Origin of the sequence: Ferruginibacter sp. (assembly GCF_014377975.1) — a bacterium.
Classification (GTDB): domain Bacteria; phylum Bacteroidota; class Bacteroidia; order Chitinophagales; family Chitinophagaceae; genus Ferruginibacter.
The window spans coordinates 1-57,671 of record NZ_JACMOO010000362.1 but is presented as its reverse complement, the minus strand read 5'-3'; the positions used below and the strand labels follow the sequence as shown (position 1 = coordinate 57,671).

General features: G+C 37.9%; 53 protein-coding genes and 1 pseudogene. 30 read left to right on the top strand and 24 right to left on the bottom strand.

Annotated features, from left to right (window positions below; translation table 11 throughout):
• The first annotated feature begins 1 nt into the window (after window position 1).
• Both prfA and H7254_RS17965 read left to right on the top strand, forming a co-directional pair.
• The gene (gene prfA, locus H7254_RS17970; protein WP_301934281.1) at window positions 2-1,066 is read left to right on the top strand and encodes a peptide chain release factor 1; all 1,065 of its coding nucleotides are present in this window, start codon (window positions 2-4) and stop codon (window positions 1,064-1,066) included.
• An 83-nt stretch (window positions 1,067-1,149) separates the two neighbouring features.
• Window positions 1,150-1,572, top strand: a complete 423-nt coding sequence (locus tag H7254_RS17965) for a hypothetical protein (protein WP_301934280.1) — start codon at window positions 1,150-1,152, stop codon at window positions 1,570-1,572.
• Window positions 1,573-2,119: 547 nt separating this feature from the next.
• Here H7254_RS17965 and H7254_RS17960 read toward each other — a convergent pair.
• Both H7254_RS17960 and H7254_RS17955 read right to left on the bottom strand, forming a co-directional pair.
• The gene (locus H7254_RS17960) at window positions 2,120-2,806 is read right to left on the bottom strand and encodes a response regulator transcription factor (protein ID WP_301934279.1); all 687 of its coding nucleotides are present in this window, start codon (window positions 2,804-2,806) and stop codon (window positions 2,120-2,122) included.
• A 5-nt stretch (window positions 2,807-2,811) separates the two neighbouring features.
• Complete coding sequence (locus tag H7254_RS17955) at window positions 2,812-4,083, bottom strand: cell wall metabolism sensor histidine kinase WalK (RefSeq protein WP_301934278.1); 1,272 nt, start codon at window positions 4,081-4,083, stop codon at window positions 2,812-2,814.
• A gap of 393 nt (window positions 4,084-4,476) precedes the next feature.
• Here H7254_RS17955 and H7254_RS17950 point away from each other — a divergent pair, with 393 nt between their 5' ends.
• The 5 genes from H7254_RS17950 (at window position 4,477) to H7254_RS17930 (ending at window position 11,948) form a co-directional block, all read left to right on the top strand.
• Window positions 4,477-8,001 carry a glycosyltransferase gene (locus H7254_RS17950; RefSeq protein ID WP_301934277.1) on the top strand — a complete coding sequence of 1,175 codons (3,525 nt, stop codon included), beginning with the start codon at window positions 4,477-4,479 and terminating at the stop codon, window positions 7,999-8,001.
• Window positions 8,002-8,165: 164 nt separating this feature from the next.
• Entirely contained in the window at window positions 8,166-9,050 is an 885-nt protein-coding gene (gene tatC / locus H7254_RS17945; RefSeq protein ID WP_301934276.1) for a twin-arginine translocase subunit TatC, read from the top strand.
• Window positions 9,051-9,168: 118 nt separating this feature from the next.
• Window positions 9,169-9,618 (top strand): ribose 5-phosphate isomerase B, encoded by a 450-nt coding sequence (gene rpiB / locus H7254_RS17940; protein ID WP_301924278.1) that lies wholly within the window; start codon window positions 9,169-9,171, stop codon window positions 9,616-9,618.
• A gap of 296 nt (window positions 9,619-9,914) precedes the next feature.
• Window positions 9,915-11,495 carry a M28 family peptidase gene (locus tag H7254_RS17935; RefSeq protein ID WP_301934275.1) on the top strand — a complete coding sequence of 527 codons (1,581 nt, stop codon included), beginning with the start codon at window positions 9,915-9,917 and terminating at the stop codon, window positions 11,493-11,495.
• A 180-nt stretch (window positions 11,496-11,675) separates the two neighbouring features.
• A complete protein-coding gene (locus tag H7254_RS17930; RefSeq protein WP_301934274.1) occupies window positions 11,676-11,948 on the top strand; it encodes a hypothetical protein in 273 nt (90 codons plus the stop codon).
• A gap of 255 nt (window positions 11,949-12,203) precedes the next feature.
• Here the strand turns inward: H7254_RS17930 and H7254_RS17925 are convergent, their stop codons facing one another.
• Window positions 12,204-13,178 carry a deoxyhypusine synthase family protein gene (locus H7254_RS17925; RefSeq protein WP_301934273.1) on the bottom strand — a complete coding sequence of 325 codons (975 nt, stop codon included), beginning with the start codon at window positions 13,176-13,178 and terminating at the stop codon, window positions 12,204-12,206.
• A gap of 919 nt (window positions 13,179-14,097) precedes the next feature.
• Here H7254_RS17925 and H7254_RS17920 point away from each other — a divergent pair.
• The 7 genes from H7254_RS17920 to H7254_RS17890 all read left to right on the top strand — a co-directional run bounded on the left by H7254_RS17920 (window position 14,098) and on the right by H7254_RS17890 (window position 19,916).
• On the top strand, window positions 14,098-14,694 hold the full coding sequence (locus tag H7254_RS17920; RefSeq protein WP_301934272.1) for an ACP phosphodiesterase: 597 nt from the start codon (window positions 14,098-14,100) through the stop codon (window positions 14,692-14,694).
• 37 nt (window positions 14,695-14,731) lie between these two features.
• Complete coding sequence (locus tag H7254_RS17915; RefSeq protein ID WP_301934271.1) at window positions 14,732-15,295, top strand: DUF2911 domain-containing protein; 564 nt, start codon at window positions 14,732-14,734, stop codon at window positions 15,293-15,295.
• Between the two features lie 65 nt (window positions 15,296-15,360).
• Window positions 15,361-17,241 carry an asparagine synthase (glutamine-hydrolyzing) gene (gene asnB, locus H7254_RS17910; RefSeq protein WP_301934270.1) on the top strand — a complete coding sequence of 627 codons (1,881 nt, stop codon included), beginning with the start codon at window positions 15,361-15,363 and terminating at the stop codon, window positions 17,239-17,241.
• A gap of 151 nt (window positions 17,242-17,392) precedes the next feature.
• Window positions 17,393-18,532: a cystathionine gamma-synthase gene (locus tag H7254_RS17905; RefSeq protein WP_301934269.1), complete on the top strand. Its 1,140-nt coding sequence runs from the start codon at window positions 17,393-17,395 to the stop codon at window positions 18,530-18,532.
• A gap of 4 nt (window positions 18,533-18,536) precedes the next feature.
• A complete protein-coding gene (locus H7254_RS17900; protein WP_301934268.1) occupies window positions 18,537-18,788 on the top strand; it encodes a hypothetical protein in 252 nt (83 codons plus the stop codon).
• A complete protein-coding gene (locus H7254_RS17895; protein ID WP_301934267.1) occupies window positions 18,788-19,567 on the top strand; it encodes a TIGR02757 family protein in 780 nt (259 codons plus the stop codon). The genes H7254_RS17900 and H7254_RS17895 overlap by 1 nt, the downstream gene beginning before the upstream one ends.
• A 31-nt stretch (window positions 19,568-19,598) precedes the next feature.
• On the top strand, window positions 19,599-19,916 hold the full coding sequence (locus H7254_RS17890) for a hypothetical protein (RefSeq protein ID WP_301924327.1): 318 nt from the start codon (window positions 19,599-19,601) through the stop codon (window positions 19,914-19,916).
• Window positions 19,917-19,964: 48 nt separating this feature from the next.
• Here the strand turns inward: H7254_RS17890 and H7254_RS17885 are convergent, their stop codons facing one another.
• Window positions 19,965-20,639 carry a sterol desaturase family protein gene (locus H7254_RS17885; protein ID WP_301934266.1) on the bottom strand — a complete coding sequence of 225 codons (675 nt, stop codon included), beginning with the start codon at window positions 20,637-20,639 and terminating at the stop codon, window positions 19,965-19,967.
• 106 nt (window positions 20,640-20,745) lie between these two features.
• Between H7254_RS17885 and H7254_RS17880 the strand changes: the two genes are divergently transcribed.
• From H7254_RS17880 to H7254_RS17865, 4 genes and pseudogenes are all read left to right on the top strand, one after another.
• On the top strand, window positions 20,746-21,750 hold the full coding sequence (locus H7254_RS17880; RefSeq protein ID WP_301934265.1) for a fumarylacetoacetate hydrolase family protein: 1,005 nt from the start codon (window positions 20,746-20,748) through the stop codon (window positions 21,748-21,750).
• Window positions 21,750-22,634, top strand: a complete 885-nt coding sequence (locus H7254_RS17875; protein WP_301934264.1) for a flavin reductase family protein — start codon at window positions 21,750-21,752, stop codon at window positions 22,632-22,634. Before H7254_RS17880 ends, H7254_RS17875 begins: the two co-directional genes overlap by 1 nt.
• A 144-nt stretch (window positions 22,635-22,778) precedes the next feature.
• Window positions 22,779-23,198, top strand: a pseudogene (locus H7254_RS17870) (Uma2 family endonuclease); the annotation flags it as partial.
• A gap of 75 nt (window positions 23,199-23,273) precedes the next feature.
• On the top strand, window positions 23,274-24,314 hold the full coding sequence (locus tag H7254_RS17865; RefSeq protein ID WP_301934263.1) for a patatin-like phospholipase family protein: 1,041 nt from the start codon (window positions 23,274-23,276) through the stop codon (window positions 24,312-24,314).
• Window positions 24,315-24,588: 274 nt separating this feature from the next.
• Here H7254_RS17865 and H7254_RS17860 read toward each other — a convergent pair whose 3' ends face one another.
• A complete protein-coding gene (locus H7254_RS17860) occupies window positions 24,589-25,296 on the bottom strand; it encodes a DUF4197 domain-containing protein (protein ID WP_301934262.1) in 708 nt (235 codons plus the stop codon).
• Window positions 25,297-25,447: 151 nt separating this feature from the next.
• Here H7254_RS17860 and lysS point away from each other — a divergent pair, with 151 nt between their 5' ends.
• Window positions 25,448-26,971 carry a lysine--tRNA ligase gene (gene lysS, locus H7254_RS17855; protein WP_301934261.1) on the top strand — a complete coding sequence of 508 codons (1,524 nt, stop codon included), beginning with the start codon at window positions 25,448-25,450 and terminating at the stop codon, window positions 26,969-26,971.
• A gap of 180 nt (window positions 26,972-27,151) precedes the next feature.
• Window positions 27,152-29,302 (top strand): DPP IV N-terminal domain-containing protein, encoded by a 2,151-nt coding sequence (locus H7254_RS17850; protein WP_301934260.1) that lies wholly within the window; start codon window positions 27,152-27,154, stop codon window positions 29,300-29,302.
• A 45-nt stretch (window positions 29,303-29,347) separates the two neighbouring features.
• Here H7254_RS17850 and H7254_RS17845 read toward each other — a convergent pair whose 3' ends face one another.
• From H7254_RS17845 to H7254_RS17835, 3 genes are all read right to left on the bottom strand, one after another.
• Complete coding sequence (locus tag H7254_RS17845; RefSeq protein WP_301934259.1) at window positions 29,348-31,846, bottom strand: DUF5916 domain-containing protein; 2,499 nt, start codon at window positions 31,844-31,846, stop codon at window positions 29,348-29,350.
• 206 nt (window positions 31,847-32,052) lie between these two features.
• Window positions 32,053-32,643, bottom strand: coding sequence for a Uma2 family endonuclease (locus H7254_RS17840; RefSeq protein WP_301934258.1), 591 nt, complete (start codon window positions 32,641-32,643; stop codon window positions 32,053-32,055).
• A 365-nt stretch (window positions 32,644-33,008) separates the two neighbouring features.
• Entirely contained in the window at window positions 33,009-33,899 is an 891-nt protein-coding gene (locus H7254_RS17835) for a hypothetical protein (protein ID WP_301922080.1), read from the bottom strand.
• Between the two features lie 404 nt (window positions 33,900-34,303).
• Between H7254_RS17835 and H7254_RS17830 the strand changes: the two genes are divergently transcribed.
• Complete coding sequence (locus H7254_RS17830) at window positions 34,304-34,666, top strand: hypothetical protein (RefSeq protein ID WP_301934257.1); 363 nt, start codon at window positions 34,304-34,306, stop codon at window positions 34,664-34,666.
• A 346-nt stretch (window positions 34,667-35,012) separates the two neighbouring features.
• Here the strand turns inward: H7254_RS17830 and H7254_RS17825 are convergent, their stop codons facing one another.
• Window positions 35,013-35,831 carry an NAD(P)-dependent oxidoreductase gene (locus H7254_RS17825; RefSeq protein WP_301934256.1) on the bottom strand — a complete coding sequence of 273 codons (819 nt, stop codon included), beginning with the start codon at window positions 35,829-35,831 and terminating at the stop codon, window positions 35,013-35,015.
• 169 nt (window positions 35,832-36,000) lie between these two features.
• Between H7254_RS17825 and H7254_RS17820 the strand changes: the two genes are divergently transcribed.
• From H7254_RS17820 to H7254_RS17805, 4 genes are all read left to right on the top strand, one after another.
• The gene (locus tag H7254_RS17820; RefSeq protein WP_301934255.1) at window positions 36,001-36,630 is read left to right on the top strand and encodes a TetR/AcrR family transcriptional regulator; all 630 of its coding nucleotides are present in this window, start codon (window positions 36,001-36,003) and stop codon (window positions 36,628-36,630) included.
• On the top strand, window positions 36,620-37,942 hold the full coding sequence (locus H7254_RS17815) for a TolC family protein (protein ID WP_301934254.1): 1,323 nt from the start codon (window positions 36,620-36,622) through the stop codon (window positions 37,940-37,942). Before H7254_RS17820 ends, H7254_RS17815 begins: the two co-directional genes overlap by 11 nt.
• Window positions 37,943-37,972: 30 nt before the next feature.
• A complete protein-coding gene (locus tag H7254_RS17810; RefSeq protein ID WP_301934253.1) occupies window positions 37,973-39,073 on the top strand; it encodes an HlyD family secretion protein in 1,101 nt (366 codons plus the stop codon).
• Window positions 39,074-39,158: 85 nt separating this feature from the next.
• Window positions 39,159-40,739 (top strand): DHA2 family efflux MFS transporter permease subunit, encoded by a 1,581-nt coding sequence (locus tag H7254_RS17805; RefSeq protein WP_301934252.1) that lies wholly within the window; start codon window positions 39,159-39,161, stop codon window positions 40,737-40,739.
• A 110-nt stretch (window positions 40,740-40,849) separates the two neighbouring features.
• Here the strand turns inward: H7254_RS17805 and H7254_RS17800 are convergent, their stop codons facing one another.
• The 6 genes from H7254_RS17800 to H7254_RS17775 all read right to left on the bottom strand — a co-directional run bounded on the left by H7254_RS17800 (window position 40,850) and on the right by H7254_RS17775 (window position 45,173).
• Window positions 40,850-41,266 (bottom strand): OsmC family protein, encoded by a 417-nt coding sequence (locus tag H7254_RS17800; protein ID WP_301922073.1) that lies wholly within the window; start codon window positions 41,264-41,266, stop codon window positions 40,850-40,852.
• Between the two features lie 12 nt (window positions 41,267-41,278).
• Window positions 41,279-41,626, bottom strand: coding sequence for a Spx/MgsR family RNA polymerase-binding regulatory protein (locus H7254_RS17795; RefSeq protein ID WP_301922072.1), 348 nt, complete (start codon window positions 41,624-41,626; stop codon window positions 41,279-41,281).
• A gap of 153 nt (window positions 41,627-41,779) precedes the next feature.
• Entirely contained in the window at window positions 41,780-42,352 is a 573-nt protein-coding gene (gene lptC, locus H7254_RS17790) for an LPS export ABC transporter periplasmic protein LptC (protein ID WP_301934251.1), read from the bottom strand.
• A 13-nt stretch (window positions 42,353-42,365) separates the two neighbouring features.
• Complete coding sequence (locus tag H7254_RS17785; RefSeq protein ID WP_301934250.1) at window positions 42,366-43,718, bottom strand: hypothetical protein; 1,353 nt, start codon at window positions 43,716-43,718, stop codon at window positions 42,366-42,368.
• Window positions 43,718-44,449: a type III pantothenate kinase gene (locus tag H7254_RS17780; RefSeq protein ID WP_301934249.1), complete on the bottom strand. Its 732-nt coding sequence runs from the start codon at window positions 44,447-44,449 to the stop codon at window positions 43,718-43,720. The genes H7254_RS17785 and H7254_RS17780 overlap by 1 nt, the downstream gene beginning before the upstream one ends.
• Before the next feature lie 88 nt (window positions 44,450-44,537).
• Window positions 44,538-45,173 (bottom strand): LON peptidase substrate-binding domain-containing protein, encoded by a 636-nt coding sequence (locus H7254_RS17775; protein WP_301934248.1) that lies wholly within the window; start codon window positions 45,171-45,173, stop codon window positions 44,538-44,540.
• 167 nt (window positions 45,174-45,340) lie between these two features.
• On the opposite strand from H7254_RS17775, the gene meaB reads away from it, so the two are divergent.
• Complete coding sequence (gene meaB, locus H7254_RS17770; protein ID WP_301934247.1) at window positions 45,341-46,231, top strand: methylmalonyl Co-A mutase-associated GTPase MeaB; 891 nt, start codon at window positions 45,341-45,343, stop codon at window positions 46,229-46,231.
• A 116-nt stretch (window positions 46,232-46,347) separates the two neighbouring features.
• On the opposite strand, the gene H7254_RS17765 is transcribed toward meaB, so the two are convergent.
• Together H7254_RS17765 and H7254_RS17760 are read right to left on the bottom strand one after the other, a co-directional pair.
• Entirely contained in the window at window positions 46,348-46,590 is a 243-nt protein-coding gene (locus tag H7254_RS17765; protein WP_301934246.1) for a hypothetical protein, read from the bottom strand.
• A gap of 96 nt (window positions 46,591-46,686) precedes the next feature.
• On the bottom strand, window positions 46,687-47,133 hold the full coding sequence (locus H7254_RS17760; protein WP_301934245.1) for a hypothetical protein: 447 nt from the start codon (window positions 47,131-47,133) through the stop codon (window positions 46,687-46,689).
• Between the two features lie 217 nt (window positions 47,134-47,350).
• Here H7254_RS17760 and trmB point away from each other — a divergent pair, with 217 nt between their 5' ends.
• The 4 genes from trmB (at window position 47,351) to H7254_RS17740 (ending at window position 49,478) form a co-directional block, all read left to right on the top strand.
• Window positions 47,351-48,049, top strand: a complete 699-nt coding sequence (gene trmB, locus H7254_RS17755) for a tRNA (guanosine(46)-N7)-methyltransferase TrmB (protein WP_301934244.1) — start codon at window positions 47,351-47,353, stop codon at window positions 48,047-48,049.
• A 6-nt stretch (window positions 48,050-48,055) separates the two neighbouring features.
• Entirely contained in the window at window positions 48,056-48,253 is a 198-nt protein-coding gene (locus tag H7254_RS17750) for a DUF5522 domain-containing protein (protein ID WP_301922063.1), read from the top strand.
• A 24-nt stretch (window positions 48,254-48,277) separates the two neighbouring features.
• The gene (locus H7254_RS17745) at window positions 48,278-48,670 is read left to right on the top strand and encodes an MGMT family protein (protein ID WP_301934243.1); all 393 of its coding nucleotides are present in this window, start codon (window positions 48,278-48,280) and stop codon (window positions 48,668-48,670) included.
• Window positions 48,671-48,737: 67 nt separating this feature from the next.
• Entirely contained in the window at window positions 48,738-49,478 is a 741-nt protein-coding gene (locus tag H7254_RS17740; RefSeq protein WP_301934242.1) for a hypothetical protein, read from the top strand.
• Here H7254_RS17740 and H7254_RS17735 read toward each other — a convergent pair.
• The 7 genes from H7254_RS17735 to H7254_RS17705 all read right to left on the bottom strand — a co-directional run.
• Window positions 49,475-50,800 carry a DUF5690 family protein gene (locus H7254_RS17735; protein WP_301934241.1) on the bottom strand — a complete coding sequence of 442 codons (1,326 nt, stop codon included), beginning with the start codon at window positions 50,798-50,800 and terminating at the stop codon, window positions 49,475-49,477. The two genes, H7254_RS17740 and H7254_RS17735, sit on opposite strands and share 4 nt — an antisense overlap.
• A gap of 160 nt (window positions 50,801-50,960) precedes the next feature.
• Window positions 50,961-52,196 carry an FAD-binding oxidoreductase gene (locus H7254_RS17730; protein ID WP_301934240.1) on the bottom strand — a complete coding sequence of 412 codons (1,236 nt, stop codon included), beginning with the start codon at window positions 52,194-52,196 and terminating at the stop codon, window positions 50,961-50,963.
• 33 nt (window positions 52,197-52,229) lie between these two features.
• Window positions 52,230-53,315: a 2-aminoethylphosphonate--pyruvate transaminase gene (locus H7254_RS17725; protein WP_301934239.1), complete on the bottom strand. Its 1,086-nt coding sequence runs from the start codon at window positions 53,313-53,315 to the stop codon at window positions 52,230-52,232.
• 74 nt (window positions 53,316-53,389) lie between these two features.
• Entirely contained in the window at window positions 53,390-54,859 is a 1,470-nt protein-coding gene (phnY, locus tag H7254_RS17720; protein ID WP_301934238.1) for a phosphonoacetaldehyde dehydrogenase, read from the bottom strand.
• A 12-nt stretch (window positions 54,860-54,871) separates the two neighbouring features.
• Window positions 54,872-56,110: a phosphonoacetate hydrolase gene (phnA, locus tag H7254_RS17715; RefSeq protein ID WP_301922056.1), complete on the bottom strand. Its 1,239-nt coding sequence runs from the start codon at window positions 56,108-56,110 to the stop codon at window positions 54,872-54,874.
• A gap of 63 nt (window positions 56,111-56,173) precedes the next feature.
• A complete protein-coding gene (locus H7254_RS17710; protein ID WP_301934237.1) occupies window positions 56,174-56,743 on the bottom strand; it encodes an HD domain-containing protein in 570 nt (189 codons plus the stop codon).
• 4 nt (window positions 56,744-56,747) lie between these two features.
• Window positions 56,748-57,671, bottom strand: a 924-nt coding sequence (locus H7254_RS17705; RefSeq protein ID WP_301934236.1) for an alkaline phosphatase family protein, incomplete at its 5' end; no start/stop codon positions are given.

Sequence of the window (57,671 nt, the reverse complement as noted above, 5' to 3'; positions counted from 1 at the left end):
TATGTTAGATAAATTAGATGCTATTAAGGGACGATTTGACAATTTGGGTATTGCATTAACCAACCCCGAAATTGTAAGCGACAATAAAAAATTTACTGCTATCAGCAAGGAATACCGCAGTTTGGAAAAAATTGTAACTGCCAGGAATGAGTACATAAAAGTATTAGACGACATTGATTTTAATAAAGAAGTACTGAATGGCGATGACGCAGAAATGAGGGACCTGGCCAAGCAGGAAATTCCGGCGCTGGAAGCAAGTAAAGAAGCCTGGGAAAAAGCATTGCGTAATATGCTAATACCAAAAGATCCTTATGATGAAAAAAATGCAATATTGGAAATAAGAGCCGGAACAGGAGGAGACGAAGCTTCCCTGTTTGCAGGTAACCTGTTACGGATGTATTTAAAGTATTGTGAGAAAAAGGGCTGGAAAACAGCGCTGCTGAGCGAAAGTGAAGGCACCGCCGGCGGTTTTAAAGAAGTACAGGTTGAAGTGGTGGGTGATGATGTGTATGGCACTTTAAAATTTGAAAGTGGTGTTCACCGGGTTCAACGGGTGCCCGATACGGAAGCCAGTGGACGGGTACATACAAGTGCTGCAACGGTGGCGGTAATGCCCGAGGCAGAAGAAGTGGATTTTGAATTAAAAGAAAGTGATGTTAAGATGGAAACAGCCCGCAGTGGCGGTGCTGGCGGGCAAAATGTAAATAAGGTAGAAACGAAGGTTTTTTTAACACATAAGCCTACCGGACTGGTAGTAATGTGCCAGACAGAACGCAGTCAGTTGGGCAATAAAGAGAAGGCTATGGATATGATGCGTACTAAATTATATGATGAAGAAGTACGCAAAGCTGAAGAAGCAATTTCGCATAAAAGAAAAAGTTTAGTAAGTACTGGTGACCGCAGTGCTAAAATAAGAACGTATAATTATCCCCAGGGCAGGGTTACAGATCATCGCATTGGAGTTACTGTTTACAACCTGGATAATGTGCTAAACGGAGATATCCAAGAATTTATTGACGCCCTGCAATTTGCTGAAAATGCAGAGAAACTGGCTACCGAAAGTTAAGTAATTGGTCAGTTCACAAAATATTTAAATACTTCTTTGCATGTATTGGTGAATTTATCTACTTTGAGCATAAAATATAAAGTATGCTTGAGAATCTTTTTAACTTAATTAAAGAAAATAGTACAGATTCAGTAATTAATAATCCTGTCATTTCAAACGAAGAAAATGATGCCGTAGTCGCAGATGCCACCCACTCAGTAGCAGATGGGTTACAGGGAGTTTTGGCAGGCGGAGGACTTCAAAGTGTTTTATCACTTTTTAATAACAATAATAATTCCGAGGGGAACGGATTGCTCAGTAATCCCATAGTGAGTAATATTATCAGCAGTTTCACTAATAAATTAACCGACAATCACGGTATAGCTTCCGATCAGGCAGCTGGGATTGCAAGTAGCCTTATTCCATCAGTGTTGAGCAGCCTGGTCAACAGAACCAACGACGCCAATAATTCAAATTTTAATATTGATAGTATCATCAGTTCATTAACCGGAGGTGGCAATTCATAAACTAATGCCGGAGGTTTTGATATTGGCAGCCCGATTAGCAAATTTGCCGGCGGTGACCTGAATGTCAACCACGACGGGCATGTAGGCCTTGATGACATTATTAGTAAAGTTTCCGGAGGTGCTCAACAACAACAGACGCAAAGTAATGCCGGCGGAGGGTTAATGGATATAATCAACGGCTTTATGAAAAAGTCAGTTTAAAAAATTGTTAAAGCATCCGCTAACGTGTTTAAATTAGATGCAGCTTTAAATTATTTACTACCTTTACAATGTAGAAGAACAGTTTTAATACTGGTTTTACAAAAGTTCTTAAGAATGATTTTAAAGGCAGAAATGATTAGCTTACATTGGGTTAACATTAACAAAGTCTGGATTTTATGGCATTCATTTTGCAACTTTATTAGTAGATTAATTAAAATAAAAATAAACTTTTTCTCATAAGCAGTTAGTTTTGGTAAACGGCCCCGATTTCTATCGGGGCTTCTCTTTTCAGTTACTTTTTCTACAAAATCCTACGATAAATTTTCACTACAATCTTTTAACTGATTCAGGCATTTAATCTAAATCCAATACCATGAATGGTTTCTAAAACAATACTGGGGTCTTCTTTAAAATGTTTCCGAAGCTTTGTTATAAAAACATCCATACTGCGCCCTAAAAAATAATCGTCTTTTCCCCACACATTTATCAGTACTTCTTCTCTTTTTAAAACCTTATTGGTATGCTGGCAAAAGAAATTTAAAAGGTCGGCTTCGCGTTGGGTTACAGAAATTACTTTTTCTCCATCGTATATTTTTAAATCTGCAAAAGAAAACCGCATTCTCCCAATGGTATATTCATGCGCCTTTTCAAAGTGCATTTTTTTAGTTCTTCTTAAAAAAACATCCATCCGCATCAGCAGTTCCTGCATACTAAAAGGCTTGGTAATATAATCATCCCCACCAGATCTAAATCCATCCAGTTTATCTTGCTCCATCGAACGGGCAGTAATAAATAAAACAGGCACCACATCACTTTTTTGACGGATTTTTTTTGCCACAGTAAAACCATCCTTTACAGGCATCATTACATCCAGCAGACAAATATCAAAATGATTTTTTTGAAATTGCTGCCATGCTGCTTCTCCATCGCTACACCAGCAAACTTCATAACCCGCTTCTTCCAGGTTGTCTTTTATAACGAAAGCCAGTGAAGTATCATCTTCTGCTAACAAAACTTTTACTTTATCGGCCATGGTAGTTATTTTTCAGGTAACAGTATTTTAAATTCGGTACCAACGCCCGGTACACTTTTTAAGACAATCTTTCCGTCATGAGCGTCAATAATTTGTTTCACAAAATTTAGTCCAAGCCCAAATCCATTTACCTGGTGAATATTGCCCGTGGGTACCCGGTAAAATTTTTTAAATAGATATTTAAAATTCTTTTCTTCAATTCCTATGCCTTTGTCTTTTATTGAAACTGCATAAAAATTATTGGTTTCCTGCTGTATATCTATTGCTATGTAGGGTGTTCCTGTACTATATTTTAAGGCATTTTCAATTACATTAATTATTACCAGTTGTAAATGTACCCTATCCGCCTGTACTAATGGGTCATTTTCATCCGGGGTAAAATATACAGCAGCGTTTTTATCTTTTATAAGGGGTTCTAACTGGTAGATAGCATGTGCAATAATTTCGTTTAATCTGCAAGCTTCTTTATGTACAATAATATTTTTATTATCCCCGGATGCAGTTTTTAAAAGTCGTTCTACCTGATTTTGCAGGTGTTCGGTTTGTTCTTTAATTACAGTCCCATATTTTAATAGCCTGCCTGGTTGTGATGTAATAGCGGGTTGTATCAGCACATCGCTGGCAATTTTCATAACAGCCAGCGGGGTTTTAAATTCATGCGTAAAATTATTAACAAAGTCTTTCTGCAATTCGTTTAAAAACTTTTGTTTGTATAGATAAATAAGACTTACAGAAAGACCAATCAATACCAGCAACAGCACAATTGCAGTAATAATCCAGAACAGCATTTCATGAATAATATATTTGCTGCGATGTGGAAAATGCAGCAATAAATAGTCATATTTTTTTTTAACCGCTACCAGATTTACTACACCATTTTGGGGATAACGGGATGCAGCAGTAGATAAATAAAACTCGTAAATAAAAGCATTTTTTTTATTACTGTATACTCCTACATTACAATCCGTCCAAACATCAAAATCTTCAAATTCGTTGCTCAGATGATAGTACAAAGAATCCTTATTGGGTACAGAATCTAACTTTACAAGATAGGTATTGGGATCGATTGCTTCTACAATTTGTTTTACCTGAAAGGCAGGGTTATCAGCAATCTTTACATCTTCAAATAAACCCCGGATACTTTTAATTACACCCGTACTAAATTGCTGTTCCTGCAAAGTATACACTCTTTTAAGCCAATATAACTGAGATACGATTATTAATGTAATAATAATGGTAATGCTCAGCATAATCCATCTTAAAGTAGTTGACTTCATTGTTACAAAGTTCATCTTTACTGATAATATATAGTGTGGCTACTGGTTAATTGCATGTTAAACGGCGGACAAGTTTTTTTTAATTTCTCAAAAGCCTGCTATTGTTTACAAATAGATAAGTTGAAATTAAAAATATTTTAGTCGGTTAACTACTTTTATCAAAAAATACACTAAATAAAATCGTGTAGAAACTGTATAAAAATAGAATTTTTCTTTGTCATCTTAAAGTTGTTACGGATACCAACCCCGGCTAACAGCCATGCCCGATGCCCAACAACAGCCACTTTTTAGTAAAGTTATAAGATAGACGTACAATCGCTATTAGATGGCTTCTTAACACTTTAAAAGACTACTTATTTTTATAAACCCATATAAACAATTTACTTTTACACTATGAGTGATAGTTCGCAAATATTTCAAACCAGTAGTGCTGCCCGCTGGCGCAGTTTCCAGTGGTCTTTCAGAATTTTGTTAATGATTGTTTTATTCTTTTTTGTAGTGTTGGTGGTGGCTTTAATCAGGGGCGTCAATCCTTCGCCGGTTAATATTGAGAACCTGTCAAAATTTTATGAAAATAAATTAGATCCTTCTAACCCTTTAACTATTGCCAACAGTCAAAATAAAAAATTCAAAGGCTTTAAAGATTTTTTAATAAAAAGAATAAAAGACGATTCGATTAAAGCCATCCGGCAATCGCAAAACAAAATTGTAAACAAAATACCTTTTATACGGGCTGCCTTTTATACCCCCTGGACGGCCAATACTTCTTTACCCGACCTGGATAAATACGGCGATAAACTAAATACCATTTTCCCTGAATGGTTTTTTATTGACACCGCTGATAACTTTCGCTTACAAACCAGGATAGACACAGCAGGCCTTAATGTAATGCGGGCAAAAGGTTTGCGGATCATGCCGATTCTCAATAATTTTAATTCAACTTTACAAGACGCATCCGGTCAATTAAAACCCGATTTTGATGGCAGATTACTGCATGGTATTTTAAATAACCCTGTTAAGCAGCAAAAATTCATTCAGCAGGTGCTGGATACATTAAACCATTATCACCTGCAGGGTATTAATATAGATTTTGAAGAGCTGACAGAGCCTACAAACGAGCCCCTTACGCGTTTTCAACAAAAATTATACGCTGCTTTACATGCGCAAAATATGATTGTTACAATGGACGTTGCTGTAAAAAACGATGCCTATGACTACAAAAAATTATCCAACTGTAACGACTTTATTATATTGATGGCCTACGATCAGTACAGCACAGTTGAGTCTGGTCCGGGCCCTGTAAGCGGGCAGAAATGGATTGAGGAAGCGCTGGACTGGACAGCTTCTAAAATTGAAAGCAGTAAAATAATTTTAGGTGTGGCGGGTTACGGATACGACTGGACAACAGATGACGAAGGAAAAAAAGTAGTCATAGAAATGACTTATGCCGAGGTCATTGATAAAGCCAAAATCTCTAACGCTACCATCGATTATGACGATGACAGCTATAACCTTCATTTTAGTTATACAGATGAACATACGGACGAAACTACCAGGAAACTAATTAAAATAAAACACGAAATATGGTGCACAGATGCCGCTACTACTTTTAATATCCTTCGCTTTAGCGATGAGTATGCAACTGCTGGCACAGCTTTGTGGCGGATGGGAGGCGAAGACCCAAGAATGTGGTCCTATTACAATACCGATTTAAGTAATTCCGCATTACAAAAAAAACCTTTTGATTTTTCGCAACTTGCCAGCATCCCTTTTAATGTAAACCGCAAGCCCACCCCCACAGGCGAAGGTGAGTTGTTGCGCATCCTCTATACCCCGCAGGAAGGAAAAATTGACCTGCAGATAGATACTTCAGAATTACTGATTACTGAGCAGAATTATAAAGTATTGCCTTCAGGCTATGTATACCAGAAATTTGCAGAAGATAAAACGCCCATGGGACCAGGGCATAAAATAATTTTAACTTTTGACGATGGACCCAGCCCTGAGTTTACACCTCAAATATTAAACATCCTCGAAAAAGAAAAAATACCGGCCACATTTTTTGTGGTAGGTTTAAACGCCGAGCAAAATATTCCATTACTGAAACGCATCTACAGAGATGGTTATGAAATAGGAAACCATACGTTTACCCACGGCAATATTGCAAAAATGAGCCCCCAAAGGGCTGAACTGGAAATGAAATCCACACGGCTTTTAATAGAAAGTATCACCGGCCATTCTACTATTTTGTTCAGAGCGCCTTACAATGCGGATAGTGAGCCTCAGACCTATGAAGAAATTGAACCTATAGCCCGCAGTAAAAAAGATAATTATATCACCATTGGTGAAAGCATTGATCCCAACGACTGGCAGGTAAATGTAAGTGCAGACAGTATTGTAGCCAGAACCATCCGTATTGCAGAAGAATCCGGTGCCAGCATTATATTATTACATGACGCAGGTGGCGAAACAAGACAGGCCACTGTAGATGCCTTGCCCCGCATAATAGCTTACTTTAAAAAAAGAGGTTGTGTATTTACCACGGTTGCCGATTTAATGGGCAAAACAAAAAATGATGTGATGCCACCGCTGCCGCCCAGCAAAGATGGCTGGATGAGAAAACTCAATTTCTTTTTTGCAGAGGCTGCTTACTGGGGAAGCCATATTTTATTTGCCCTGTTTATAGTGGGTATTCTACTTTCTGTAGGCAGAATGGTAGTGATGGCCCTACTGGCGGGCATACAAAAGCGAAGAGAAGATAAACAAAAACCCGCCTTAACTCCGTTTGTTGGTAATATGCCCGTGGTAAGTGTTATTGTGCCCGCATATAACGAAGAAATAAATGCAGTAAGAACTGTAACTAGTTTGCTGATGCAGGACTATCCCAACCTGCAGGTGGTTTTTGTGGATGATGGCAGTAAAGACAGTACCTATGATACGGTAAGTAATGCTTTTAAAAATACAGGTAACGTTAAGTTTTATACTAAAATAAATGGAGGCAAAGCTTCTGCCCTAAATGTAGGTATAGCAAAAGCCGATAGCGAATTTGTAGTTTGTATAGATGCTGATACGCAGTTAAAAAGCGATGCCGTATCAAAGCTGATGCAAAAATTTACCAGTGAAAAAGTAGCCGCAGTAGCAGGCAATGTAAAAGTGGGCAACGAAATTAATATGATTACAAAATGGCAAAGTATTGAATACATTACTTCGCAAAATTTTGACCGCCGGGCCTTTGATTTACTGGATTGTATTACCGTGGTACCTGGTGCCATCGGAGCTTTTAGAAAAGCCGCGGTTATAGAAGCGGGTGGCTTAACAACGGATACACTGGCAGAAGATTGTGACCTTACCATGCGCCTTCACCGCATTGGTTACGAAGTAAGAAATTGCAATGATGCCATCTCATACACGGAAGCTCCGGAAACTATGCGACAGTTTATGAAGCAGCGCTTTCGCTGGAGTTTTGGCGTAATGCAGTGTTTTTGGAAACACCGGGATGCGGTATTCAATCCAAAATATAAAAATTTTGGTATGGTTGCCATGCCCAATATCCTCATCTTTCAAATGATATTGCCTTTCCTGGCTCCATTGGCCGACCTGATACTGGTACTAAGTTTAGTTGCAGCCGGATTTGGGCTTATTCCCGCCAGCATTACACACATCGTTATTTATTACTTGATTTTTACTATAGTTGATGTAGTAGGCGCAGCACTTGCTTTTGCGTTTGAAAAAGAAGATTATAAAAAACTAATCTGGATGATACCGCAACGGCTGGTATACAGGCAGCTGATGTATTATATCATAATTAAGTCGTTCAGCAAAGCCATCAAAGGCGAGTTGCAGGGATGGGGTGTACTAAAACGTACGGGCAATGTTAGCCAGCTTTCTGCTTCTTCTGCAACTGATGTAAAACTATAGCACCTGAGTAGCCGTATATTTTATACCTTATCAAAAAATGCAAAAGAAAAGACGTCCTTTCAATTATTTATAAGTCAGCATCAGCAATGGCAAAACTGTTTTACTTTTGCCAGCAAAATATATTTGAAGTATAATCATATTAAAATAAACAACAATTAATTAAATTGGCAACAAAATCATCCGAAAGAAAAAATTTTTTTAAACGTATAGGCGGAAAAGATAAAGAAGAACCAACAGAAATGAACTTCTTCGACCACATTGAAGAATTGCGCTGGCATTTAATCCGTAGCGTAGCTGTATGGCTGATAGCAGTAGTGCTGATTTTTGTTTACGTAGATTGGGTGTACGATAATATTATTCTTGCGCCCACTTTTCCTAAATTTTTTACCTATGGTGCCCTCTGTAATTTTGGGCACTGGTTACACCTCGGTGATAGTTTTTGTATGCCTGCCATTGTAATTAATTTTCAGGTAACGGAAGTAAACGGCACTTTTACCTCAGCCATCAACATTGCTATGATTGGTGGTGTTATTGTGGCTTTTCCCTATATTTTTTGGGAGCTTTGGCGCTTTATAAAACCTGCGCTTTCATCAAAAGAAAAAAAATATGGCCAAAACAGTATTTTTTTCGTATCGCTGTGTTTCTTTACAGGCGCTGCTTTTGGCTATTATTTGCTTGCGCCGTTTACCTTTAATTTTTTAGCCGGTTTTACACTGGGTAAATCTACCATGATACAATACCGGCCTTCCATCAATGACTATGTTGATAGCCTTACCAATCTTATCCTTGGCTGTGGTATTGCTTTCGAACTGCCGGTACTGGCTTTTGTACTTGCAAAAATCGGCATCATTACCGGTGCAATGCTGAAAAAATATTTCAAATTTGCCTTTGTTATTATATTAGTGGTCGCTGCGGTAATTACACCTTCGCCCGATTGGACAAGCCAGTTTATTGTAGCCATCCCGCTGGTATTATTATATTGGGTAAGTATTCTTCTGGCAAGTAGTGTTGATAGGAAAAAAGCCAAAGAAGAAAAAGAATGGGATTAATTGTAATGGATAATTAAACAATGAATAATTGATAATATGCTAAATTTGCATTGTTCAATTTTACCAATGAAGTAATTGCTTTGGATCAATTCAGTTCACCAATTATTAATTTAAAGTTATGTCTACATTCAACTTACAATTACCCGTAGCCATTGGCTGCGACCATGCCGGATTTGACTGCAAGGAAGACCTTATTTCTTTTTTAGAAGCCGAAGGTGTAGCATTTAAAGACTTTGGCACATACAATAAAGAGTCGGTAGATTATCCGGACTTTGCGCATCCTGTTGCGGGTGCGGTTGAAAAAGGAGAAGCCGCATTTGGTATTTTATTATGTGGCAGTGCAAACGGTGTTGCCATTACCGCCAATAAACACCAGGGCATCAGGGCTGCAATTTGCTGGGGAGAAGAGCTGGCCGAACTTGCCCGCAAACACAATAATGCAAACATTCTATGCATCCCTGCCCGCTTTGTACGGGATGGTGATGCAGAAAAAATGCTGGATATATTTATGAATACTGCGTTTGAAGGCGAAAGGCATCAGGTAAGAATTAATAAAATGTCCTGCTGATAAATTGATTGAACAAAGTTGTGGCAGTTTTGGGCGTGCCCCCAAGCTGCGCAAGGGGTCGGGTTATGCGCTGCAATCTTTTTTTTCGTGCCTCAAAAAAAGTATTTCCGCTCCTATCCCTCACGCAGCAGTTCAAAAGTTTGATGGTTATCAACCCTTTTAAAAAATGATATAACTGCACATTGCTTCCCTTCACATCCAACATCAAAAAAATCAACAAACAAACCTATAAAACCGTTCATCAATAAAAATTTAGAACTAAAGCCATTGCTTTTATTTTGGTTAAAAATTCATATATGACAAAAATACTTTTTCTTTTAAGTTTTTTACTTACGCTTCAACTATTAACGTTTGCCCAAAAAGATAAAGCCGGTAAATATGCAGCTACCATCACCGCGGCAGATTTAAAAAAACAATTAATCATTATAGCCAGCGATGAAATGGAAGGAAGGGAAACCGGAACAGAAGGGCAACGCAAGGCTGCTGCTTATATTGAAAGTCAGTTTAAAAAAATGGGACTTGCAACTGCAAAATCATTAAATGGCTACCAGCAATTGTATCCCCTTTACCAGGATAGCCTTAGCAGCGAAATTGAGGTAAACAACCAACCGGCAGTGTATGGTAAAGACTATATCAGTCCTGCGTCCAATAATGAAACCGGCAGCATTACTGCGGCCTCCATCATTTTTGCCGGATATGGAATTGATGATTCAACTTATAGTGATTACTCCGGCATTGATGTTAAAAATAAAATCGTTATTTTCTTTTTAGGCGAACCAAAAAAAGATGGTAAATATTTCATCAACGATAATGGTAATTCCAGCAAATGGAGTTACCCTGGATTAAGTTTAAAATTAGCCACAGCAAAAGCCAAAGGTGCTGCCGGTGCATTTGTAATTAATCCTTTACAGGAAACTTTTACCCAATGGTCTATTGATAAAAGTAAAAACAGTACGCTTTATTTTCCGCATGAAAATGCAGGCACCCCTGTAAATTATGCATTATTGTCTCATGCCTATGCAAAAAGCATTTTAGGTAATAATTTCGACACGCTTTTAAAACAGGTAAAAGCTGCAAAAACCATTGATGCAGGCTGGCTTACCGAAAATAAAATTCCTGTTCAGTTTAAGTACAATAAATTTCGCACTACCATTAATGCCAGCAATGTGCTGGGCGTTGTTGAGGGTACCGATAAAAAAGATGAATACGTTTTTTGTACTGCACACTATGATCATCTGGGCAAACATGATGGCAAAATATATTATGGTGCCGATGATGATGGCAGCGGAACCTGTGGCGTACTTGAAATGGCAAAAGCCTTTGCCAAGGCCAAAGCTGCAGGCGATGGCCCAAGAAGAACAGTGGTATTTATGACGGTGAGTGGTGAAGAAAAAGGCTTATGGGGAAGCGAATATTACAGCGATCATCCTGTTTTTTCGTTAGATAAAACCTCTGCTGATTTAAACACAGATATGGTAGGAAGAGTAGATACAGAACGTAAAACCGGCGACACGTTAAACTATGTATATGTTATTGGTCATAATAAATTAAGCAGCGACCTGCCTGTAATAAACGAAGCTGCAAATACCAAAAATGGTGCACTTACCCTGGACTATAAATTTGATGACCCCAACGATAATGAAAGAATTTATTACCGCAGCGATCATTATAATTTTGCCCGTAAAGGTGTACCCGTGTTGTTTTTTTACGATGGAATGCTAAAGGCAGATTATCATAAACCAACCGATACGATTGATAAAATTAATTTTGCACTGTACGAAAAAAGGGTACGCATGATATTTTACACGGCCTGGGAAATTGCCAACAGAGACGACATGTTGAAAAGAGATATTCCATTGACGGAGGGAAGCAGGTAAACTAAAATGTTTGTAAAATGAGATAACAGAAGCTCAACTTTGAGTGCCTGTTATCTTTTACATAAATTAACAGGTCAAAAAAAGAAAGTGCCAGGGCTTATAAAATTGTCAGCTGAGATTGTTAAAGATAAAAATGTAACTCTATACATAATGATCCTTCTTTAGTAATAAATATTAAAAATGGAAGCTAACCGGCAAAGTCCAATCGAAAATGAAACAGACAGTATTTCTGATCACTACAATGCCATAAGCCAGATAGAACTTGAAGGATATGAGATTGGTGTGAGAAAAGCGCGTAACTCGCTGTATTGGACTGGTGCACTTGTTTTTGCAGGTGAAATGATAGCAATGTATGCCGCTGGTGCAGGTTTCAATATCATTATATTGATCATTGCTTTATTTGAATCCGGTGTTTTTATTGCATTGGCTCTTTTCACAAAGAAAAAGCCTTAAACCGCCATAGTAAGCGGTCTTGGTGCTTTTATAGGGATCTTGGTTTTATCTGCAGTGGCCAATACGTATCAGAACGGAGGAGAGGGATTTTTAACCTCCGTATTCAGTGGCCTGTTGGTTAAGGTAATTATTTTGGCCAACCTTATAAAATCAATAAACGATGCCAAAACTTTGCAGGCAGCCAGAAAAGAAAAACTTTAAACGTGTTGAAAAAACCTCAGCATTCACTGAGGTTTTTATAAAATATATTCCTATCTACCATCCCAATATCCACGCAAATATCAGTGGACAAACAATCGTAGCATCGCTTTCCACAATAAACTTGGGTGTTTTAATATCTAATTTTCCCCAGGTAATTTTTTCATTGGGTACGGCTCCTGAGTAAGATCCGTAAGATGTGGTTGAGTCACTTACCTGGCAAAAATAACTCCAGAAAGGAACATCATGCCACTCCAAATCCTGGTACATCATGGGCACTACACAGATAGGAAAATCACCGGCAATACCGCCACCAATCTGAAAAAAGCCAACACCCTTACCACCAGAATTATTACGGTACCAATCGGCCAGCCAAACCATGTATTCAATTCCACTTTTCATAGTGCCTGCCTTCAACTGATTTTTAATAATGTAACTGGCAAAAATATTTCCCATCGTACTGTCTTCCCATCCAGGTACTACAATCGGAATATTTTTTTGCGCCGCAGCCAGCATCCAGCTGTTTTTAGGATCAATCTCATAATACTGTTCCAGCACTCCGCTCAGCAACATTTTGTACATGTATTCATGCGGAAAATAACGTTCTCCCTTGTCGTCCGCCTCTTTCCATATTTTATAAATATGCTCCTGCAATCTTCTAAAAGCCTCTTCTTCGGGTATGCAGGTATCGGTTACCCTGTTGTAATGGTTCTCCAGTAAATCCCATTCTTCCTGCGGACTAAGTTCACGATAATTAGGAATTCTTTTATAATGACTGTGTGCTACCAGGTTCATAATATCTTCTTCCAGGTTGGCACCGGTACAACTAATAATGCTCACTTTATCCTGCCGGATCATTTCTGCCAGGCTTAGCCCCAGCTCAGCCGTACTCATGGCGCCTGCCAGTGTTATCATCATCTTGCCTCCTTCATCCAGGTGCGTTACATATCCTTTTGCGGCATCAATTAATGCCGCTGCATTAAAGTGGCGGTAATGGTGTTCTATAAAATCAGAAACTGGTCCTTTGGTCATAACAAATTTATTTTTATAAAGATGGTAGTCAATTTTTATTTAAAAAAGAATGATAGCAAAAATAGTTTTTTTTATTAACCGGCAGGGTATTTCTATTGTCGTTTTCAAGTTCTGTGTTAAATTCGGTTTTCAACTAAAATTTCTATTAACATGCTTTTCAAGGACTGATAACATACTGGGTTACGCCGTCCGAAACTACTTTTGATTATCTGTTTTTAATAAAGAAAGCCTCAAAATAAATTGAAGGGTTTAGCTAAAAATTATACGTACTTTATTTTTTTAAATTTTCTTCTCAACAAAAATTTCACCGTTTGTCCTGATTTTTAATTTCAGTATTTTATTTTAATCATCGAAAAGAAGCTGGTATATTAGATCCCCACCGTTAGTAAGTTCAGTTATTTTTCCAAATACTGTGTACTGGCTATACTTTTGTTAAAGTACCATCGGAATACTAGACGGTAATAGCGCTGTAGCAATCGTTCCTGAAGTTCCTGCAAAATATCCTTCATCATTTAAGACAGCGTTCACTACTAATTCATTCATAACAAAAGATGCAAAATCAAAATATTTCCTTTTTTTGCCAGGCTACATTTTTTGCTTTTATACAGTCTTATTTGTGCCGTAATTTTTTTTAGTTAGATGATGATGTTTTGCCGGCAGTTTTTTTTTGATTGATGAAACAAATCTATAAATACAATATCCGCAGTGCAGGCAATACTTTACCAAAAACATTCCATAAAATACAAATGGTATAAACGGTACAAATTGATTTCCTCCCTGTTTAAAACGGCTGTAATCCAACACTGATAATACTTGGCAATTTTTTTATACTAAATATTAAAATTATAAATGAAGGGGTTAAATAGTGAAGAAGGGTTATAACATTTTGTTACAAGCGTATTTTTATACCTTTATTACAATGAACTTTTTAGCCCATGCCTTTCTTTCCTTTAATGAACCTGGTATTTTAACCGGTAACATGATCAATGATTATGTAAAAGGTAAAAAAAAATTTGATTACCCGGCTGCTATACAAAAAGGAATGGTACTGCACCGGGCTATTGATGAGTTTACAGATCAGCACGCAGTTACAAGACAGGCAAAACAATTTTTTAAAGCAGATTACCGATTGTACGCCGGCGCTTTTGTTGATGTGTTGTACGATCACTTTCTCGCCAATGATACCAAAGAATTTTCAACAGAAGGTGAACTGAATTCTTTTTGCCAGCTTACCTATGCAAGCCTGCAGACTGATTTTGATTTAATGCCGCAAAAATTTCAACAGATATTTCCCCACATGCAACAGCACAACTGGTTATACCATTACAGGTATAAAGAAGGCATTGAAAAAAGCTTTGGCGGGCTTGCCAGACGGGCAGCATATTTATCAGAATCTGCCATTGCATTTTCTATTTTTAATGAGCAGTATGATGCCCTGCAAATTTGTTATAATGAATTTTTTCCTCAGCTTAAGCAATTTGCCTTTTATACATTTAACGAATTAAATAACCATTGAATCTTTTATATTTGTAACCAAACCCTGATATAGTAATATGAAAAAAATTGTAGCATTAATTATTATTGTTTGTTGTTTAAGCAATACACTGCAGGCGCAGTCGAAATTTCCGCCGGTAGATAAGTCGCCGATGGATATGGCTTATTATCCCAGCAGTTACCCGGTATTAAAAATTCAGGACAAAGCCACCGGGCCATTGGTAGCAAGAGTAATTTACAGCAGGCCGCAAAAAAATGGCCGTATTATTTTTGGCGATCTCGTAGCCTATGGACAGGTATGGAGGTTAGGCGCCAACGAAGCAACAGAAATTGAGTTTTATAGTACCGTACGCATTGGTACAACAAAAATAAACAAAGGAAGGTATACTTTATACTGTATTCCCAACCAGGATAAATGGACACTTATTTTGAACAAAGAAACAGATACCTGGGGATCTTTTAAATACGACGAAACCAAAGATGTGGTAAGAATAGATGCAACGGTACAAAAGCAAACGGAAGTGTTGGAATCCTTTGCCATGGCATTTGAAAAATCAACCGGTGGCGCTAACTTAATGGTTGGCTGGGATGATAACCAGGTTAATTTTCCCATCTATTTTTAAAGATTATTGAATTAATATTTTATGTCCTGGCTGCCAGCCGGGATTTTTTTTGGATATTTACAACTATGTGTGGAATAGCGGGAATTATAAGTTCCAATACTACTATAGTTACCAGGGAACAACTAAAAAAAATGACAGATGCCCTTGCCCATCGCGGACCTGACGGACAGGCCCAATGGATTAACCAGCGGGGTACTGTTGGCCTGGGCCACAGAAGATTATCCATACTTGATTTATCTGCTGCTGCTGCCCAACCCATGCATTATCTTAACAGGTATTCGATTGTTTATAACGGCGAAATTTATAATTATATTGAGATAAAAGAGGCGCTTATTAAAAAAGGATATCACTTTCACAACAGCAGCGATACGGAAGTTATTTTAGCGGCGTATGATTACTGGAAAGAAGATTGTCTGGAACAATTTGACGGCATGTTTGCGCTGGCCATACTGGACAAAAAAGAACAGATTGTTTTTGCAGCGAGGGATCGCTTTGGAGAAAAACCATTTTATTATGTGGCCAATAACAACCTGTTTGCTTTTGCCAGTGAAATGAAAGCTTTATGGGCCATGGGCATCGCAAAAAAAACGGATGATAAAATGTTGCTGAATTACCTGGCATTGGGATATGTGCAAAATGGCAATGATAAAGAACAAACTTTTTTCCAGGATATTTATTCCCTTGCACCGGGCAGTTTTTTAAAGTTGGATACCATTACGCTTCAATACAAAACCTATATTTATTGGGAACTTGATAAAGATTCTGTGCAAAAAATTTCGGCAGAAGATGCTATAGAAAGATGCCGGGAGCTTTTTACCTTATCAGTTAACCGCAGGTTGCGTAGTGATGTTTCAGTCGGTACCAGCCTTAGCGGAGGGTTGGATAGTTCATCTATCCTGGCAACTATCCATCACCCTGGTAGTTTTTTTAAAACATTTTCCGCTATTTTTCCAGGGTTTGCTAAAGATGAATCCGGTTATATAAAAACTGTTACGCAATACCTTTCTAAAAAATCAATTGTAAACGGACCGATTGAACAACATTTTACTGAGCCGTCTGCGCTGGGACTGATAAGGGATTTTAAAACGCTGTGTTATCATCAGGAAGAACCATTTCCTTCCAGCAGTATTTATGCGCAATTCAAGGTATTTGAACTGGCGCATCAGCAACAAACAAAAGTTTTATTAGATGGCCAGGGCGCAGATGAAATACTTGCCGGATACGATAAATATATTCATTGGCATTTACAGCAAATGGCAGGCAAAAGCAAATTCCTGGCCACTTACAGGGAAAAGCAACTGTTATTAAAAAATAAGCTTTCTTTTAAGTGGGGTATCAGTAATTATTTAGCGGCTTATCTACCCTCGCATGCAGCCATTCAGTTAGAGCAAAATGAATACCTTAAAAGTGTACGGCAACCGGATATTAATAAAGATTTTGTTTTAGCATTAAGGGGCAGGGAATGGGAAGGCATACACAAACCAATCATCACCAAGCTAAACGATATTCTATATTTTAATACCCAAACAATGGGTTTGGAAGAACTGCTTCGTTTTGCTGACCGCAACAGTATGGCGCATGGAGTGGAAGTAAGGCTGCCATTTTTGAGTCATGAATTGGTGCAGTTGCTTTTTACATTACCTGCCGGTTTTAAAATACATGACGGATGGACAAAATGGCTGCTTCGCAAAATGATGGATAAAAAATTGCCGGATGAAATAGTATGGCGCAAAGAAAAAGTTGGCTACGAGCCTCCGCAGTTTCAATGGATGCACAATGAAATTCTGCAGGATTATATACAGGAAGCAAAAAGAAAACTTGTTAAAAAAGGTATTTTAAAACCTGCCGTACTCAATAAAAAAATAACTCCCAAAGCAGCACATGAAAGTAATAATTTTGACTGGCGTTATCTTTGTGCAGCGCAAATTTTACCAGGTGAGCTATAGCAACATCAGCAGGTAAAAATGCTTTTATTCTTCTCTATCCATAAAAATAAAAATACCCTGCTGTACTATTATCAATTACCTGTTGTAAAGCAAAAAGGATAAAACAAAAGATGTTACTTTGCATTGCAAATAAAAAATAAAAAATTATACCATGAAACTTGCTACAAAAATAATACATGCCGGTGCGGAGCCAGACCCCAGTACAGGAGCAATTATGACGCCCATTTATCAAACCTCTACTTATGTACAGGAAGCACCCGGCGTAAATAAAGGATACGAATATGCACGCAGCCAAAACCCCACCCGCAAAGCATTGGAAGATGCATATGCCATCATTGAAAATGCCAGGTACGGCCTTGCATTTAGCAGCGGTGTTGCCGCAACAGACAGTGTAATAAAATTACTTAACCCCGGCGATGAAGTAATTGCAGCCAGCGATATGTATGGCGGCAGTTACCGCTTGTTTACCAAAGTATGGGAGCGCTACAACATAAAATTTATTTTTGTTGATACTACCAATCCTGCCAATGTACAGGCAGCCGTAACAACAAATACAAAATTAATCTGGTTAGAAACACCAACCAATCCTTTGATGAACATTACTGATATTGAAACCATTGCAGTTATTGCAAAATCAGCAAATGCATTGCTTTGTGTAGACAATACTTTTGCATCCCCGTACCTGCAAAACCCCATTGATTTGGGTGCAGATATTGTGATGCACAGCGCAACAAAATACCTCGGCGGTCACAGTGATGTAATACAGGGATGCCTGATGATGAATGATGCGGCCCTGAGAGAAAAATTATATTTTATACAAAAAAGTTGTGGCGCAGTACCCGGCCCAATGGATTGCTTTTTGGTTTTAAGGGGTATTAAAACCTTGCATGTAAGAATGCGGCAGCACTGCGAAAATGGCGAAAAAATTGCACACTGGTTACGCAAACATCCAAAAGTTGCAAAAGTTTACTGGCCAGGGTTTGAAGACAGTGCAGGCTATGCCATTGCTAAAAAGCAAATGCGGGGCTTTGGCGGTATGATTAGTTTTGAGTTGAAGGACGAAAGTGAAAAAGAAGTAAAAAGGGTTTTATCGGCTACCCATCTTTTTTCTTTGGCAGAAAGTTTAGGTGGAGTAGAATCATTGATTAACCATCCTGCAAGTATGACGCATGCGAGCATTCCAAAGGAAGAAAGAATTAAAAACGGCCTTAGCGAAGGCCTTATCCGCTTAAGTGTGGGCATTGAAGATGCAGATGACCTGATAGCAGATTTAAATAAAGCAATCGGGTAGTGCTATGAATTATTTTATCGAAATTATTGGATGGATCGGTGCGGTATTGATTGTAGGGGCTTACTTTTTTAATATCAACGGGCAACTCAAAAGTTCTTCTGTTGTATATATCATCAGTAATTTGTTCGGCGGAATTTTCTTTACCATCAATACATTTGTTCACCAGGCTTACCCATCTATGATTGTAAATATTATTTGGGTAGTGATCGCCATAGCAGCGATACTTAAAAAAAATAAACCGACAAGGGCAAACTAATGCACCATATACAAAATCAATTAAAAAAAGAATTAGATGCAAAAGTTATCTTTTATAACCAATCCAATTTTATAAAAGATGATCCGGTTTCAATCCCACATCTCTTTTCAAAAAAACAAGACATTGAGATAGCAGGATTTTTTGCAGCGATATTTTCATGGGGTAACCGCACTACCATCATTAATAAAAGTAAAGAACTGTTGCAACTGATGAACAATGCACCACATGATTTTTTGATGCATCATACCGCAAATGATTTAAAAACACTGGAGCATTTTAAACACCGCACTTTTAATGCAACCGATCTGCTGTACTTTATTGAATTTTTACGATTCCATTATTCACTGCATGATTCGTTGGAAATTGCTTTTACAAAGGGTATGAATAAAAAAGATAAAACGGTTGAAAACGGGTTAAAAGAATTTCATAAATATTTCTTTTCTTTACCCGATATTCCGCAAAGAACAAAAAAACACATTGCATCACCTGAAAAAAATTCTTCGTGTAAAAGACTGAATATGTATTTACGCTGGATGGTTAGAAAAGATAACATGGGTGTGGATTTTGGTATCTGGCAAAATATTTCACCTGCCCAGCTTATTTGCCCCGTTGATGTACATGTAGCCAGGGTTTCAAAAAGATTTAATTTATTGCACCGAAATCAAACCGACTGGAATGCAGCTTTGGAACTGACGGATTATTTAAGAACATTTGATAAATATGATCCGGTAAAATATGATTTCGCTTTGTTTGGCCTGGGTGTTGCGGAAAAATACTGATATACTATTATGCATATTTATAAAAAATAAAATGGATAAGGAACTGCAATATTACCTGCAACAAACATTTCAATTGCCAGGTACGGTAAATGAAATGCAGGAAGCTGAAAATTTTTTGGCAGAAAAAATAAACGGTCTCATAAAAGATAATTTTGATCACCTTATTTTCATACTGTATAGGGTTGATGTAAACGAGGCAAAACTAAAGCAGGTGTTAAAAGACAATCCGAAGGAAGACGCAGGACAAATAATTGCCCGCCTGCTCATCGAACGGCAGCAGCAAAAAAACTTACTGCGAAAACAATTCACGAAAAAAGAGGAGGATATAAATGAAGAAGAAAAATGGTAACGGGTATAGGTAAAGTTATTTAATTTAAAAATTCTTCAATAGTTGTTCTTATTTAAACATAAGGTCCTTAACTTTTTCCTTGTCTTCTTTTTCTTTCGCCAGGTCAAACATGGTACCAAATACCCTGTCCCATAAAGTAGTACTTACCCCAAAGCCACGTTGTTCATTCTTATAATGGTGCAGGTGATGATTGCGCCAAAGCGGCTTCATCCATTTATAAGGTGGGTTCCACGCATGTATGGCAAAATGCATTGTTCCATATATAAGATAGCCAAGCATAAAGCCCGCAAAAAATGCAAAAATATTTTCTGTAACTACAAACCATTTTGCCATAAAAAACATGATACTAAAAATTACAGAAGATAAAATAAGGCTTGGAACCGGTGGCATAAATAACCGTTCCCGGTCTCTGGGATATTCATGATGATTTCCATGAATGATATACAAAATCTTCATGGCCCTTTCGTTTTCTGCAATAAAATGAAAAGCAAAACGATGCAGCATGTATTCAAAAAAAGTCCAGAAAAACATACCTGAAAAAAAAATGAACAACACATGCGTTAACTCTATGTTGAGCACCTGGTTACTGTAGTATAACAACAAAGCAATCACCGGTAAATATATTGCCCAAATTACCAGCGGGTGCGTTTTGGTAAGGTATTCAATATATTGATTTTTAAATAAACGTGCCTGTCCTTTATTATGAATTTTATCGAATTTCATATTATATAAATCTGTTGTAAAATTAATTAATCTCCACTAAAACGCTCTATTTACTTAAAGTGATTATCAATATTTATACCCTATTTTCGTGCCTTATTTTTATTATATGAAATTAGTAACCTATTTAAAGGAGGAACATGATCGTTTGGCAATGTGTGTAGATGGTATCTTGTATGATATGGATTCTATCCATCCCGAATTGCCTACCAGTATGGCTATGTTTTTAAATTACTGGGATGATTATTTCCCGGTGGCACAAAATGCCGAACAAAGAATAAAGAGCGGTTTAAAAAGCAATGTATATACCACTACATTGGCAGATGCTGTATTGCTGCCCCCAATACCTTTTCCTGCCAGTTGCAGGGATGCGTATGCTTTCCGGCAGCATGTGGAAGCAGCAAGGCGAAACCGGAAGATGGATATGATTCCTGAATTTGATCAGTTCCCCGTTTTTTATTTTACAAATCATAACAGCATACAGGGTCCTGGAGAAATCGTATGCATGCCTGACCATTTTAAACAACTTGACTTTGAGCTGGAAGCCGCTATCGTAATTTGTAAACCCGGTAAAAATATTCCTGCTGCTGATGCCGATGCATATATTGGCGGTTTAATGATTATGAACGATATAAGTGCAAGAACGTTGCAGATGGAGGAAATGCGTTTAAACCTCGGCCCGGCAAAAGGAAAAGATTTTGCAACTATTATTGGACCTATGCTGGTTACATTAGACGAGCTTGAAGCATACGAAATACCCTGCCCCGAAAATCATACCGGTAAAGCCTGGAACCTTACTATGACCTGCGCCATAAATGGCATACAGGTAAGCAAAGGAAATATGCAGGAGATGACCTGGACCTTTGCTGAAATAATTGAACGTTGCAGTTATGGAACGCAATTATTTGCAGGCGATATTATTGGCAGCGGAACAGTGGGTACCGGTTGTTTTTTTGAATTAAACGGCACTGGTAAATTAACCGATGACCATTACCAGGAACAATGGTTAAAAGAAGGCGACGTGATAGACATGGAAATTGAAGGCCTGGGTAAATTAACCAATACCATTGTAAAAGATGAAAGTGATTTTTCCATACTCGCTTTAAAGAAATAATGAAAAGTATACAACTGAAAGATAGCAGCATTGCTGAGGTACAACATTATTTGCAGTGTGCTGTTGCACCCAGACCTATCTGTTTTGCTTCCACTATTGATAAAGAGGGGAACATTAATTTAAGTCCATTCAGCTTTTTCAATTTGTTTTCTTACAATCCGCCGGTGGTTATTTTTTCGCCTGTTAGAAGAGGCAGAAATAATACCACGAAGCATACGCTTGAAAACGTATTGGAAGTACCGGAAGTAGTTATCAATATTGTAACCTATGATATGGTACAACAAATGTCGCTGGCCAGTTGTGAGTTTGCCAAAGGAGTGAATGAATTTAACAAAGCAGGATTTACCATGGAAGCTGCAACACTGGTAAAACCGCCCATGGTAAAACAAAGCAAAATAAAACTGGAGTGCAGGGTAAATGACGTTAAACCATTGGGTACGCAAGGTGGCGCAGGAAACTTAATTATTGCAGAAGTGCTGGTAATGCACATAGACGAAAGTATTTTATCCGGGGATGGAAAAATAGACCAGACCAAACTGCAGCTTGTAGCAAGGCTTGGCGGCGACTGGTATTGCAAAGTGGATGAAAGTAATTTATTTAAAGTAGAAAAACCCAATACACAGCTGGGTATTGGAATTGATGCATTACCTGCCTCCATAAAAAACAGCACCATCCTCAGCGGGAACAATCTTGGTCAGCTGGCCAATGTAAACATTATCCCAATGGTTGACCCAACATTTGATGATGATACCCTTAAAAACATCATTCAGTATTATTCCATCAATCCCGAAGAGATGGAAAAAGAACTGCATATATATGCTGCCCAGTTATTGAATGCGGGTAAGGTGAAAGAGGCCTGGCAGGTGTTACTTGCTTTAAATTAATTATTGTAAATTTGATTTAATGTCATCTGCAGTAAAAATATTACCCCATTATACCTACGAAGATTACTGCCAGTGGCAAGGCCGCTGGTAAATAATTGAAGGCATTCCTTTTGCCATGAGCCCTGCACCTGTAGGCATCAATGGGTAAGTTCAAATATAAAAGCTGAATTACGAAATGCCATAAAAAAAGCTAGTTGTAAAAATTGCAAAGTATATGATTGCATAGATATTAAAGTTGCAGACGACACCATACTTCAACCAGATGCGGTAGTGGTGTGTAAAGAAATAAACAAACCTTTTCTTGATTTTGCTGCCACCATTGTTGTTGAAATTCTTTCACCTTCAACTGTAATAAAAGACCGTAACAATAAATTTTATATTTACCAGTCCCAAAAAATTCCTTACTACATCATTGTGGATGTTGATAAAAATGAAATAGAAATTTATCATCTGGATAAAGAAGATAAATACCAGTTGGATAAAATTGAACCCTCCGGCCATTATATTTTTACCCTGCATACAGACTGCACAGCCAAAGTACTGCTTTCAGATATCTGGGAATAATAAATATCCCGTTCATCCGGTAAATTTAAACCGGTTTTAACTTTTACAACCAATCCTAAGTTTTATTTTCACTTTATGAAAATAACCCTTGTTGCATTATTGTTTCCCTGCATTTGCATGGCCCAGCAAAAATATCCCTATAAAAATCTGGTGCTGGAAGGTGGTGGTGTACGCGGCCTTGCCTATGCCGGTGCTTTTAAAGTTCTGGAACAAAAAAATATTTTACAGCAAATCGATAAAGTTGCGGGAACCTCTGCAGGCGCTATTGCCGGTGTTATGATCAGCGTAGGATACAGTGCAACAGAAATTGATAGTATCATGCGGTCTTTACCTGTTGAAAAATTTAATGATGGCAAGGGTGGTATAGTGGGCAAATACAGGCGGATAAGACACAAATTTGGTTTGTACAAAGGGCAAAAATTTGAGTTGTGGCTTCAACAATTGATACAATCTAAAACAGGTGATATGAATTTAACTTTTGCAGAGTTGCACCAGTTGCACCTGCAAAATAATTTATTTAAAGATTTTTATTGTACCGGCACAAACCTCAGCAAACAGCAACTCGACGTTTTTTCTTACGAGCGTACACCAGATATGCCCATTGCTTTGGCAGTAAGAATCAGTGGGGCAATACCTATCTACTTTGAGCCGGTTATAGTGGACAATCAATATCAAAAAATTGACAAAACTGATACGGCTTCTTTTAAAAACTATTATGTTGATGGAGGAATGCTTGCAAATTATCCCATTAGTATTTTTGACAGCAGTGAAAATAACATCAATCCTTTACAGTCTGACAAGGTCTTTTTTAATCCACAAACCCTTGGTATAAAACTGGAGCGTCCGGCACAAATTGATTCGCTTAAAAATAACAACAGCAATATTCCACCCTTTATCATCCGGTCTTTTAAAGATTATATGCATGCTTTTAATAACCTTATTTTAGAAACGCTCAACGGAAAATATCCGGAAAGGGAAAATGAAAAAAACAGAACCATTTACATCAGTTATGGAACCCTGCGTGCAAGGATTCGCAAAATGAAACCTGCTGAAAAAGAAATGCTTTTTAATAATGGCGTACAAGCTGCTACAGATTTTTTACAATTGCACAATTAAATATTTTGCCCAGTACGTTCCCGCGGATAAACAATTATTTTTGATGATTACGAATATTGAAGATTTATTTTAAACTCATAAACTTTGCCCCAAAAGGTATTAAAAAACATACTTCGTTCTTTTTCTACAATAAGGCTGATATCAACTGATTTTCTGATAATATCCTCCAAATTTTTAAAGGTATAATCGCAAATACTTTATCCTGTATACCATTGCGGCAATCAATTGAAGCTAAAATAAATTAGCTGCCTTGCACCGCCTGTTATTAGATGCCTTACCACTTCTGCCCAAATACTTTTTTCAAAATATCAGAAGTTCTTGCTGCAAAATTATTCCGGATATTTTTTTCTTCCAGGACTACCTGATCAAATAAAGCATTGGTTGCTTTTATTGTAACATAGCTAACCAGGTCAGGATTTAATTTTGTAAATGTGGTCGGAAAATTATTGTATTTATTTACAATGTCGCCATAGTATTTGGTAGCTTCCACTTTATCAAGCGAAGCTTTTATAACCGGCGTAAAAGCAGCTATTAACTGAGCAGTGGTTTTTTCTCTAAAAAAATGAGTGGCGCTGGTATCGCCATTTCTCACCAAACCAAGGGCATCATTCAACGTCATATTTTTAATGGCATCCACAAAAATTGGTTTGGCATATCCTGCAGCATTTTCGGCACCCCGGTTAATTTGTAAAATAGCTTTATCTGCCATGCTTCCTAAACCAATTGTACGTAATGCGTTTTCTATTTTTTTTGCATCAGGCGGCAACAATACTTTGTACTTTGCATCTTTAAAAAATCCGTCTTCTTTATTTAATTGTAACACTGCTTTTGCCAACCCCTGGCTTAAGGCTTCTTTAATTCCTTTTGCTGCATCATCCTCTGTAAGGACACTTCCAGCTCCGGCGGCCTGTGGTAATTGTTGCAGTACATCGCATCCAATAAATAATACTGCAATGGTTAGTGCTAATAAAAGTTTTTTCATAGACTGGTTATTTACAAAACAAATATAGTCAAGTATCCTGCCATATTATGTAGCTGCTGCAATGTAAACGGACAAATGAGTTTCAAGCGGTATCTTCGCAAAAAGATACCATTATCTGCAATATTTAAGCATCTACAATTATAATTATTTCATGAGCACTACACATTTATCAGAGCAGGAAATCATCAGAAGAGAAAAGTTAACAGCACTAAATAATTTGGGCATTGATGCCTATCCTGCCGCATTGTACCCGGTTAACACCAGTTCTGTTTTTATAAAAGAAAATTTTAAGGGCGAAGAAAATAAGGACCAGTTTGCAGATGTATGCATTGCCGGCAGAATCATGAGTGTCAGGGATATGGGCAAAGCAAACTTTGCTGTGCTGCAGGATGCGGTGGGAAAAATTCAGTTTTACATTAAGCAGGACGATATTTGTTCCGGAGATGACAAAACTTTGTATCAAACTGTTTGGAAAAAATTGGTTGATATCGGTGATATCATTGGTATAAAAGGTTATGTATTTACAACCAAAACCGGCGAAACTTCTGTTCACGTAAAAGAGTTCACAATACTTACCAAATCATTGCGTCCACTACCCATTGTAAAAGAAAAAGATGGGGAAGCTTTTGATGAAGTAACCGATCCTGAATTTCGCTACCGCCAGCGCTATGCAGATTTGATTGTAAATCCCGGTGTAAAAGAAACATTCATCAAGCGTACCAAAATGATGAATGCCATTCGTCAATTTTTAAACGGGCGTGGTGCTTTGGAAGTTGAAACGCCTGTATTGCAATCGATACCGGGCGGTGCTGCGGCAAGGCCTTTTAGCACCCACCACAACGCATTGGATGTACCCATGTACATGCGCATTGCCAACGAATTATATTTAAAAAGATTAATAGTAGGTGGCTTTGAATGGGTGTATGAATTTAGCCGCAACTTCCGCAACGAAGGCATGGACAGAACGCATAACCCTGAGTTTACTGTGCTTGAATTTTATGTTGCCTATAAAGATTATGAATGGATGATGGAAACCACTGAGCAGTTGCTGGAGAATGCAGCCCTGGCTACCAATGGCCAGTCGACAGTAATGGTGGGGGATAAAGAAATTGATTTTAAGGCACCCTATAAAAGAATCACTATGTACGATTCCATAAAAGAATTTACAGGTTTTGACATTAGTGAAATGGATGAAGCCGGCGTAAGAAACGTTTGCATAGCATTGAAAATTCATGCAGATGAAAAGTGGGGTAAAGGAAAACTGATAGATGAAATTTTTAGCAGCAAATGCGAGGGCAATTATATACAACCTACTTTTATTACCGATTACCCTGTAGAGATGAGTCCCCTTACTAAAAAGCACCGTAGTAAACCCGGACTGGTTGAGCGTTTTGAGCTGATGTGCAATGGCAAAGAAATTGCCAATGCCTACACTGAACTGAACGATCCGATAGAACAAAGAGCCCGTTTTGAAGAACAAACCAAACTGATGGAGCGGGGAGATGATGAGGCGATGTTTATTGACTATGATTTTTTACGTGCACTGGAATATGGTATGCCCCCCAGCAGTGGTATTGGTTTCGGTATTGACAGAATTGCCATGCTGTTAACCAACCAGCATTCTATACAGGATGTATTGTTTTTTCCGATGATGCGCCCCGAAACTTTTGATTAAGGAGCTATTCAAAATATTTTTCAAATACCAATCACAAAATTAAAATGCGATTGGTATTTTTTTGCCGGAAATCAAAACCAACATTGTTTAGATTACCTGCGGATGATTACTTCCAGTCAACAACTTTTTCATCTCCTTCAAAAAAACTATCTTGTTACCTAAAATATAAACAGGTAAACTATGCTATTCTTTGTAAAAAAAACAACTGCCCTAATTGTATTGGCGCTGATATCTTTTTATGCAACGGCGCAAAAAAAAGAACTCTCCGATGATCAGTATTTTAAAAATGATTTTAAAGGCATTATTCAATCCTTACCCCTTATTAATAAATGGATAGACGACAGCCATGTGAGCATCACACGTGCCGGAAAAGATTTTGTACTGGATTGTAAAAGCGGTACAGAAAAAGAGGTATCCGCAATTGATTCTAAAACTGCAGATGTGGCAAACGCAAACGCTTACCTTAAGAGCGGCAATATTTTTATAAAAGTAAATGGCGTTGAAACCCAGCTTACCAGCGACACTGCAAAGAAGATAAACCCTGTAATTAGTCCGGATAACAATTATGTGGCTTTTACAAAATACAATGATCTGTATACCATCCATACTTCAACAAAAAAAGAATCCCGTATCACCACCGACGGTAGTGATGTTATTTTAAATGGCTATGCAAGCTGGGTTTATACAGAAGAAATTTTAGGCAGGGCAAGCCTGTACCGTACGTTTTGGTGGAGCCCCGATAGTAAACACCTGGCTTTTTTCAGAACAGATAATTCCCCTGTGCCCGTGTTTACTATTACAGATGGAAACGGTCAGCATGGTTATGTAGAAAAACAACGTTATCCCGAAGTAGGAGATGCAAATCCGCAGGTGAAAATTGGCATGGTTTCGCCAGATGGCGGCAATATTACATTTGCAGATTTTAATGAAAAAGATGATCAATATTTTGGTGCTCCTTACTGGACGCCGGATGGCAGCGCCTTATGGGTACAATGGATAAACCGTGCACAAAATAACTTAAAGATATGGACCGTAAACCCTGCCACCGGCATTAAAAAAGAAATCTACGACGAAAAACAAAAAACATGGATACAACTGGAAGATGGCTATGAAAGATTGCATTTTTTACCCAGCGGCAAAAATTTTATTTTAGAAAGTGATCAGACAGGCTGGAACCATTTGTACCTGTATGACATGACTGGAAAATTGATTAACCAGATCACAAGCGGAAAATTCACAGTGCTCAATCTTACCAAAGTGGATGAGAAAAAAGGGATTGTTTATTTTACTGCAAGAAGCAGGGAAAATACTGCCCGAATGGATTTCTACAGCATCGGACTGAACGGAAAGGATTTACAACGGTTAACCTTTGGCGAATATAATAACACCAATATAAACCTATCACCGGATGGCAGTTATTTTATTACTACTTATTCAAATGTTACTACACCCACCAAAATAACCCTGGTTGATAATAAAGGAAAAATTATAAAAGAGATAGGAGATACAAAAGGTGAAGCATTTGCAGGATACGACCTGGCTGCCACAGCTTTGCTTCGGGTAAAAAGTGAGGACGGTTTATACGAACTGCCCATGAAAGTTACCTGGCCGGTAAACATGGATAAAAATAAAAAATATCCGGTGCTCATTTCAATTTATGGTGGCCCCAATGCAGGCACCTGCTGGGATAGCTGGGGATTAAATGGCAACCAGCAGTTTTATGCAAAAGAAGGTTTAATACAGGTAGTGATGGATCATCGTGCCAGCGGACATTTTGGTAAGGAAGGTGTAAATTATATGTACCGCAATTTAGGCTATTGGGAAATGAAGGATTATACAAGCATGGTAAAATGGCTGATTGCAAATGGCAATGCCGACCCAACAAAAATTTGCATTACCGGCTTTAGCTACGGAGGTTATCTAACTTGTTATGCGCTTACTTATGGCAGCGATGTATTTACTCATGGCATGGCAGGTGGCAGCGTAACCGACTGGAGTTTTTACGATACCCATTACACAGAACGCTACATGGATACACCTGCAGAAAATCCGGAAGGATATAAATCAAGTTCGGTATTAACGTATGTTGATAAATACAAAGGCATGTTACAGATTGTTCATGGTGTTATTGACGACAATGTACACATCCAGAACAGCATCAACCTCATCAGTAAATTACAGGATGATAAAAAAGAATTTGAGTTTATGGAATACAGTGGCGGCAGACATGGATGGGGCGGTAATAAATGGCTGCACTATATGAATTTAAAAACAGAATTCATTTACAAATACCTGCTGAAAAAACCGGTGAATAATTTAATGCTAAAATAAAATATCTTATTTCTTAAAAAGCTTCCTTCCATAAGTTCAGCTTTTTTATTTGGCTTTATGCAATTGCAGGTAATCGATATAATAAAGAATTTTTACTGAAATACTATTGCTTTGCGGTGCTGCAATGGCACTGTTAAAATTTTTAAAATAGCCGTTTATCACATCTCTTTCGTACGTGTTAATATCGTTTTTCCAAACAATGTTAAATTCACTACCGGGTGCAAAACGCCAGCTATACACCATATCCACATTAAACGTGTTATAGTTATTATTAAAATTATGATTGGTACTGATGTATTGTTTTATAGCAGTACTGCCGTCAGGAATTGCATCAAGAGTACCTGCCTGATTTAAAATAAAAAATTCTTTATACGTTACCGTTCCAAGATAATGCCGCACCCGCATGGTGATGTACATTTTATTATTAAAGCTGTATTTAAAATTCAACCGATTTTCAACCGTGGTGCGGCTGCGCCGGCCAAACAACAAAATTTCGTTTGTATATATTCCATCTAAACCGTTGCTGCCATTGCTTGTTGGAAATCCAATATTATTGCTGATGGGATTTAAATTAATGTAATGAGTGATGGAAAACTTATTATTAAAACGCATGCTTTGGGTAAATTCAACATACAGTTCTTTTGAATTAAAAAGGAAGGTATTGCCAACCATTGCGACGAGGCTTATGCTGTATTTTTTTGCTGAATTGCTTTCTACAAACGCACCTTGTGTAAAGTAAGCCGGGCTTTTAAAAACCCGCCCGTTTACCCTGGGTTCATAAAAATCATTTCCCTTTAATGATGCGTTTGTAAACAATCCTATCCACCACAGGTTTTTCAATTGCAGATGACTGTTGTAATTAAACTTAAGTGACTGATAAGCCCTTGGCACAAAAAGCTGATCGTAATTGAAATTAAAATTGTTAAACAACCGGTTAAACCATTGGGTGGGTTTAGTGATGGCGTATCCGGCAAAAAAAGACTCATTGATATTGTTGTTGTAAAATTGAATACCCATATCGTTGGGATTAAATTTATCATCAACTACCTGTACCATGGTTGAAAAATTAAAGCTTCCGCTTACCTTTCCCAGGCCGGCGCCATATTTATACCCGGTAGTATTTGTATTACCGAATATGGTACTTGAATATGCATTGGCATTGAGATTCCATTTATTTTTTTTGTCGTATAAATTTAATAACGCGGCAGTGACATTGGCATCGTAATCTTTACCATTGCGCATCACATTGGAGTTTACCAATGTTACCGATGAATTATTTTTAAGGCTTTGGTCCAACACCAAAATATTATAATTGGTGAGTGGATTGGTTAAAATTTGTTGCTTTTGACCCTTATCATTTTGTATGGTAGCATACATAGGCTGAGTGATGGCATTGAAAAAGCCGATGCCCAGTTTATTCTTGTTTCGCCCCGAAATTTTTATGGCATTTAACAGCTTGGTTTCAGTAGGGTTTTTATCAATATGCTGCGTACTGTCTAACATGCCGCTAACGTCGCCATAATGTATGGGGGTTGCACCAATGCGCCTGCTGTAAAATAAATTACCTTTATTAAAAAGCTCGGTACCTTCAGTAAAAAAAGTTCTGTTCTCATTATATTTTACTTCAAAAGGGGTTAGATTTAAAACCCTGTTGTCGCTTTGCGTTTGTCCAAAATCAGGCACCAGTGTGGCATCCAGCGTAAAGCTTTCATTAATGCCGTACTTAATATCCATACCCCCGTTAAATGCATTGGTAGTATTTTTTACACCTGTCGAATTGTAAGGATAGTTGTTTACATAAGTAGAGAAATAGGGAGAAAAAGATAAACGCACCGGTGGAGATATTTTATCGGGAATCGTTAAGATACCTTCCTGTGTAAGAAAACCATTTACTTTTGGATCAATCGGATTCCAGAATAATTGCTGACCGCTTTTGTTTCTTCTTCTCACAATATTAAGTCCCCATGTCTGCACATCTTTTTTGCTAAAACGCAAAGCCGAATAGGGTAAAAACATTTCAAAACTCCATCCATCTGCCTGTAGTTTGGAGGCACTTTGCCAAACACTGTTCCAGGAAAAATCTTCTGAGTTGCCATTGTTGTCCTGTGGTATTACTTTGGCATCCATCTGCTCACCCAGCGGTGTAACAAAATACTCAAAGCCATTTAATTTATCCAGGTAAGTATCCAGCACAACGCCAATAAAATCATTACTGCCAAAATTGTCCCTTCCAACCAGTTCTGTTGCAATGCTATCTTTATTTTTTTCGTGGCAATAGCCGCCAAAATAGATTCCCTGGTTATTGTAGAGAATGTAAATTTCTGTGCGGTTAGCTTCATCTTCTTTCCTAAAAGTGTTAGGTCTTAACTCAATAAATTTACCCGCTACCGGTGCAGTTTTCCATTCAAGTTCATTTAGGTTACCATCTATTCTAAAAACAGTACCCGATCTCAATGCTGTTATCTTTTTTATTTCTGTTTGGGCAGCGACAAAAAGATGCACTCCAAGTAATGCTGTCAGCATTCCTGCATATTTAGTAATCATGATAAAATTTTTTTTGATTGAGAAACTTTATTCTGACAAAAAATAAAGCGTTTGTTAAATTAAACGCACACCAGCATCCAAATGTTACCACTTATCAAAATAAAAAAATGGGTAGGATTTCTTTAACAGGAGTTTGTGAAAATCAGAAAAATAGTATAATCAAAACCAAGTAATAATTTACATTTCCGCAGACAAAAAATAGGATGTTATTCAGAAAAAAATCCATCATAAATATTTTTTAACAGCAGCCTGATTTGTACGCAGTCTATGGTAAAATATGCATCAAGAAATCTGTAGTCAGTAAGTTGCCAGCTATTGTCTGCGTGGCGGATATACTTCTCTACATGAATTTTTTCTGTGTCAACTAAAATATATTCTTTCAAAGAATCAATATCTCTATATAAGGTAAATTTTTCGCCCTTGTCATAAGTACGGGTTGACTTCGAAAGTATTTCAACAATGACGGAAGGATTGGTAAGAGTATCAGTTTTATCATCCGTAAATTCAGGGCTGCCACAAACGATGATAATATCAGGATAAGTGTACAAAGTATTTTTGGGAATATGCGCCCTGAAATCGCTGCCATACGGTTTGCAAACTTTTCCTTTTAGCTGATGAGCAATGTCTCCAAAAAAATTAGAGAATATTTCATTGTGTTCCTTTGATGCGCCGTCCATAGCAAATATTTCACCCTGGTAATATTCATGCTTTTCGGTTGCAATACGTTCCTGCTTCAGGTATTCTTCCGAAGAAATAGTATTGTACGTCAAGGCTGGCTCGTTCACAATATTTTCCATACACAAATTTAATTCTTTCCGGATAAACGCAAAAGGTTTCAGGGATGATAAAATCAGGCTTGTTAAAAGGTTGTTTGCGTCGGCAGTATTGTACCTGATAACTGCGAAACTCCCTACTTAAAGCGCCTGCACCAGAATACGCAATAACAGGTTTTTATAACTTAATATTATGACGAAAAGCTAAAACATGATGCTGCATTTTATATTGATAGCCCAATAAAGCAGCAGGTAAGCGAATATTGAATGCCAGTCATTTGCAGTGTTAGGGCTTTATTGATGGAGCTGCTTTTAACATTAAAAGTTTACTGACCAAAATCCTGTAAGTACGGAAATCGATCGTCTATTTTGTGCGCCGCAAAATAGGCCTACGCTTTTGTAGGTTCGCTGGGTAAAAGCACTATTGTATTTTCCAACAGGTTAAATTTATTATGTAAAAATAAAATTGATATCCCAAATACCAAAGCCGTAACAATCAGCAGATTACTAACCAGGCCAGTAGTTCCAAAAGATAACTTGATTAAAATAGTAGAAAGAACAAAACCGGAGTTACGCATAACAACATTAAATTTATCAGTATGCACAAATGATAACAGCAATAACAAAACATCTGATAAAATGAGGATGGTAAAAAATTGATCGAAAAATATTTTATTAATGTCTGCTGTTGTATTGGCTGAAATATTGGTTACAGCAGTAACTTCAATAAGCCACATACTAAAGCTGTAGATAGATAAAGCAACAAAAACAGGCATTAGCAAACTGGCTATTATTATTTTTATTTTAATAAAACGGCTTATCTCTTTGTTTTCTTCTTTAACCGCCTGTGCATCGTCTTTTCGCCTGGATAATGCATAAAATATAATAATCAATGCAAATAAAATTAGTACGGTCAGCAAGTCGTACATGAAATAAATATCATTTTTTTTTGTAAAAAAATCCGCGGTAAGTTCCAGTTCCGAAAGGTCTTTAAAAGCCCTCCTGATGATGATAAGTGTAATGATTTCGTACTGTTTGCCAATGTACTTACTGATTGATTTTGGAAGATAAAATATAAGCAGGTACACTTCATAAAATAAAATAAACGAAAAAGGAGTATAGATTGCAGCAATAGGATTTATAAAAAAACTATGGGCATTCCCTATTTTTATATATTTGAGGTTTACCAACACTATCAATATCAAATGTATAAAAAAGCCCGCTATTGAAAAGCCCAATGTAGCCCTATCAATATTGACCCTGGCTTTTTCGCCAAGCATGTAATTATAAATTTTGTTTATTGCTGCAGTGGAGTTCATTTTGAAAGAACAAAAAATAAATGAATTTGTTATAGGGGTTGCTTTTACTTTTACCTGCAGGAAATGCCTGATGGGGACACAGCCATGGCAGTTAGCCGGGGTGGGTATTCTCTGCAAACTCATGATGGCAGATAAAAATTCTATTTTTAGACTGCTTCTAAATGGCTCTTGCTTTTATAAATAGTTCAAACAACTATTTATAAGGCTTAAATGTTAGTATGCTGATTTAAGAGATTGAACTATAAAAGTGTTTAATCAGTATAAAACCGTTGGTTGCTGATCTTCAGGCATTGTTTTCCCGTTTCATTTCCAATTAAAAATCTAGCAACTAACTTCATATCTTTACGGTCATAAAAAATAAATAAATGAAAGCAGCATCAGCAAATGTTTTAAATGCAATTGTACTTCTTGCAGCAGGGCTATATGGATACTTTGCCATACTTACCCCTGAAGGCACGCACGCACCGACAGCACTTATTCCTGCTGCATTTGGTTTATTGTTTTTAATATTACAAAAAGGTGTGGCAAATTCAAATAAAATAGTATCGCATGTAGTAGTGGCGCTAACATTTTTGTTGCTCATTATTTGTATAAGCCGATTTATAAAAGTATCGGACTGGGGACCAAAAAAATATTTATTCCTTGCCTGCATCGTTAGTAATATTATAGCAATGGCGGCGTTTATTAATAGTTTTATCGCAGCAAAAAAAGCCAGAAAAGCAGTATAGGGAAAAGGTAAAACCATAACCACCTCCTAATGGTGAGGTTTAAGCCGCCCCATATTTCAATGATAATGAACTGCAAAACCACGACGTTTAAAAATGCTTCCTGCCAGGATAAACGAAAGCAGTTTTTTATAACGTCTTTTTAAGGCGTTAACCTAAAGCAGGTAAATGCATATTATCCCTGCAGGCCAACAAACTTGCAGGGGTGTAAGTATGGATTGAGAAGCGTATACAGTGTCGGAATTTAACTGGTGGTTTTTTTTAAAATTAAAATTTTACTAGAAAAACTCCGCTGCAACGGGAGCTTTCTGGAAAAATACAGCTGAAAAATAAATCTGCTGATATTCCTTTACAAAAAAAGATCCGTATATAATTTCGCCCCGGGTACCACCGAATATTTTTCTAAATCAGTAATGCCTTCTGCTGCCAGCACTTCTTCATCAATAAATGTATTGCCTGTACATTGAGCGGATGACTTTGATAAAATAAACCAGGCTGCATCTGCGATGATGTCTGTTGTGCGGCTCATGTTCATCAGCATTTGGCCGCCCAGCAAATTATTAACGGCTGCGGTTGCAATAGTTGTACGAGGCCACAAGGTATTGGCGGCAATGTTAAACTTTTTTAATTCTGCTGCAAGCCCCAAAGCAATCATGCTCATATCATACTTGCTGATGGTGTAAGCAAGGTGATTGGCAAACCATTTCATATCCATGTTGATGGGTGGAGAAAGGTTTAAAATATGCGCATTGGTACTCTTTTTCAAAAAAGGAATACAGGCACGGCTCACCATAAAAGTTCCTCTTACATTAATATCGTACATTAAATCGAAGCGCTTGGGTTCGGTTAACTCGGTTGTAGTAAGATTGATAGCACTGGCGTTGTTTATCAAAATATCTATCCCTCCAAAATGTTCCACTGCCTTATTCACCATTTGTTGTACCTGGTCTTCAAAACGAATATCGCATTGTACCGGCAACGCTATGCCGCCTGCCGCTTCCATTTCTGCGGCAGCAGAAAAAATAGTGCCTCCCAGTTTGGGATTTTCTTCCACACTTTTTGAAGCGATGACAATATTGGCTCCATCTTTTGCCAAACGCAGACCGATGGCTTTACCTATTCCACGACTGGCACCGGTAATTACAACCGTTTTATTTTTAAATGGCATAGCGAATGTTTTTCCAAATCTAATCAAAAAGCCGTTGCGTAATTAAATTGACCGGTGATTTCAATTTTTCTTTTTTTACCTGAAAAATGTTTGCTAAAAAATTAATTAAACATTTGTTTGATTTTAATTAAACGTTTGTTTAACTTTGTGCTTTCAATCATTCAAGGGTATGGAATTTACTGACAAGCAAATACAGATTATAGAAACTGCGGAACGCCTTTTTGCAGAGAGAGGCTTTGATGGCACTTCTGTAAGGGATATTGCCGATGAGGCCGGGATAAATGTGGCGATGATTTCCTACTATTTTGGCAGTAAGGAAAAACTGATGGAAGCCCTTTTTGAATTGCGGGTAGGTACCGTAAAGATGCGGATAGAATCGCTGATTAAGGATGAAAGCCTTACGCCATTGGAAAAAGTGAACATCCTGATTGATGAACACATTGAACGTATCATGCAAAAACAATGCTTTCACAAAATAATGGTGGGTGTTCAGGTAACCAATAAAAATCCGGCCATTTTAAAAGCAGCTAATAAGGTAAAACTGCGCAATGCAGCCGTGGTAACCGAACTGATTAAAGAAGGGCAGAAAAAAGGCGTGTTTAAAAAGAAAGTAGATATAGTACTGATGCTGAACACCATGATAGGCACGGTATCGCAAAGCCTGATAAGTATGGATTATTACCGGGAATTTAATAACCAGCAGGATTTAAACGAAGAAGAATTTCAGCTTATTTTCAAAAGAAGATTAAGCATTCACATAAAAACTTTATTCAAAGTAATATTAACCAATGAAGCATAAACTAACAACAGCCGGAATTTTTTTATTGCTGTGCCTTGTAAATATTCAATCATTACTTGCACAGGATAGCACAAGAACAATCACTTTAAAAGAAGCTATTAACCTTAGCGTTACCAATAGTCATCTGCTAAAAAATAACAAGGCAAAAATTAATGAAGCCACTGCAGTCATAAAAGAAGCAAGTGAACGTCGCTTACCCGATGTAACCGTTAGTGGCTCTTATCTCTATCTGCCTGTAAGTCCAAACATACATTTAAAATCAGATACTTCGCGTAAAGGCATTGGTGGTCTAAAAGTTTCCCAGGCAATGTATGGGATATTCAATGCTGCGCTGCCATTGTACACTGGCGGGAAAATAAAATACGGTATTGAATCGGCTAAATATTTGGAAGAAGCTGCAAAGCTGGATGCTGCTGATAACAAAGAAGCCGTGATATTGAACACAATCAATGCCTACAGCAACCTGTTTAAATCAATGAAGGCGGTAACATTGGTAAAAGAAAATCTGGAGCAGTCGAATCAACGGGTGAAGGATTTTACTAATCTTGAAAAAAATGGATTGGTACCAAGAAACGACTTGTTAAAAGTAGCCCTTCAATCTTCCAACATTGCCCTTACTTTATTGGATGCAGAAAGCAATAATAAAATAGCCAGCGTAAATATGGCGCTGATGCTGGGCCTGAAAGAACAAACTGTTTTAATTGCTGATTCATTCAGCCTGCAACAAACCTATAGTATCAAAACGATTGAAGAATACGAACAACTGGCACTGATGGCCCGCAATGATATCAACGCTTTGGCTTTACGCAAAAAATCTGCGGAGCTTGGCATCAAATCGGCAAAAACAGATTATTATCCCAGCCTTGCACTAACTGCCGGGTATATCGCAGCCAATCTTCCTGCATTTTTAACCATTACCAATGCAATTACCGTGGGTGTTGGAGTAAAATATTCTCTCTCCTCTTTGTGGAAAACAAAATCGAAAATAGAGCAGGCAGATGCAAGGGTGCAACAGATAACTGCCAGCCAGGAGATGCTGAACGATAATATCCGTTTACAGATTAACCAGGCATACCAGGGGTATTTACTGAGTCGCAAAAAAATAGAAGTGTACCAGAAAGCGATTGAACAAGCCACGGAAAATTACCGCATCACCAAAAATAAATACGACAATTCACTGGCCACCACCACCGATTTGCTGGACGCAGACGTAGCCCAGTTACAAACCAAATTAAACGTAAGCAATGCAATTGCAGACGCAGTGGTAGCCTATAATACACTATTACAAACTGCAGGTATTTTAAATAACTAATAATAATACCAAAACATACAATACATTTTTATGCAAAACGAAACAGATAACCCGGCTAAAGCAGCACCTAAAAAAAGTAAAATTTTTTTAATTATATTAATTGTACTGGTAATTGCCGGCGGTTGGTTCGGTCTTACTAAATACCTTCATGGGCTACACCATGAAGAAACTGACAATGCACAAATTGAAGCCAATATAAGCCCGGTAATACCAAGGGTAGCAGGCTATGTGAAAGAAGTGCGGGTAAAGGATAACCAGATTGTTAAAAAAGGGGATACGCTTTTAATATTAGACGATCGTGACCTTGCTGTAAAACTACAGGCTGCAAAAGCTGCGGAAGCTACTGCTCAATCCAACCTTGATGCGGCAAAGGCAAACACCAACGCTTCCAGAGCCAATATTGCAACTACACAAGCTGGTATTTCTACGGCAGATGCACAAATAGAAGTAGCTAAAATAAATGTGCGCAGAACAGCCCAGGATTATGACCGGTATGCAAACCTGATTAAAGATCACTCCATCACCCAACAACAATTTGAGCAGGCTGATGCCGCCAAACAAACCGCCGAGCGCCAGTTACAGATATTGGTTCAACAAAAAAACCAGGTAGCACGGCAAACCAGTGCCGTTAGTTCACAAAGCAGTGCAACCTCTTCACAAATTGGCGTGGCAGATGCAGTGATTAAACAAAAACAAGTGGATGTTGCGGAAGCAAAACTAAATCTTTCTTATGCAGTTGTTACAGCACCGGAATCTGGTATGGTATCAAAAGTAAACGTACAGGAAGGTCAGTTTCTACAACCCGGCCAGTCATTGTTCAGCATTGTATTAAACAACGACATTTGGGTAGTGGCTAATTTTAAAGAAACGCAGTTTGAAAAAATGAGGATTGGACAGCGGGTAATATTACATGCAGATGCATTTCCTGGTCATGACTTTGAAGCAACACTGACTTCTTTTTCACCTGCTACCGGTTCCCGTTTTGCCTTGTTACCACCTGATAATGCCAGCGGTAATTTTGTAAAAGTTGTGCAACGGCTACCGGTTAAAATTGAATTTGTAAATCCTGCAGATTCGCTAGTTAAGCAATTAAGGCCAGGTATGAATGTGGATGTGGATGTACATTTATAAACAGGGAAAGGCTGCCCCATCCCGGAGTGGTGCCATTATTGGCAAACGTATTATAGCCCTTTAGAATAGGTGTAAAATAAATTTTATGCAACAAACGGACTCTTTAATAGAATATGGATCAAGGCGGGTGATCATTACCATCACTGCTATATTTTGCGCCTTGCTTGAAATTGTGGATACCACCATTGTAAATGTGGCGCTCAACGATATGCGTGGTTCACTGGGAGCAACCTTAACAGAAGTGGCCTGGGTTATTACAGCTTATGCTATTGGTAATGTTATCATCGTGCCAATGACAAGCTGGCTTTCTGTACAGTTTGGCCGCCGCAATTATTTTGCTGCTTCTATCATACTTTTTACTGTCTGTTCTTTTTTATGTGGTAATGCTTCCGGAATCTGGGAGCTGGTACTTTTTCGTTTTTTACAGGGCCTTGGCGGAGGAGCTTTGCTGGTAACCTCACAAACAATTATAACTGAAAGTTACCCGCTTGAAAAAAGAAGTATGGCACAGGCCATTTATGGTTTAGGTGTAATTATTGGCCCTACTTTAGGACCGCCTTTAGGTGGTTATATTGTAGACCATGCTTCATGGCCCTATATTTTTTACATCAATATTCCTATTGGCGTAATTGCTACTTTACTCACGTTGCAATTTGTTCGCAGCCCCAAATACGGCGAAAAAAGTACCGGCAGCAATATCGATTGGCTGGGTATTGGTTTACTGGCGCTTACGGTAGGTTCTTTACAATATGTGTTGGAAAAAGGGCAGGATGATGATTGGTTTAACAGCAGTGCTATTTTATACCTGTCAGTGGCGGCTGTTTTAGGATTGTTCTTTTTTATCTGGCGTGAAACGAGTTTTAAAAACCCGATTGTAGAATTAAGGGTATTAAAAAATGGTAACCTCCGGGTGGGTACTATTCTTTCATTTATCATGGGTTTTGGATTGTATGGATCTACTTTTATCATTCCACTATATACACAATCCATACTGGGATGGACAGCCCAGCAGGCCGGTATGCTGATGGTACCCGCTGCATTAACCACCGCCGTAATGATGCCCATCATTGGAAAATTATTACAAAAAGGAGTGCCGCAACAATACCTGGTGGCTGGTGGTATGGTACTGTTTTCCGTCTTTACTTTTTGGGGTTATTTTATTGTAACGCCCGATACAGATTCAGATGCATTTTTTTGGATGCTGATTGTTCGCGGGCTGGGTATGGGTATGTTATTTATTCCAATTACCGCATTATCACTTTCAACATTAAAAGGACAGCAAATAGGCCAGGGTGCTGCATTTACAGGTATGATGCGCCAACTGGGCGGCTCATTCGGTGTGGCATTAATTACCACTTTTATGGCCCGTCAAAATATGGTTCACCGCAGCGACCTGGTAAGCAAACTGGATGTAAACAATCCGGCTGTGCAACAACGGGTACAGGCCCTGCAGCATAACTTTGTCAGCAAAGGATTGAATGCAGATGTAGCACTAAAAAGCAGTTATGCTGCATTGGATCATACGGTAACCAAACAGGCCGCTGTACTTTCTTACATGGATGTATTCTTTTATCTAGGTGTTATGTTTTTAATTTGTGTTCCTTTCGTAATAATGGTAAAAGGCAATAAGATAAAGAAGATGGATTTGGGAGAAGCAATGCACTAACAAGTGATCAGTGATGAGTAATAATTTATAAATTAAAGGCCGAAAACGGGAAGCATTTACTCCACAATCTCCGGCCTTTTAATTTTTTTTATTTTTAATTTTCTATCCGCTTACAATAACACCGCCTCGTGGGTGATATTTGTATTCAATAACTTCGAGATTGGGCAATTGGCTTTTGCATCTGCCACCGCTGCATCAAACTGCTCTTTACTGATACCAGGAATTTTTGCTGAAATAGTTAAATGGGATTCAGTGATTGCACCGGCTGCAGGGTCTAAAGTGATATCGCATTTTGAATTGATTTCATCTGCTGTAAAACCAGCAGCGCCCAATACAAAACTAAGCTTCATGCTAAAGCAGCCTGCATGCGCTGCGGCTACTAATTCTTCCGGGTTAGTACCCACGCCTTCAGCAAAACGTGAATTAAACGAGAATTGGGTTTTATCTAAAGTAGTACTTTGAGTAGTAAGATTACCAGTACCTTCTTTGCCAGTGCCGTTCCATACGGCGGTTGCGTTACGTTTCATTCTTTTGTTTTTTTATTGTTTGGTGAAATATGTTTCGTTAAAACCAACTATAACATTGTCGTTAATTTCTATTACCGGCCTTTTAATAATACTGGTATATTCCAGCATCAATTGTATGGCCGCTTCTTCATTTATAATTTTTTGTTGTGTTGCTGTTTCCAGACTTCGCCAGGTAGTACTTTTTTTATTTAGTAATATTTCATACCCAACTTTTTTACTCCAGTAACCTAGCTTTTCCTTTGTAATACCTGATTTTTTAAAGTCTACAAATTCAACGCCAATATTTTTATTTTTATACCAATCGAGTGTTTTTTTAATGGTATCACAATTGGGTATGCCGTAAACAATTATTTTATTCATATCTAAATTGTACCATTCACGATTTTGTTTCAGGATGGTTTGTTATTTCCAATATTATTTTCGGGGTGTAAACACCGGTAAACGTACTCTGCTGAATTAATAATTAAATTTGTATTACAATTAAAATCTTCCTGTTGTTATCTGTCAATTTCCCTAATTAGGAAATTGTGTCGCCGGCACCGATACTACGCCTGTTGGATGTTTAATAACGTATTCCTTAAAATCCTGCCGGGCTTCCATTCCAATGCCATCGATTATTTGTGTTTTGGTGCGGATACGTACGGGTTTGTCTGTGTAAAACTCTGCTCCGGTGCGGATTCTGTCCCAGTATAATTCATCGCAATAAAGCGTATCTCCTTTTACATTTATCACTCTTACACTGTCTTTTAAAAATACTTTACTCTGGCTTTCTTTATACCGGGCATATTTTGCATCCAGCTTGCTTTCGATACTATCCCGTATACCAAAAAAATCTACATGAATGTTTTTAGGAAACTCAATATAAGGTACTGTATCCTGTACCCGGTACATCAATGGTCCGGTTAAGATGGCTTTTTTTATCCCGGCTACGGAATATTTAATCACCACATTTTTACCTACTTCTACTGCAATATCTTTCTTATTAAAACTGTCAATTTCGCTCTGGGTATTTTCGCAACTGCATAAAAAAAAGCAGCTAGTTAAAACGGCTGCCAAAATAATTTTATATAGCTTTTTACTTTGCATAACATGTAAAGGGTTAATCATACTTATATCTCCTGAACCAAAGATCGCCTAAAGATAACCCAACACAGATTCGTACTGTACTTTCTCTGAGGTTTGATTTATTGTCGCCCCTGCTGCCAATTTCAATGGCCGTATTTAACATCGATGATTGTGTTTCAAAATAACCCCTTCTCAATTTTAAGGGAAACCCTGCACCGAATGTAAAACCATATTCCGGTAAATTGTTATTTACTTTTATATAATCCGGACCGTAATTAAATCCAATACGATAGTGTACAAAATTAAAATATTTACTAACCGGTGTATTATAAGATGCAGGAAAATATTCTACTCCTGCCCTTATTTTCCAGTTATTGGTAACCTGGCCGGGCTGGCCGTAAAAACTATAATCCTGCCATTTGGTAGTTTCATAATCTGCGCCAAAACTCCAGTGGGCTGCACTGTCTCGGTAAGTAAACCCTATTGTATAAGATGCAGGACGTACAATATCGCCCTTTACATTACTTTGGAAAACGCTGTCAATTTTACTATCGGTGCCATTTGCATCAGTTCTTACTGTTTGCACCATAATATCCTGACTACCTTTTAAAGTTTGTTTTAAATTGCCATAAGCACCCAACCTGATCAATGCTTTGCTCTTCAATATTATTTCGTATTGCAGCCCTGCATTAATAAAGCCACCACCATAATTAGTTCTGTTAGACGTGTTGGAAGAATAATAATGTACCGTATCGTTTAAAAAAGTAAGCTTTGTACTGTAATCTTTGTTACCAAAAGCATAGCCTGCATTAAATCCAAGGCTAAGTTTTTTTATGCGTATGCCCAGGCCTCCGGCAACTTCATTTAACCCACCATTGCCTTCATAAAAAGTGGCTAAACTATCTATGCCCGATAAACGTTCGAACCTTGCAATTTTATAATTAATTTTTGAAACTGGTTTCAAACCAAAATCAGCACCTAAAAAAATACCCTTCCGGTTGGCTTTTTTCATTTTTATTGGAAAGCCAAGTTGCACATAAGACATGCTGAGATTATTGGAAGTAAACTTGGTTAAGGGAACGGTGCTATTTAAAGTTCTGCTGTCGATTTCTGCACCAAACTCAAAAATGGTGCTGCGCTGATAATTAGGATTGGTTTTTACAACTGAAGGCTCTACATAGCCAAGATTTCCATAACTGGCAGGATTGATAAAATTGATGCTTTGAAAATCTGAATACCCTGCGGCTATACCGCCCATACCCCTGGTAATAATATTGTGATTGGGGGAAAGATCGCCGAAACCATAACGGGAATAAGGAGAGTTTTCCTGCGCCGCAACAGATGTATAAAAAAGTACGGTTAAAACCAAGCCTGTCAATCTCATCATTATTTGCAGTTATTAACTTCGCTGATAGCGAAAAGTCCTTTGAATAAAAAATTTAAGTCTGCAAATATGCTGTTTTTAAGTTGCCCAGCAAAATAGGCCGAATCGCCCCCGGTTAAAACCACGTTAAAGTTATCATATTTATCCTTATAATAATCGATGAAACCATCAATTTCAAAGGTTATTCCGGCAATTACACCACTTTGAAGATTTGTTTTTGTATCATAGGCAATCACCGGGAAATTCCAGTCTTTTTGCACAATGGGTAAAAAGGCAGTATGGAGGTGCATGGCTTTAAAACGCATTTCCATGCCTGGAGAAATGGATCCGCCAATAAATATATTGCATTGGTTTATAAAGTTGTAGGTGATGCAGCTTCCCAGCCCGATTACCAGGTTATTTTTACCGGGATAATAATGTACAGCAGCAGCAATTAATGCAAGACGGTCAGCACCGATCGTTTCCGGTTTGCCCACTGCAGTTGTAAAATTTATTTTACTACGATGGGATAGTTTGTGAAAATTTGTATTTGTGGCAAGTAATATTTCCACAGCAATATTGTGTTCAATTACTGAAGACAGAATGGTGTTTTGAGGTTGGTACTTCTTCAATAATTTTTCAATAGCCGGTAAGTTATCAGCCGGTAACAAAAACTCTTCTCTAAACACATCGTTTTCAAAAAAGCCACATTTTAGTCTGGTATTGCCAAAATCGAAACAAAGTGTTTTTTTCATTTAATAATTTTTCGCCGTAAAACTACCGGTTAATCCGTTAAAATGAATGTCTTTACAAATATTTGCTGTTGCAAAACCCTGGATGATTTTAAAGTTTAAACCCTTCCAGATTTTTAAAATGCCCGTTCAGTTGTATTCTTTTTTTTAATGTTTCCATTTCTGCAACAATCGGCAAAACCTTTAAGAGGTGTTGTTTTAAATATTCCTGTCGCTGCAGTTCATTAAACAAACCCAGTAATTCGTACTCTTCTTCCAGCGAAAGCCCGGCGTGATGCGCCACATCAAAACTACGCAACTGGTCTTCCGGTTTAGAAAATGTTTTTTTAACTTTTAAAATTGTATGCAACTGACCAATTATTTCAATTACTTTTTGCATTAAAACAGGTTTGTTTTTATCAGAATTTTCGGGATAATTTACAATAGCCCCGCTGTACAATTTACCCGGTACTTCTTTCACCAGTTCTAAAATACGAAACACTTCCACTCCCCTGGTTTTAATATCCATTTCTCCATTATCGTATACTTCCGTTATCTCAACCAGTTCCATCAGGGTTCCTAACTCAGTTATTTTTTCACCAATAACAGATGGTATACCAAATGTTTTTTTGGCTTCCCTGCAATCGTTCATCAGTTGTTTATAGCGTGGCTCAAATATGTGCAAATTGAGTTCTTCGCCGGGATACACAACAATCGACAGGGGAAATATGCTTATAAAATTGGTCATAATGCTCGTTAAATTTTATCCGAAGTTAATAACAAATTATAATCACAAAACCATGCCGCCTTTAAACAACAAGTGCTACAAAAAATTAAATGTTCACCCTGTAATGTAACAATAGGGCAGTGCTTCAAATATTTGGAATTTGATTTTTTTACAATGAATTTTGTTACATGTGGCAACAACAACTGCAGCAAATTCAGCAAGGCGATATAAAAACACTGGCAAGGTGTATTTCTTTGGTAGAAAACGAAGTGGCCGGATATGAACAATTACTACAGCTTTTACCTGCTGCTGCCACGCCTGTAATTGGTATTACAGGCCCGCCCGGTGCAGGCAAAAGCACCCTGGTTGATGCTTTAATTGCCCATATTACCAGCCAGGGGAAAAAAGCAGGCGTTCTTTGTATAGACCCCTCTTCTCCCTTTAATTCAGGCGCTTTATTAGGCGATAGAATCCGGATGAGCGAATGGTATAATAACCCAAACGTTTTCATCCGTTCACTGGCCACAAGGGGCTCACTGGGTGGTTTGCATCCTAAAATTATTGAAATAACCGATTTATTAAAAGCTGCATGCTTTGACTACCTTTTAGTTGAAACAGTTGGAGTAGGGCAAAGTGAAATTGAAATTGCCGGTTTGGCAGATACAACCGTTGTTGTGTTGGTACCAGAATCGGGAGATGAGGTACAAACCATGAAGGCCGGGCTAATGGAGATTGCAGATATTTTTGTTGTAAATAAAGCAGACCGGCCGGATGCGGATATATTTGCTAAAAATCTGCGGCACATGCTGGCTCCTGCATTTAACAGCAAACAAGTACCGGTGCCTGTTATTAAAATTGTTGCGTTACAAAAAAAGGGAATTGATGAATTGTTTAAAGCCATTTTGCAAAATATCAGCCATCAGAAAACGAACGATAAAAAATACTGGCTGCTGACCGAAAAAGCATACTACCTGATTCAGCAAAAAAAAATGGCTGGTATCAGCAAAGCAGTTTTAAAAAACAAGATAGAACTGGCTAGCGTGGGTTTTAATTTATACCGGTTTATACAACAATTCTGAAAGTACCGGATTTCGGATGGCTGATGAGGGGGAATGTATTTACCACAATTAGCTTCACCAGGCATCATACATTTAAAATTATCAATTGCCTTTTCTGTCAGAAATTAAAAAGTAGTCTATAAGGTATTGTTGTTTACATCCGGCATTTCCTCTGCATCCTTGTTGGTTTTATACCAGCGGTAACCGATAAGACCTACTAAGATAAAGGGAGTAAACATTAAATACATAATACCGCTATTTAAGCCCTGGGCAGGACCCTCGCCCAATTGCTGGGCAGTTTTAGTACAAATAGAACATTGTGCATTTACTGTGTGTGTAAAAGCAGTAATCAACAAAAACATAAAAATTAAGGTACACATTTTTTTCATTGCATTGTAAAGATAAAGTATAAATATATTCAAACAATGGCATGTTGATTTTAATCAGATTATCAACTCACAATAATCGTTTGGAGGCTATCTGAAAAAGACATCGTTTCTAATACTGTCTATTATTTCAGGCGTAATAACCGTTGTAGGATGTATTTGTTTGTATTGCTTTAATTTTGCATTCATCTCTTCAATTTTCAACTCATATTCCCTGGCTTCTTTATTTTCCGGCAAAACGCTTGTAGTAAAATGCTTTGCATTTTGAGCAAGCTGATACAATGCAGCCCCTGCAAACATGCTCATAAATAAAAAGAAAACATAGTCGTGTACACCGAATCCGTAAGTATACCAAAACCAACCGCAAAAAAATAAAGGAATCATAAAAATTATTTTTTGCTTAATTGCAACCAGGATAACACCCAGGTAGTAACATACAATTCCAAATAAATAGAATCCATTACCCGACATTGACACCATCAAAGGAATTACGGCCAGGGGAAATAAAATATAGAAAAGTCTTAGAATTTTAAACATTCCCTTCATTATGCAAACAGGTAGGTTATTGAATTTATAAGGACAAATTTACTAATGTTTAGGCAAATCTTTTGTTTAAAAACATGCATAGTGTAAATTACTCCATAGTATAAGACGAATTTTTTACTGTACCAGTATATTCGTTCAATCATTTTCAATGTAAATACAAGCATATGATAGTACTGCCGATGGCTGTCATTTATTATATTTGCGGCCAATGGCACAAAAAAAATTACAACGTTTTACAGATATTAAAAGCTTTGTCAATGTGTTGGAATACCCTGAAAGTATGCCGGGCCAATGGAATATTTTTTTTAAAAACAATCATCCCGTTATATTGGAACTTGCCTGCGGCAGAGGAGAATATACCGTTGGTTTATCCAGGTTATTTCCTGACAAAAATTTTATTGGGGTAGATATAAAAGGCAACCGTATTTATATTGGTGCAAAAAAATGCCTGGATGAAAAATTAACCAATGCCGCATTTTTACGAACCCAAATAGCCATGCTTCCGCAATACTTTGCGCCGGGTGAAGTAAGTGAAATATGGATTACTTTTCCCGACCCTCAATTGCGCACTTCCAAAGCAAAAAAAAGACTGACACATCCACAGTTTTTGCGTTTGTATCAGCAGGTTTTGACAAAGGGAGGCAGCATCCATCTAAAAACGGATTCGCCCGATTTATACCGCTTCACCAAAAGAGTTATTGACTTATGCGGTTTACAATTGGTTGATGATTGTGCAGATGTGGGTGTAAGCAACCCAACAGAAGAGTTAAGAATAAAAACACATTACGAAGCGCTTGACATAGCGCAAAGTAGAAAAATACATTACCTTAAATTTAAGCTGCCTGTTACCATTGCTAACCTGGATGATGAACTACAGGAAGAATTAAAAAACACAGAAAATAATTAATTATTTATGGGTAACATGGTAGAAGGTACGGATTTTTATTACAATGAACAGGGCTATGTTGTGTTTACTGCCGCCTGGCATTTGCAAAGAGGCAGTTGCTGTGGCAACGGCTGCAAACATTGTCCCTTTAATTATATCAATGTACCCAATACCGCCGCAGAAAAAATTATTCCTCCAGATATTGATCGAAATGAGAAAGCATAAAACTTCTTTTGTATCTTTTACAATATGATAAAAAAATCAGCCCCTAAAAATGATCCCCTAAAAGAAACAGCCAAAAGCGCTGTAAAAGAATTCAGTTTTTTTGCAGATGTGTATGATGTGGTGAGGCAAATTCCGAAGGGAAGAGTTACTTCTTATGGAGCAATAGCTGTTTATTTAGGTACAAAACTATCGGCCCGTATGGTAGGCTGGGCAATGAATGCAGCCCATGTTGCCCAACCAAAAATACCTGCACATAGAGTTGTGAACAGAAATGGGCAGCTTACCGGCAAACATCATTTTGGAACACCCACATTGATGGAAGAATTACTAAAGAAAGAAAAGATTGGTGTGAAAGAAGATAAAATCATTGATTTTAAAAAAGTTTTTTGGGAACCTTCAGCAGAACTTGGTTTATAAGCTCCCGCTTACTCATTTATTAAACTTACTTTCGGCTGTTACAAAATTTGAATTTAATATTTACGCTATGGATGAAAAAACTACAATGGGCAAGATCACATTTATCAACCATGATAAAGATTATGCTACCATAGAATACGAACACAACGGAAAGAAAAAAACCATCAGTGGTAATATCAGTGAAAAAGAACAGTTAAAATTAAAGCAAGAGAAAATTATTAGAAAAATACACCAGTTTCATGTGGGGGATGAAGTTAGTTTTATCATTACCTTATCTGCAAGAGGTGATAAAATGATTGCAGATTGCCTGCAGTTTCATTTCAACAATGCATTGGATAACCTCATCAATAAATCATACGTTGAAAATCGTTTTGTAGGTTATCTTAAAAAAGTTGATGAAGATTATTTTGTTAAAGAAACTGGTAGCTATATTTTCTTTCCACTCATTTTATCGCCCTGGGAAAAAAGACCAGGAGAAAATAACTTAAACGAACCGGTATTTTTTAAACTAGAAAATACGGACAAACCCGATAAAGTTACGGCGGCTCTTTTTAGGAGTGAATACATCCCGGAGTATATGTATGCTATGCAATGTTTTAAAAAGAAAACGGTGATGGATGCAGTTGTAAATAAAGTAACGCCACATGGCATTTTTGTAAATGTGGTGGATAAAAAAATACAGGCAAAGATTGCCGAAGACAAAAAAAAGGAGACTAATACTTCGTTACCAACCGTACAAATTGGTGATGTAATAAAGGTGATCATCACTTATTTGGGTACTTCAAAAATTATAGTGCAGGTGGCTTAAACAGGAACTTTGTTAGACAACAATGCGGATTCCACATTTCGCTTTTCTACCACTCCGTATTTTCTTTTAAAATAAAAAGCCGCAATAAAAGTTCCGGCAATACCAATTACGGTAATGATGAGTACTGCATCGGTAAAAAAATTTGTCCATGATAATTTAACGCCGATAAATTCTTTTAAAAACAATACCAGTACGCTTCCCAGGTAACCAAATGCATCGGCTATATACATGATAAAACCAATGTTACTTTTTACTTTGTAGGTTGCTATCATTCTTTCAAAATACAAGGCGTTGAATGGTACATAGCTAAGGTACAATCCGGTACCAATCATCGTCATCCATACCACAGGATTGATATATTTTGCCTGAAATAAAAGTGTTGAAATCAACGCCAATACATACCCAACAATAATGATGAAGTGATTGATCATAAAAGCCCTGATGTTATTTTTTACCAGTATCAGCAAACTCATGCACAGCAGTACTATCAGCGATACATAGGTTTCAGTCTCCGTAAAAATAGCGGCATTGTTTCCGTATCCCATTTCTTTCCATAATTCGTTGGAAAAATTGTCGCGGAAATCTCTTAGAATAGTGAGCAAAACATACGTAAACACAATGATAATAATTCCGGGTAAAAAAGTACGGATAAAAGCTTTTCTTTCTGCACCGGTCATCGGCTTTCTTACACTTCTTAAAAGCACATCTTCCTCGGTTGGTGGTGAAATATGATTGAGCAACCAGGTAAATAAAATCATCGGTATCACAAAAAAAGAACCTGCAATAAAAGGCATCCACATTTCACTCACATGCCAGTTTAACACAATTGACTTACCAACACTTTTTACCACACCTGAAGAAAATATAAAGCTAATTGAAAGAACGGCCCCCATAAACTCTGTAGACTTTCTTCCTTCGAGGAAACTAAATACCAACCCCCAAACCATACCCAAAGGAAACCCGTTTAGAAAAAGAAAAATAATATTATAGGGTGCCGGAGTAACAGCAAACAAAAATAATGCAAGCCACGCAAGCAGTATTAATTTTACGATAGTAATGGCCCGCTTTTCTCCCTTCATGGAAGAAATAAATTTTATACCATAAAATTTACTTAGCATATAACCAACTACCTGTGCAGTTACCAGCCATACTTTATAATCGAACCCAAGAAAACTCAGTCCTGCAAAACCAGCAGCAGCAAAGGGTTTCCTAAAAGCATACATGCAGAAGTAAACACAAAAGGCACTTAAAGCTCCGTAAACTGAAAGTGCCCATGGCGGCAGATTTTTTATTTTATTTTTCAGTAAAACAGAAGTGTACATTCGGTAATTTATTTTTATTTACAATTGAAACAGAGAATCAAATTAAGTTTATTCAGTAATATTTCAATATTATATTCCGGATAACAATGTAGTTTCTAAAATGCCGGTTTACAATTGAACGTTGCATAACATCTCATCACCAGTAAAATTATAAAAAAATTTAGCCGCTCCTTTTTTGCGACCTCGCCATGGCACATTTATCCAGCCATGCATTGCTGAATGGATCTATTTTTCCGAAACGTTCCAGATTGAAATTGGTAAAATCATACGGGTTCGGTTTACCGGCAATCATTTCAGCAAACGCAAGCCCTACACCACCGGCAACAGAAATACCTGCGCCAACGCAGCCCGTTGCGGCAAATAAATTTTTAACACCTGGAACAATGCCCATGCTTAAATAATTGTCTGGCGTATACCCCGAAAATCCGGCGATATAATACTTCAGGCCCGTATCGTATACCATTGGAAAAAAACGGGCGAGCTTATCAATCACTGCCGCAAGATCACCCGTGCCCTTATCATCACTAAAAGAAAATTCGTTAATATTTTGGGGGATATTTGCTGGCGAGGTTGAAAAAGATTTTAATTCCCGGATACCGAAAAGCAGGCTGCCGCTTTCTGGCCGTGCGTAGGCTTGTGCATCTGGCAAAATAACAATAGGGCTGTCAACAGGAAATAGTTTACTTCGCTCCGTGATCCAGTATTGGCTTCTTACCGGTGCCATTGGTAAACCAATACCAACCTCCATAGCAAGTACCGGCGACCATGCGCCTGCCGCAATAACAACTGCCCCCGCATATATATTTCCATCTGAAGTGGCAACACCAACAGCTATATTATCTTCCATCAAAATGTTGGTTACTTCCACTCCCTGCCTTATTTCGGCACCCTGCAGTTTTGCGCAACGGGCAAAGAATGTTCCCAACAGGTAAGGATCACAATAAGACTCCTGTGGCATAAAGCCAAACTTCCATTCATCCTGTGTTTTTAACCAGGGAATTTTAGCTTGTACTTTTTCGGCTTGCAGGTAGGTGGCAGGTTCGCTGAAGGTAGCTGCAATTTTCATCAAACTATCAAGATCTGCAATAGTTGATTCACTGGCGGCAACATGCAATACGCCTACTCTTTTTACATCAAGCGTTTCATTTAATTGCTTTTCCATTTCAGCAATTACCCGGTAGGTTTCCAGGGAAAGCGGGATGAAATCTTTCTTTGCCCTTATTCTTGTAAGCAAGGCTGCGGCATGACTTGTGGCAGCATTACAAATTTCATTACGCTCCAGCAAGATGATTTTTTTACCAGGATTGTTGCGGGTATAATAATAAGCAATGGCGCAACCAAAAATACCACCACCAATCACCACTACATCGGCTTTTTCAGAAGTATTTATGACCATGATATTTTGAAGAATAAATTATCTGAAAAAATATTATTGTAACACTTCCTTTACCGCAGCAACAAGACCTTTAATATCCTCTGGAAAAATCTGGCCAATATTGCCGATGCGAAATGCATCCGCCTTACTGAGTTTACCGGGGTAAATTACATATCCCCTGTCGTTGAGCTGATTGTAAAAATCTTCGAAGTTGAATGGAATATCCGTGGGATATAAAAAGGAGGTAATGATATGGCCCTGAATTTGGGGCCGTAAATATTGTTTAAATCCAAGTGCGGCCATCCCTTCATCCAGTATTTTTTTATTTGTTTTATACCGTTCTTCTCTTGCCTTTACTCCCCCTTCTTCTTCTAGTTCTTTCATTGCCTGGCGAAAAGCCATAATGCTTAATGTTGGAGGCGTAAAACGAAACTGCCCGTTGCTTTCCAACCCGTTCCACTGGTCATATAAATCAAGGCTTAAGCTTCTGCCCTGGCCTTTTGCCTTTTCCAATTCAGTTCGCTTACACAATGCAAACGAGAACCCCGGGATACCCTCAATACATTTATTGGAAGACGAAACCAGAAAGTCAATGTGCATTTGTTTTATATCCATTTCAACACCTCCAAAACTGCTCATGGCATCTACAATAAAAGATTTATTGTGTGCTTTACAAACAGCCCCGATCGCTTCTACCGGATTAAAAAGACCCGTAGTGGTTTCGCTATGGATACAGGCAACATGAGTAACTTCCGGATGCTCATTTAACAATTTTTCTGTTGCTTCCGGTGTAACAATTTCGTCTTCTTCAAAACGCAACACAACGTGATTGATGCGATTAATTTTTGCCATTTTTACGATGCGTTCACCGTAAGCGCCATTCACCAGAATGGCCAATGTATCATTTGTTCCCACCACACTACCCACCACACTCTCTACACCAAAGGTTCCTGAACCCTGCATTATCACGCATTCATAGCCTTCTTCTTTTGAAACACCCGCCAGTTTTAACAGTCCATTTCTGATGTCTTTTACTGCCAGTAAAAATGCATGATCTCTTGATCCCATATCTTCCAGCATAGCTTCCTTTACCGTTTTAGAAGTAGACAGCGGACCCGGTGTAAACAATAGTTTTTGCATGTATAATTTTTTGATAAATGATCTGTAAGAATAAAATAAAATCGATTTTTAGAGCCGTTACTATTGTATAAAACTTACCAGGGCATAGAAAATGTTTTTACAAATGTGAAACATTTCATAGCTTCTATTACCCCTTCTTTTACACCAAGTCCGGAATCTTTTATACCGCCAAAAGGCGAACTCTCAATGCGGTAGCCAGGCACTTCATTGATGTTTACAGTACCCACTTTTAATTCTTTTATAAAACGAATAGCATGCTGCATATTATTAGTAATGATACCACTTGATAAACCGTAAGCGGTAGAATTACTTAATGCAATGGCGTCATCAATATCTTTAAATGCAAGAATGGGAGCAAGTGGACCAAATGATTCCTGCATCACCATATCTGCATTGCGGGGCACGTTTGTAATTACGGTTGGCTCCATCAAAGCACCCGAGCGCCTGCCGCCCAATAATATTTTAGCACCTTGTTCAACTGCCTTGTTTACTACGGTTTCAAGATAGATAGCCGAGGCTTCATCAATAACAGTTCCCACTACCGTTGCCGCATCCGACGGATCACCACAGATATAGCTTTTTGATTTTTGTACAAATTTTTCTGTGAACGCTTCTTTAATTTTTTCATGAACCAGTATTCGCTTTACTGCCGTGCAACGCTGCCCGCTGTTGCGGTAAGATCCTTCAGCAGCAAGATGTACAGCCATATCCATGTCTGCATCTTCCAATATAATTATAGGATCATTTCCACCCAATTCAAGAATCACTTTTTTATATCCAGCCACAGTTGCAATTCTTTTACCCACTGTCACACTTCCTGTAAAAGAGACTATCTCAACTCGTGGATCTTTCACCAATGGTTCAGCAATTTCATTGGTAGGACCCAATAAAGTGCTAAGCATATAATGCGGCAATCCTGCATCGTACAGTAACTCAGTAAACTTAATTGCAGTTAAGGGTGTTTTCTCTGAGGGTTTTAAAATTACCGGTGTACCTACTGCAATGGCGGGTGCAATTTTATGCGCCACCTGGTTAAGCGGGTGATTGAAAGGTGTGATGCATAGCGCCAGTGACAGCGGTTCCCTTGTTGTAAATATTTTGCGTGCCTTTCCTTGTGGCGAAATATCGCAGGAAAAAATCTGTCCATCATCTTTCAAACTTTCCATTGCAGCAAACATCAATACATCGTGTACCCGGCCGGTTTCATAAATGGCTTCCCGGATGGCTAAGCCTGACTCTGCGCTAATTATTTTTGCAAACTCATCCCTGCGTTCAATCAGCAATTGCCTTGCTTTATCAAGAATGCTGAAACGATCGTAACGGGTTAATTTTTGACCGCCTTTTAAAGCAGTTTCTATTGCCTGCTCTGCGTGGGTAGCATTGGCCAGGGCAACTGTTCCTACCAACCGGTTATCGTAAGGACTTCTTACTTCCAATATTTTTTCTGATTCAATTTTATTACCCGCAACATAGCAACCGGTATTTATAATATCCATTATATTATTGTTAGCAGGCGGATTTTGTTTTTCAGTGATTTCACTCATGACTTTAATTTTTTAGTTTGTTCCATTTACAGTAAAATCGAAGATGTCGAAATTGCGGGGATCGCCTGCGGCTTTTATTTTGTAGGCGGTATTTAAAGGATGTGAAATAATCATCGGCACCATCTCTTCATATCGTCCGCCATGAGAACGCAGACTGCCATCGAGTGCAGACAGGTCGTGGTATTGTGGTCTTCTACCCACCACCACATCCCGGCCAGACATTACTACAATATCACCAATTCTATCTTCCGGCTGTTCTAAAACGATTGCAGCCGTTGCTTTGTCATATACTTCTGTAATACCGGGCTGCAGCATTAACCAATTTTTTATTTCAGTCACTTTTGAAGTATCCGGCACATGCACCACCACGTAAGAACCCAGCGCACCATGGTGTTTTACATAGGGATCTGTGATAGGACAAATTACCCTGAAGCCTTCACCAAATTGTGCTTCCAGCATATCTTCTACAAATAAAACATTTGGTGTTCCATCTGCTTTTACTTTGGCATTCATTCCATGATCTGCTGTAGCTCCTACAACAGCACCAAGCGCTATCATTTTACCTATCTCTGCATCCATTGCTTCATAAAAGGCAAGCGACGCTTCGGTTTCAGGCGCATAAGTATGCTGCATATAATCTGTTAAAGACAGGTAAAGAAAATCTGCAATTCCTTTTTCTATCAATGCTACACCCGCACGCAATACAAATAAACTTGCATCGGCACTGTAAATAGCCGGAGTAGGAAAACCAATAACTTCTTCTGCATTTTCAATACCATGTGTTTCCTTTTTTGCAAGGTTGGCTTTTTCGGCAGAGAAGGCAATGCCGGTTAATTTATAAGATAAAATATCCCTTAATTTTTCTTTAGCAGTAACCACGGCAACTTTACGGCCTGCATCAGCGGCAGCTGCCAGTAAGGTTTCAGCACGCAGGTATTCAGATGAGTTCATCATTACTTCCTGGTCGATGGCGGCATTGTAAAAAAAGTTACCGCTTATGCCATGCACAGCGGGTGAAGCACCTGTAACAATGGAAGAATTATTGACATTGGTAAAAGAAGGTAATGCACCCCGTACCATTCCCCTGTAACCATTAACAGTCATGCTTTTCAGGTTGGGCATACGGTCGTGCGCCATTGTAATATCAAGGTATTCATCGGCAGATCCATCAATACAAATCACTACAATTGGTTTGGCGGATGGCTGATAGGTTTTACCATTTACAGAGAATTCATTGGTTGAAATATTCATCGTTAAATTGTTTGTTAAATAAAATGTTTTTTGAAATTTACTTTTCCATTAAAACGCTCTCAGTTAATTATTAAAATAGTTTGCAATTAATGTATTAAAATACTGCAAAGGAAGTAGTGTAACAGTTGCATCTTTTGCCATTTCATCCCATAACCTTACTTTAATAATATCCTGCATAAAAGGATGTAATTTAAATGCGGCTACTTCTTCTTCATTCATTGGGCCTCCCTGCCATATAAGTGTTTGCAAACTGGCTTCTGAAAGCTTTAACCGGTAAGCAGGCTGGGTGGCTACCAGGAATCTTTTGGCATCTACATGCTTTTCTACCGTAGCACATATTCTTTCGGAAAATCCTTTTGCCCTTAAATAATCTGCTCCCAAACCTTCATGGTTTACCACACCAAAAGTTCCCATTGCTTCTGTATTTTGTTCATGACGCAATAAGTGGCCGATATCATGCAAAAAGCCACCTAAAATAAGTTCTGTATCTGCACCTTCCTGTATGGCTTGCATGGCGCATTGTACCATGTGCGATGTTTGCGAAACGGGCTCGCCATCATAATCTTCGTGACCATATTTTTCAAATAAATGCACAATCTCTTTTGCTGTATTTGCTGTTTGTTCTTTTTCCATATCCTTATCTTTTATAAATAGTTTCAATTGGTGGTGCCACCGGATGACTGGCAGTAAAATTTAAATTTAAAAGCCTTGCAAATGTTGCTGCCAGTTGCTTTTGATACAACAGTCCCGAAGTTTTTATTTCTCCCTTTGGTGCTGTATCCGGGCCAATGGCCGCTATCCATATTTGCCCGGCATCTTCAATCTTACTGCCGTGGTGCTGCCAGTTTTCTTTTATTTTATCACCTCTGCCATGATCACAGGTTACAATTAAAGTAGTTTTATTTTTATACCCTGGTGTTAATTGGATATACTTCCACAAATCAGCAATCATGGCATCTTCTGCATGCGCACTTTTTAAATATTGATCATATTCCCCGCCATGTGCAAAATCATCTGTTTCATCAAAAGCGATGTACAAAACTTTTGGCTGATACGCCTTCATATATTCTCTTGCAGCAAAATAAGTAAACACATCTGGCCTTACGCCTATTGGCCTTGTAGTAAGCAATTGCATATCATTAATCAATTGCAGTGAAGCATTTGTAAATTTTAAAGTATCCACATCTGCATTTACAAAAAGCTTATTTTTTTTTGTATTTAAAATGTAAGGAAATACATCCCAGGTAGTAAAGGCTGCAACCTTTCCTTTATAATTTTTTTGTTGATTGATAAACTCCAGAACGTTGGTATTTTTATTCCATATCTTATCATTGCTATTTACCAATGTGTCCGGATAACCGGTAAAAATTTCGTTGTAGCCCGGGTAAGAAAAATAGTACGGGTTGGCATTATTTACTTTATTATCAAATATCCTGTTACCATATAACTGCCCTTTTGTGGCGATGGTATTCCATAAAAAAGGAAAAAGTTTTTTACGTCTTTCGCCTGCATCTTTCATCCAAAAATTTCCACTTGTTCCACTACTGTCTTTTGTAAATCT

Coding starts and splice junctions, on each gene's coding strand:
- prfA (WP_301934281.1), top strand. CDS start 2: ATGTTAGATAAATTAGATGCTATTAAGGGACGATTTGACAATTTGGGT.
- H7254_RS17955 (WP_301934278.1), bottom strand. CDS start 4,083: ATGAAGTCAACTACTTTAAGATGGATTATGCTGAGCATTACCATTATT.
- H7254_RS17760 (WP_301934245.1), bottom strand. CDS start 47,133: ATGTTTAAAATTCTAAGACTTTTCTATATTTTATTTCCCCTGGCCGTA.
- H7254_RS17935 (WP_301934275.1), top strand. CDS start 9,915: ATGACAAAAATACTTTTTCTTTTAAGTTTTTTACTTACGCTTCAACTA.
- H7254_RS17810 (WP_301934253.1), top strand. CDS start 37,973: ATGCAAAACGAAACAGATAACCCGGCTAAAGCAGCACCTAAAAAAAGT.
- phnA (WP_301922056.1), bottom strand. CDS start 56,110: ATGAATATTTCAACCAATGAATTCTCTGTAAATGGTAAAACCTATCAG.
- H7254_RS17710 (WP_301934237.1), bottom strand. CDS start 56,743: ATGGAAAAAGAACAAACAGCAAATACAGCAAAAGAGATTGTGCATTTA.
- H7254_RS17850 (WP_301934260.1), top strand. CDS start 27,152: ATGCTATTCTTTGTAAAAAAAACAACTGCCCTAATTGTATTGGCGCTG.
- H7254_RS17830 (WP_301934257.1), top strand. CDS start 34,304: ATGAAAGCAGCATCAGCAAATGTTTTAAATGCAATTGTACTTCTTGCA.
- H7254_RS17875 (WP_301934264.1), top strand. CDS start 21,750: ATGAAAAGTATACAACTGAAAGATAGCAGCATTGCTGAGGTACAACAT.
- H7254_RS17785 (WP_301934250.1), bottom strand. CDS start 43,718: ATGATGAGATTGACAGGCTTGGTTTTAACCGTACTTTTTTATACATCT.
- H7254_RS17950 (WP_301934277.1), top strand. CDS start 4,477: ATGAGTGATAGTTCGCAAATATTTCAAACCAGTAGTGCTGCCCGCTGG.
- H7254_RS17730 (WP_301934240.1), bottom strand. CDS start 52,196: ATGGTCATAAATACTTCTGAAAAAGCCGATGTAGTGGTGATTGGTGGT.
- H7254_RS17895 (WP_301934267.1), top strand. CDS start 18,788: ATGCACCATATACAAAATCAATTAAAAAAAGAATTAGATGCAAAAGTT.
- H7254_RS17860 (WP_301934262.1), bottom strand. CDS start 25,296: ATGAAAAAACTTTTATTAGCACTAACCATTGCAGTATTATTTATTGGA.
- H7254_RS17800 (WP_301922073.1), bottom strand. CDS start 41,266: ATGAAACGTAACGCAACCGCCGTATGGAACGGCACTGGCAAAGAAGGT.
- H7254_RS17740 (WP_301934242.1), top strand. CDS start 48,738: ATGGATGAAAAAACTACAATGGGCAAGATCACATTTATCAACCATGAT.
- H7254_RS17825 (WP_301934256.1), bottom strand. CDS start 35,831: ATGCCATTTAAAAATAAAACGGTTGTAATTACCGGTGCCAGTCGTGGA.
- H7254_RS17885 (WP_301934266.1), bottom strand. CDS start 20,639: ATGAAATTCGATAAAATTCATAATAAAGGACAGGCACGTTTATTTAAA.
- H7254_RS17805 (WP_301934252.1), top strand. CDS start 39,159: ATGCAACAAACGGACTCTTTAATAGAATATGGATCAAGGCGGGTGATC.
- rpiB (WP_301924278.1), top strand. CDS start 9,169: ATGTCTACATTCAACTTACAATTACCCGTAGCCATTGGCTGCGACCAT.
- phnY (WP_301934238.1), bottom strand. CDS start 54,859: ATGAGTGAAATCACTGAAAAACAAAATCCGCCTGCTAACAATAATATA.
- H7254_RS17820 (WP_301934255.1), top strand. CDS start 36,001: ATGGAATTTACTGACAAGCAAATACAGATTATAGAAACTGCGGAACGC.
- H7254_RS17815 (WP_301934254.1), top strand. CDS start 36,620: ATGAAGCATAAACTAACAACAGCCGGAATTTTTTTATTGCTGTGCCTT.
- H7254_RS17780 (WP_301934249.1), bottom strand. CDS start 44,449: ATGAAAAAAACACTTTGTTTCGATTTTGGCAATACCAGACTAAAATGT.
- H7254_RS17845 (WP_301934259.1), bottom strand. CDS start 31,846: ATGATTACTAAATATGCAGGAATGCTGACAGCATTACTTGGAGTGCAT.
- H7254_RS17795 (WP_301922072.1), bottom strand. CDS start 41,626: ATGAATAAAATAATTGTTTACGGCATACCCAATTGTGATACCATTAAA.
- trmB (WP_301934244.1), top strand. CDS start 47,351: ATGGCACAAAAAAAATTACAACGTTTTACAGATATTAAAAGCTTTGTC.
- H7254_RS17775 (WP_301934248.1), bottom strand. CDS start 45,173: ATGACCAATTTTATAAGCATATTTCCCCTGTCGATTGTTGTGTATCCC.
- lysS (WP_301934261.1), top strand. CDS start 25,448: ATGAGCACTACACATTTATCAGAGCAGGAAATCATCAGAAGAGAAAAG.
- H7254_RS17900 (WP_301934268.1), top strand. CDS start 18,537: ATGAATTATTTTATCGAAATTATTGGATGGATCGGTGCGGTATTGATT.
- H7254_RS17965 (WP_301934280.1), top strand. CDS start 1,150: ATGCTTGAGAATCTTTTTAACTTAATTAAAGAAAATAGTACAGATTCA.
- H7254_RS17915 (WP_301934271.1), top strand. CDS start 14,732: ATGAAAAAAATTGTAGCATTAATTATTATTGTTTGTTGTTTAAGCAAT.
- H7254_RS17725 (WP_301934239.1), bottom strand. CDS start 53,315: ATGCAAAAACTATTGTTTACACCGGGTCCGCTGTCTACTTCTAAAACG.
- H7254_RS17905 (WP_301934269.1), top strand. CDS start 17,393: ATGAAACTTGCTACAAAAATAATACATGCCGGTGCGGAGCCAGACCCC.
- H7254_RS17835 (WP_301922080.1), bottom strand. CDS start 33,899: ATGCTTGGCGAAAAAGCCAGGGTCAATATTGATAGGGCTACATTGGGC.
- H7254_RS17880 (WP_301934265.1), top strand. CDS start 20,746: ATGAAATTAGTAACCTATTTAAAGGAGGAACATGATCGTTTGGCAATG.
- H7254_RS17745 (WP_301934243.1), top strand. CDS start 48,278: ATGATAAAAAAATCAGCCCCTAAAAATGATCCCCTAAAAGAAACAGCC.
- H7254_RS17890 (WP_301924327.1), top strand. CDS start 19,599: ATGGATAAGGAACTGCAATATTACCTGCAACAAACATTTCAATTGCCA.
- H7254_RS17925 (WP_301934273.1), bottom strand. CDS start 13,178: ATGACCAAAGGACCAGTTTCTGATTTTATAGAACACCATTACCGCCAC.
- asnB (WP_301934270.1), top strand. CDS start 15,361: ATGTGTGGAATAGCGGGAATTATAAGTTCCAATACTACTATAGTTACC.
- H7254_RS17930 (WP_301934274.1), top strand. CDS start 11,676: ATGGAAGCTAACCGGCAAAGTCCAATCGAAAATGAAACAGACAGTATT.
- lptC (WP_301934251.1), bottom strand. CDS start 42,352: ATGCAAAGTAAAAAGCTATATAAAATTATTTTGGCAGCCGTTTTAACT.
- H7254_RS17920 (WP_301934272.1), top strand. CDS start 14,098: ATGAACTTTTTAGCCCATGCCTTTCTTTCCTTTAATGAACCTGGTATT.
- H7254_RS17735 (WP_301934241.1), bottom strand. CDS start 50,800: ATGTACACTTCTGTTTTACTGAAAAATAAAATAAAAAATCTGCCGCCA.
- H7254_RS17865 (WP_301934263.1), top strand. CDS start 23,274: ATGAAAATAACCCTTGTTGCATTATTGTTTCCCTGCATTTGCATGGCC.
- H7254_RS17750 (WP_301922063.1), top strand. CDS start 48,056: ATGGGTAACATGGTAGAAGGTACGGATTTTTATTACAATGAACAGGGC.
- H7254_RS17960 (WP_301934279.1), bottom strand. CDS start 2,806: ATGGCCGATAAAGTAAAAGTTTTGTTAGCAGAAGATGATACTTCACTG.
- H7254_RS17765 (WP_301934246.1), bottom strand. CDS start 46,590: ATGTGTACCTTAATTTTTATGTTTTTGTTGATTACTGCTTTTACACAC.
- meaB (WP_301934247.1), top strand. CDS start 45,341: ATGTGGCAACAACAACTGCAGCAAATTCAGCAAGGCGATATAAAAACA.
- H7254_RS17840 (WP_301934258.1), bottom strand. CDS start 32,643: ATGGAAAATATTGTGAACGAGCCAGCCTTGACGTACAATACTATTTCT.